The 57,671-nt window shown below is 37.4% G+C and carries 55 protein-coding genes and 2 tRNA genes (1 of these 57 running past the window's edge); 25 read left to right on the top strand and 32 right to left on the bottom strand.

Annotated features, from left to right (window positions below; translation table 11 throughout):
• Positions 1–166: 166 nt before the first annotated feature.
• The 14 genes from L0668_RS06220 to aspS form a co-directional block, all read right to left on the bottom strand.
• Positions 167–242, bottom strand: a tRNA-Lys gene (locus L0668_RS06220).
• Between the two features lie 43 nt (positions 243–285).
• Positions 286–361 (bottom strand) — tRNA-Lys (locus tag L0668_RS06225).
• 168 nt (positions 362–529) lie between these two features.
• Entirely contained in the window at positions 530–1,282 is a 753-nt protein-coding gene (ybgF, locus tag L0668_RS06230) for a tol-pal system protein YbgF (protein ID WP_235311230.1), read from the bottom strand.
• A 13-nt stretch (positions 1,283–1,295) separates the two neighbouring features.
• Entirely contained in the window at positions 1,296–1,859 is a 564-nt protein-coding gene (gene pal / locus L0668_RS06235; protein WP_235311231.1) for a peptidoglycan-associated lipoprotein Pal, read from the bottom strand.
• Positions 1,860–1,903: 44 nt separating this feature from the next.
• Entirely contained in the window at positions 1,904–3,253 is a 1,350-nt protein-coding gene (gene tolB, locus L0668_RS06240; RefSeq protein WP_235311694.1) for a Tol-Pal system beta propeller repeat protein TolB, read from the bottom strand.
• A gap of 8 nt (positions 3,254–3,261) precedes the next feature.
• A complete protein-coding gene (tolA, locus tag L0668_RS06245; protein ID WP_235311232.1) occupies positions 3,262–4,158 on the bottom strand; it encodes a cell envelope integrity protein TolA in 897 nt (298 codons plus the stop codon).
• 5 nt (positions 4,159–4,163) lie between these two features.
• A complete protein-coding gene (gene tolR, locus L0668_RS06250) occupies positions 4,164–4,592 on the bottom strand; it encodes a protein TolR (protein WP_235311233.1) in 429 nt (142 codons plus the stop codon).
• Between the two features lie 3 nt (positions 4,593–4,595).
• Positions 4,596–5,306, bottom strand: coding sequence for a protein TolQ (tolQ, locus tag L0668_RS06255; protein ID WP_235311234.1), 711 nt, complete (start codon positions 5,304–5,306; stop codon positions 4,596–4,598).
• On the bottom strand, positions 5,296–5,700 hold the full coding sequence (gene ybgC / locus L0668_RS06260; RefSeq protein WP_235311235.1) for a tol-pal system-associated acyl-CoA thioesterase: 405 nt from the start codon (positions 5,698–5,700) through the stop codon (positions 5,296–5,298). The genes tolQ and ybgC overlap by 11 nt, the downstream gene beginning before the upstream one ends.
• A gap of 577 nt (positions 5,701–6,277) precedes the next feature.
• On the bottom strand, positions 6,278–7,285 hold the full coding sequence (gene ruvB, locus L0668_RS06265) for a Holliday junction branch migration DNA helicase RuvB (protein ID WP_235311236.1): 1,008 nt from the start codon (positions 7,283–7,285) through the stop codon (positions 6,278–6,280).
• A gap of 117 nt (positions 7,286–7,402) precedes the next feature.
• Positions 7,403–8,026, bottom strand: coding sequence for a Holliday junction branch migration protein RuvA (ruvA, locus tag L0668_RS06270; RefSeq protein ID WP_235311237.1), 624 nt, complete (start codon positions 8,024–8,026; stop codon positions 7,403–7,405).
• 53 nt (positions 8,027–8,079) lie between these two features.
• A complete protein-coding gene (gene ruvC, locus L0668_RS06275) occupies positions 8,080–8,601 on the bottom strand; it encodes a crossover junction endodeoxyribonuclease RuvC (RefSeq protein ID WP_235311238.1) in 522 nt (173 codons plus the stop codon).
• A 37-nt stretch (positions 8,602–8,638) separates the two neighbouring features.
• Positions 8,639–9,082, bottom strand: a complete 444-nt coding sequence (gene nudB / locus L0668_RS06280; protein WP_235311239.1) for a dihydroneopterin triphosphate diphosphatase — start codon at positions 9,080–9,082, stop codon at positions 8,639–8,641.
• 32 nt (positions 9,083–9,114) lie between these two features.
• The gene (aspS, locus tag L0668_RS06285; RefSeq protein ID WP_235311240.1) at positions 9,115–10,941 is read right to left on the bottom strand and encodes an aspartate--tRNA ligase; all 1,827 of its coding nucleotides are present in this window, start codon (positions 10,939–10,941) and stop codon (positions 9,115–9,117) included.
• 265 nt (positions 10,942–11,206) lie between these two features.
• Here aspS and L0668_RS06290 point away from each other — a divergent pair, with 265 nt between their 5' ends.
• Positions 11,207–11,704 (top strand): DUF2059 domain-containing protein, encoded by a 498-nt coding sequence (locus tag L0668_RS06290; RefSeq protein WP_235311241.1) that lies wholly within the window; start codon positions 11,207–11,209, stop codon positions 11,702–11,704.
• Positions 11,705–11,851: 147 nt separating this feature from the next.
• Here the strand turns inward: L0668_RS06290 and L0668_RS06295 are convergent, their stop codons facing one another.
• Positions 11,852–12,247, bottom strand: a complete 396-nt coding sequence (locus L0668_RS06295) for a DUF3718 domain-containing protein (RefSeq protein ID WP_235311242.1) — start codon at positions 12,245–12,247, stop codon at positions 11,852–11,854.
• Positions 12,248–12,523: 276 nt separating this feature from the next.
• Here L0668_RS06295 and L0668_RS06300 point away from each other — a divergent pair, with 276 nt between their 5' ends.
• Both L0668_RS06300 and L0668_RS06305 read left to right on the top strand, forming a co-directional pair.
• Positions 12,524–13,336, top strand: a complete 813-nt coding sequence (locus tag L0668_RS06300) for an SDR family oxidoreductase (RefSeq protein WP_235311243.1) — start codon at positions 12,524–12,526, stop codon at positions 13,334–13,336.
• Between the two features lie 68 nt (positions 13,337–13,404).
• Positions 13,405–14,154 carry an SDR family oxidoreductase gene (locus L0668_RS06305; RefSeq protein ID WP_235311244.1) on the top strand — a complete coding sequence of 250 codons (750 nt, stop codon included), beginning with the start codon at positions 13,405–13,407 and terminating at the stop codon, positions 14,152–14,154.
• Positions 14,155–14,185: 31 nt separating this feature from the next.
• Here L0668_RS06305 and L0668_RS06310 read toward each other — a convergent pair whose 3' ends face one another.
• Genes L0668_RS06310 through L0668_RS06320 form a run of 3 tightly spaced genes read right to left on the bottom strand, consistent with a single transcriptional unit; the run spans position 14,186 to position 16,943 of the window.
• Positions 14,186–15,616: a hypothetical protein gene (locus tag L0668_RS06310; protein ID WP_235311245.1), complete on the bottom strand. Its 1,431-nt coding sequence runs from the start codon at positions 15,614–15,616 to the stop codon at positions 14,186–14,188.
• The gene (locus L0668_RS06315; protein WP_235311246.1) at positions 15,613–16,551 is read right to left on the bottom strand and encodes an ABC transporter ATP-binding protein; all 939 of its coding nucleotides are present in this window, start codon (positions 16,549–16,551) and stop codon (positions 15,613–15,615) included. The genes L0668_RS06310 and L0668_RS06315 overlap by 4 nt, the downstream gene beginning before the upstream one ends.
• Entirely contained in the window at positions 16,548–16,943 is a 396-nt protein-coding gene (locus L0668_RS06320) for a GntR family transcriptional regulator (protein ID WP_235311247.1), read from the bottom strand. Before L0668_RS06320 ends, L0668_RS06315 begins: the two co-directional genes overlap by 4 nt.
• Positions 16,944–17,126: 183 nt before the next feature.
• On the opposite strand from L0668_RS06320, the gene L0668_RS06325 reads away from it, so the two are divergent.
• Together L0668_RS06325 and L0668_RS06330 are read left to right on the top strand one after the other, a co-directional pair.
• Positions 17,127–18,317 (top strand): benzoate/H(+) symporter BenE family transporter, encoded by a 1,191-nt coding sequence (locus L0668_RS06325; RefSeq protein ID WP_235311248.1) that lies wholly within the window; start codon positions 17,127–17,129, stop codon positions 18,315–18,317.
• 4 nt (positions 18,318–18,321) lie between these two features.
• Positions 18,322–18,969, top strand: coding sequence for a GntR family transcriptional regulator (locus L0668_RS06330; RefSeq protein ID WP_235311249.1), 648 nt, complete (start codon positions 18,322–18,324; stop codon positions 18,967–18,969).
• Here the strand turns inward: L0668_RS06330 and L0668_RS06335 are convergent.
• The gene (locus L0668_RS06335) at positions 18,958–19,644 is read right to left on the bottom strand and encodes a response regulator transcription factor (protein WP_235311250.1); all 687 of its coding nucleotides are present in this window, start codon (positions 19,642–19,644) and stop codon (positions 18,958–18,960) included. The genes L0668_RS06330 and L0668_RS06335 overlap by 12 nt on opposite strands.
• A 53-nt stretch (positions 19,645–19,697) precedes the next feature.
• Positions 19,698–21,203 (bottom strand): ATP-binding protein, encoded by a 1,506-nt coding sequence (locus L0668_RS06340; RefSeq protein WP_235311251.1) that lies wholly within the window; start codon positions 21,201–21,203, stop codon positions 19,698–19,700.
• 193 nt (positions 21,204–21,396) lie between these two features.
• On the opposite strand from L0668_RS06340, the gene L0668_RS06345 reads away from it, so the two are divergent.
• Entirely contained in the window at positions 21,397–22,770 is a 1,374-nt protein-coding gene (locus L0668_RS06345) for a hypothetical protein (RefSeq protein WP_235311252.1), read from the top strand.
• Positions 22,771–22,855: 85 nt separating this feature from the next.
• On the opposite strand, the gene L0668_RS06350 is transcribed toward L0668_RS06345, so the two are convergent.
• The 3 genes from L0668_RS06350 to L0668_RS06360 form a co-directional block, all read right to left on the bottom strand.
• Entirely contained in the window at positions 22,856–24,067 is a 1,212-nt protein-coding gene (locus tag L0668_RS06350) for a pyridoxal-phosphate-dependent aminotransferase family protein (RefSeq protein ID WP_235311253.1), read from the bottom strand.
• A gap of 187 nt (positions 24,068–24,254) precedes the next feature.
• Complete coding sequence (locus L0668_RS06355; RefSeq protein WP_235311254.1) at positions 24,255–24,791, bottom strand: LysE/ArgO family amino acid transporter; 537 nt, start codon at positions 24,789–24,791, stop codon at positions 24,255–24,257.
• A gap of 324 nt (positions 24,792–25,115) precedes the next feature.
• Positions 25,116–26,141: a glycoside hydrolase family 5 protein gene (locus tag L0668_RS06360; protein ID WP_235311255.1), complete on the bottom strand. Its 1,026-nt coding sequence runs from the start codon at positions 26,139–26,141 to the stop codon at positions 25,116–25,118.
• Positions 26,142–26,390: 249 nt separating this feature from the next.
• On the opposite strand from L0668_RS06360, the gene L0668_RS06365 reads away from it, so the two are divergent.
• Together L0668_RS06365 and L0668_RS06370 are read left to right on the top strand one after the other, a co-directional pair.
• Positions 26,391–26,951 (top strand): rhomboid family intramembrane serine protease, encoded by a 561-nt coding sequence (locus tag L0668_RS06365; RefSeq protein WP_235311256.1) that lies wholly within the window; start codon positions 26,391–26,393, stop codon positions 26,949–26,951.
• 86 nt (positions 26,952–27,037) lie between these two features.
• Positions 27,038–27,736: a VC0807 family protein gene (locus L0668_RS06370; RefSeq protein WP_235311257.1), complete on the top strand. Its 699-nt coding sequence runs from the start codon at positions 27,038–27,040 to the stop codon at positions 27,734–27,736.
• A gap of 89 nt (positions 27,737–27,825) precedes the next feature.
• Here L0668_RS06370 and L0668_RS06375 read toward each other — a convergent pair whose 3' ends face one another.
• Positions 27,826–29,112 carry an alkaline phosphatase gene (locus L0668_RS06375; RefSeq protein WP_235311258.1) on the bottom strand — a complete coding sequence of 429 codons (1,287 nt, stop codon included), beginning with the start codon at positions 29,110–29,112 and terminating at the stop codon, positions 27,826–27,828.
• 144 nt (positions 29,113–29,256) lie between these two features.
• Positions 29,257–30,204: a chemotaxis protein CheV gene (locus L0668_RS06380; RefSeq protein ID WP_235311259.1), complete on the bottom strand. Its 948-nt coding sequence runs from the start codon at positions 30,202–30,204 to the stop codon at positions 29,257–29,259.
• Positions 30,205–30,400: 196 nt separating this feature from the next.
• Here L0668_RS06380 and L0668_RS06385 point away from each other — a divergent pair, with 196 nt between their 5' ends.
• On the top strand, positions 30,401–31,348 hold the full coding sequence (locus L0668_RS06385; protein WP_235311260.1) for a LysR family transcriptional regulator: 948 nt from the start codon (positions 30,401–30,403) through the stop codon (positions 31,346–31,348).
• Positions 31,349–31,361: 13 nt separating this feature from the next.
• Here L0668_RS06385 and L0668_RS06390 read toward each other — a convergent pair whose 3' ends face one another.
• The 5 genes from L0668_RS06390 to L0668_RS06410 form a co-directional block, all read right to left on the bottom strand.
• On the bottom strand, positions 31,362–32,483 hold the full coding sequence (locus tag L0668_RS06390; protein WP_235311261.1) for a nucleotidyltransferase domain-containing protein: 1,122 nt from the start codon (positions 32,481–32,483) through the stop codon (positions 31,362–31,364).
• The gene (locus L0668_RS06395) at positions 32,480–33,391 is read right to left on the bottom strand and encodes an HprK-related kinase A (protein ID WP_235311262.1); all 912 of its coding nucleotides are present in this window, start codon (positions 33,389–33,391) and stop codon (positions 32,480–32,482) included. Before L0668_RS06395 ends, L0668_RS06390 begins: the two co-directional genes overlap by 4 nt.
• Positions 33,388–33,648 (bottom strand): hypothetical protein, encoded by a 261-nt coding sequence (locus tag L0668_RS06400; protein WP_235311263.1) that lies wholly within the window; start codon positions 33,646–33,648, stop codon positions 33,388–33,390. Before L0668_RS06400 ends, L0668_RS06395 begins: the two co-directional genes overlap by 4 nt.
• Before the next feature lie 25 nt (positions 33,649–33,673).
• Positions 33,674–34,201, bottom strand: coding sequence for a hypothetical protein (locus L0668_RS06405; protein WP_235311264.1), 528 nt, complete (start codon positions 34,199–34,201; stop codon positions 33,674–33,676).
• 145 nt (positions 34,202–34,346) lie between these two features.
• The gene (locus L0668_RS06410; protein ID WP_235311265.1) at positions 34,347–35,126 is read right to left on the bottom strand and encodes a S1 family peptidase; all 780 of its coding nucleotides are present in this window, start codon (positions 35,124–35,126) and stop codon (positions 34,347–34,349) included.
• A gap of 114 nt (positions 35,127–35,240) precedes the next feature.
• Here L0668_RS06410 and L0668_RS06415 point away from each other — a divergent pair, with 114 nt between their 5' ends.
• The 16 genes from L0668_RS06415 to L0668_RS06490 all read left to right on the top strand — a co-directional run bounded on the left by L0668_RS06415 (position 35,241) and on the right by L0668_RS06490 (position 56,354).
• Entirely contained in the window at positions 35,241–36,254 is a 1,014-nt protein-coding gene (locus L0668_RS06415; protein WP_235311266.1) for an NAD-dependent epimerase, read from the top strand.
• Between the two features lie 216 nt (positions 36,255–36,470).
• A complete protein-coding gene (locus L0668_RS06420; protein WP_235311267.1) occupies positions 36,471–37,049 on the top strand; it encodes a YdcF family protein in 579 nt (192 codons plus the stop codon).
• Positions 37,050–37,115: 66 nt separating this feature from the next.
• Positions 37,116–37,937 carry a patatin-like phospholipase family protein gene (locus L0668_RS06425; protein ID WP_235311268.1) on the top strand — a complete coding sequence of 274 codons (822 nt, stop codon included), beginning with the start codon at positions 37,116–37,118 and terminating at the stop codon, positions 37,935–37,937.
• A 36-nt stretch (positions 37,938–37,973) separates the two neighbouring features.
• A complete protein-coding gene (locus L0668_RS06430) occupies positions 37,974–38,792 on the top strand; it encodes a PEP-CTERM/exosortase system-associated acyltransferase (RefSeq protein WP_235311269.1) in 819 nt (272 codons plus the stop codon).
• A 154-nt stretch (positions 38,793–38,946) separates the two neighbouring features.
• A complete protein-coding gene (locus L0668_RS06435; RefSeq protein ID WP_235311270.1) occupies positions 38,947–39,870 on the top strand; it encodes an Npun_F0296 family exosortase-dependent surface protein in 924 nt (307 codons plus the stop codon).
• 128 nt (positions 39,871–39,998) lie between these two features.
• Positions 39,999–41,627, top strand: coding sequence for an FAD-binding protein (locus L0668_RS06440; RefSeq protein WP_235311271.1), 1,629 nt, complete (start codon positions 39,999–40,001; stop codon positions 41,625–41,627).
• 133 nt (positions 41,628–41,760) lie between these two features.
• Positions 41,761–42,636 carry a cupin-like domain-containing protein gene (locus tag L0668_RS06445; protein WP_235311272.1) on the top strand — a complete coding sequence of 292 codons (876 nt, stop codon included), beginning with the start codon at positions 41,761–41,763 and terminating at the stop codon, positions 42,634–42,636.
• 25 nt (positions 42,637–42,661) lie between these two features.
• The gene (gene prsT / locus L0668_RS06450) at positions 42,662–45,391 is read left to right on the top strand and encodes an XrtA/PEP-CTERM system TPR-repeat protein PrsT (RefSeq protein WP_235311273.1); all 2,730 of its coding nucleotides are present in this window, start codon (positions 42,662–42,664) and stop codon (positions 45,389–45,391) included.
• 42 nt (positions 45,392–45,433) lie between these two features.
• Complete coding sequence (locus tag L0668_RS06455; protein ID WP_235311274.1) at positions 45,434–46,540, top strand: GNAT family N-acetyltransferase; 1,107 nt, start codon at positions 45,434–45,436, stop codon at positions 46,538–46,540.
• A 10-nt stretch (positions 46,541–46,550) separates the two neighbouring features.
• Positions 46,551–49,112, top strand: a complete 2,562-nt coding sequence (locus L0668_RS06460; RefSeq protein WP_235311275.1) for an exo-rhamnogalacturonan lyase family protein — start codon at positions 46,551–46,553, stop codon at positions 49,110–49,112.
• A 15-nt stretch (positions 49,113–49,127) separates the two neighbouring features.
• Positions 49,128–50,078 (top strand): glycosyltransferase family 2 protein, encoded by a 951-nt coding sequence (locus tag L0668_RS06465; protein WP_268820225.1) that lies wholly within the window; start codon positions 49,128–49,130, stop codon positions 50,076–50,078.
• Positions 50,079–50,092: 14 nt separating this feature from the next.
• Positions 50,093–51,208: a glycosyltransferase gene (locus L0668_RS06470; RefSeq protein WP_235311277.1), complete on the top strand. Its 1,116-nt coding sequence runs from the start codon at positions 50,093–50,095 to the stop codon at positions 51,206–51,208.
• Positions 51,208–52,227 (top strand): polysaccharide deacetylase family protein, encoded by a 1,020-nt coding sequence (locus L0668_RS06475; protein WP_235311278.1) that lies wholly within the window; start codon positions 51,208–51,210, stop codon positions 52,225–52,227. The genes L0668_RS06470 and L0668_RS06475 overlap by 1 nt, the downstream gene beginning before the upstream one ends.
• On the top strand, positions 52,217–53,281 hold the full coding sequence (locus L0668_RS06480) for a FemAB family XrtA/PEP-CTERM system-associated protein (RefSeq protein ID WP_235311279.1): 1,065 nt from the start codon (positions 52,217–52,219) through the stop codon (positions 53,279–53,281). The genes L0668_RS06475 and L0668_RS06480 overlap by 11 nt, the downstream gene beginning before the upstream one ends.
• A gap of 36 nt (positions 53,282–53,317) precedes the next feature.
• Positions 53,318–55,225: an asparagine synthase (glutamine-hydrolyzing) gene (gene asnB / locus L0668_RS06485; protein WP_235311280.1), complete on the top strand. Its 1,908-nt coding sequence runs from the start codon at positions 53,318–53,320 to the stop codon at positions 55,223–55,225.
• Between the two features lie 22 nt (positions 55,226–55,247).
• Positions 55,248–56,354: a glycosyltransferase gene (locus tag L0668_RS06490; RefSeq protein ID WP_235311281.1), complete on the top strand. Its 1,107-nt coding sequence runs from the start codon at positions 55,248–55,250 to the stop codon at positions 56,352–56,354.
• Positions 56,355–56,380: 26 nt separating this feature from the next.
• Here L0668_RS06490 and L0668_RS06495 read toward each other — a convergent pair whose 3' ends face one another.
• Entirely contained in the window at positions 56,381–57,235 is an 855-nt protein-coding gene (locus tag L0668_RS06495; protein ID WP_235311282.1) for a sulfotransferase family protein, read from the bottom strand.
• On the bottom strand, positions 57,232–57,671 hold the final stretch of the coding sequence (locus L0668_RS06500; RefSeq protein WP_235311283.1) for a glycosyltransferase family A protein. The gene runs 442 nt beyond the window's last position; 440 of the gene's 882 nt are visible here — the last part of the coding sequence; the start codon falls outside the window, past its right edge; it ends in the stop codon at positions 57,232–57,234. Before L0668_RS06500 ends, L0668_RS06495 begins: the two co-directional genes overlap by 4 nt.

Here is a 57,671-nt window from a genome sequence, read left to right on the forward strand (position 1 = left end):
CTCCAGGCATCCTGCCTTACGCCCTTCGGGCCATGCTGCGCATGTTCTATTTTGTTCCAGACAAAATAGTCGAACCATGCTGGCTCTCATCCGGCACGACTTCGTCAATAGCACACATAAATAAAGAGTTAGGAAATTTCGAAAACTTGGAGGACATACAAAAAGATGGTGGGTCGTGCTGGATTCGAACCAGCGACCAATTGATTAAAAGTCAACTGCTCTACCAGCTGAGCTAACGACCCGTCTTTTGGATTTGTACTTTACACATCCTGTGTTTTGAGAAAGTGGTGGGTCGTGCTGGATTCGAACCAGCGACCAATTGATTAAAAGTCAACTGCTCTACCAGCTGAGCTAACGACCCTTTCTCTCTTCGCCTCACTGCGAAGGCGGCATATAATACTCAATTAAAAACTCAGTGCAAGCCTTAAAATGGATTATTTCATTTATTTAAACTGTTTGGCGAAAAAGCAAACAATTTCAAGACTTAACCTAAAATATAGGTGTTATTTCCTGACCAATAATTTTTTAATTATAAAGCTTCTATTCTTTTTGCAGCGAGTTTACTAGACGAAGAATCCGGGAATTCAGTAATAACCTGTTCCCATAACTGTTTGGCTCGAGCAATATTTGCACGTTCCATTTCAGTAATTCCTAATTTCAATAAAGCATCAGCTCTTTTAGTCGAATCAGGAAATTGACTCACTAAAGATTGAAATTGTTCACCGGCGCCTTCCCAGTCTTGTTTATTAAACAACAATTGTCCTAACCAATATTTAGCATTAGGAATATAATCTGAATTTGGAAAATTTTGTAAAAACGCCTGAAATTCAGGGATCGCTTGATCATACAGTTTATCTTTTAGGATCAAATTAACTGCTTTATCGTAAGCATCGTTTTCATTCGCCGATATCGGAGCAGGCGTATCCACTTGCGTCGATGAAGGTACATTGGAAGCAACAGACTGCGTGGGCACAGCGGTTAAAACACTTTCAATTCTTTTATCAATTTCTAAATACAACTCACGTTGACGTTCTAGAATTTTCTCTAATTGATAATTTTGAACTTCAATCGCGCCACGCAATTCGTTCACTTCGTTTTGAATAATGTCTAACTGTTCTTGTTGTCTGTGCTGGGCATCAGTACGAGTTTTTAAACGTCTTTCGATTTCGTCAAGTCGTTTATCACTGTCACTGGCAGTAACGTCTGTCACAGGCGCAGGAACCGCAATTACTGCGGTTCCATATAGCCCTAGCAAACATAGCGCTAAGGTGCGTTTTTTCATATTGAGTTATCTTTTACTGATAAACTAATACACCGCGACGGTTTTCTGCAAACGCCGCTTCAGTGTTATAGCTATTAATTGGCTTTTCTTCACCGTAAGAAACCACTGAAATCTGTGAAGCACTCACACCAGCATTCAACAAGTATGTTTGCACTGACTTAGCACGAGATTCACCTAATGCAATATTGTATTCAGGTGTACCACGACTGTCACAGTGACCTTCAATTACAACAGACTGGTCTGAATGTTTAACTAAAAACGCAGCATGTTGATCTAATACGTTGTAGTACTTTGAACTAATTGAAGCACGGTCAAAATCAAAATAAACCACTTGGTTATTTTGCAAGGCTTCTAATTGTTGTTTCATTTCTTCAACAGGAGTTAACACTTTACTAACTGAACCAGCTTGAATTTGTGCATCTCTAGCTTCTTGAGCTTTACGATCTGCCTCAGCTTGTTGAGCCGCTTGATTACGCGCAGCTTCTTGTTCTGCTTCTGAAGGGCCAGACGAACAAGCCACCATAGTCACGACTGGTAACGCGATAATTAACCCTTTAAAAATTTTGTTCAATTGCATTCTTCTATTCCTGTTTTTGTTCGAGTTCGAATTAAAAGTTAAATTTAACGTAAAAACGGCGACCAATTGGGCGCTTTCACTTGACCATCCACAGCAGGTAACCTAGCTTTAAACCTGCCATCTAACGACACCAAAGATAAAACCTGCTTCCCTTGGTGTAGCGTGCTATAAATAATCATACTGCCATTTGGAGCGATACTTGGAGATTCATCTAAATCAGTTTTGGTTAACACTTGCATGTGTCCGTTAACCAAATCTTGTCGTGAAATATGGTATTTTCCACGAGTACGATTCACCATCACCATTTGTTTACCATCAGGGGTAATTGTTGCTCCCAGATTCATTTCACCATCAAAAGTCAGGCGACGAACCTTAGCTGTTGCTAAATTTACTCGATATATCTGTGGTTTACCACCCCGTTCTGAACTAAATATTAATGACTTTCCATCTGGAGTCCAACTTGGCTCTGTATCTATGGCACGATTTTTGGTGATTCGGCGTAATTGTTTACTCGCAATATCCATCACATACAATTCTGGATTGCCATCTTTTGATAACACCATGGCTAAACTTTTGCCATCTGGGGAAAACTTTGGCGCGCCATTTATACCCGGGAAACTAGTCATTTGGGTGCGGCTCATAGTATAAATATCTTGGATATAAATTTGCGGACGTTTGTTTTCAAAACTGACATACGCCAGTTTTGTGCCGTCTGGGGACCAATTAGGTGACATTAAAGGTTCTTTAGAACGTAATAGGACGGTTTCGTTTACGCCATCATAATCTGACACTACCATCTGAAACGGGAAATCAGATGTACCTCTATCTCTCACGACAACATAAGCTAAACGGGTCAAAAATGCACCTTTTTCACCAGTAAGCTTTTCATAAACCGCATCACTAATTCTGTGAGCGTGTTGTCTAAAATCACTTGCGCCTATAGTCATTTTACTAACAGCTAAAATATGATCGTTACTGGCGACCAGTTGACCGTTATTAAGAGCTTGATAATTGCCCCCTGTAATTTGACCACGTAACACATCAATTAGTTGATAAGATACACTATACCGACCAGTGCCCGTTGATTCGACCGCGCCTACTAAAACCGCTTCTACACCTCTAGATGACCAAGCACTGTAATCAATATCTTTATCAGATCCGGGAAATTGCGGCATAGATGAAGCTGGTATAGGATTAAATTTACCACTTCGGCGTAAATCAGCAGCGATTACTTCAGTGATCACTTCTGGCATAATACCATTCCCTTTCCATTTAAACGGCACAACAGCAATCGGTCTTGACGTGTCCACACCCTCTGTAATAACAATTTCTAACGCGGAATAACTTTTCGCGCTAACTAATAGAGCCAATAACGGCAATAACACATGTTTAATTTTCAATATTATAATTCCGGAGCAAAAGTAAAATTAATATCTCTCATTTTTTCATAAACGTCAGGCTCTGGCGAGACTGGTAATGTATCAGCTTTTAAAATTGCAGTTTTACCTGCTCTACACACTAATGCGTCACCACCTAACTCTTTAACCTGAATAACCAATCCATTAGATGCCAAACGAATATTAAAACGACATGATTTACCGCGCATTGCGTCGTCAACAATCATACTGCGCTGGATAACTTGCTTAATCATGGCTTCATATTTTTGTACTTCAGTTAACACTTGTTTATTTCTTCTTTGTTGCCGTGCAGCTTGTTCTTCTTTTAGCTGATCTTGTAGGGCTTTTTCTTGTTCGGCACGCTCTTTCGCTTCCTGTTCTTTTTTACGCTGCGCTTCTTTTCGGACTTTTTCTTCTCGTTCTCGTTTTTCTTTAGCTTTTTTAGCCAATTCATCCGCTTTTTTCTTCTCAAGAGCTTTACGTTTACGTTCGTCTTCTATTTTTTGTGCTTTGGCTTTTTCTTTTTTGAGCTTTTCTCTTGCAGCAATTGCCGCTTGCTCAGCTTGTTTTTTATCTTTTATTTGTTGCTCTTTTTTCTTTTTTAAGGCTAATGCATCCGCTGCTTGTTTTTTGCGTTTGTTTTCCGCTTCAACCTTGCGACGTTCAATGTCTTTAATTAGTTCTTGTTCTTTAAGCCGTTCTTGGCGTTTCTTGTCTTCAACCTTTTGGGTTTGTTTTTTTAACACACTTTCATCTATTGCCACAGCTTCAATAATAGGTCCAGGCACTGACAGTTCGGGCGTGGGTTTAGCATCACGCATACTCCCGCCGATCAACAAAACTGTGACCATCAACACATGTAAAAAAATCGAAACAATAAGCGCAACGGGTAACTTTGACATCTAGCCTAATTCTCAGGAGGTGCAGTCATTAAACCTACCGAAGGTACCCCTGCCCGTTGCAACAACACCATTAACTGTACAACTTCGCTATAGGCTACAGCGCCGTCTCCTTTTACTACCACAGGTGTATCAGGTTCTTTTTGTAAATGAGCAGCAACCAATGTGGCTAAATCCACCCCAGACAAAGGCTCCTCTTGGCTATCGCCGACCGTTAAAAAGTACTGACCTTGGGCATCCACCGAAGCAACTAACGGAGGTTTGGAGTCTTCATCTAATGGTTGGGCTTCAGCTTTAGGCAAGTCGACATTCACCCCTTGAGTAATCAAAGGGGCCGTCACCATAAAAATAATCAGTAATACCAACATCACATCAATGTAGGGAACCACATTGATCTCTGAAACCGGACGGCGGCGCTTTCTAACATAAACACTCATGAGCTAACCTACTTGCTGAGCAGTACGAGCATTATCACTACTAGCAGCCAGTGCTTGCCTATGTAAAATACTAGAAAACTCTTCCATAAAATTACCATAGTTATTTTCAAGTTTTTCTACATGATGGCTAAATCGGTTATAAGCGATAACTGCAGGGATAGCGGCAAATAAGCCCATAGCGGTAGCGATCAATGCTTCGGCAATTCCCGGGGCAACCATGGCTAAAGTCGCCTGTTGTTGACCACCTAAAGCGACGAAAGAATTCATAATACCCCATACAGTTCCAAATAAACCTATATAAGGGCTAATTGAACCGGTTGTGGCCAAAAACGGTAAACGACTTTCTAGGCTGTCTATTTCTCGAGATAAGGAAACTCGCATAGCGCGGGATGTGCCCTCTACTATGGCATCCGCTGGGGTAGAACTACTTTTACGTAAGCGCACAAATTCTTTAAAACCGGCGCTAAAAATACTCGCCATACCTTGGACTGATTGACGAGCAGCTAACTCTTGATAAAAGCGATTTAAATCCACTCCTGACCAAAACTTATCTTCAAATTTTTTCATTTCAACATTAGCGGCTTTTAATACCCGGCTACGCTCAAAAATAAACGCCCATGAAGCGACCGAAGCACCGACTAAAATTAACATAACCAACTGTACTAAAAAGCTGGCTTCTAAAATTAAATCTACAAAAGATAATTCAGATGACACTGGAAAATTCCCCTAAAATTTTTTCAGGAATAACTTGTGGTTTCATATTTGATAAATTAACACAAGCGACTCTAATTAACGCACTGACCAGACATCGCTCGTCTGGAGTTATTATTATTTGTTTGAATACCAAGCTAGCGCGCTTTAATTCTACTATTTCAGACTGAATTCTCAACAACTGATTGAAGCGTGCTGGCGCATGATTATCCATTTCCACTCGTTTGACGACAAAACCGATAGAATGTTCCAAAAGAAAATCTTGTTCTATGCCAAAACTTCTCAACCACTCAGTTCTAGCGCGCTCAAAGAACTTTAAATAATTGGCATAATATACAATACCGCCAGCGTCTGTATCCTCGTAGTAAACACGCACATCAAGATTATGCTGTACCATTTTAGTTGCTATTCCTACCCATAAAAATTTTTATCTATATATGAATGCTTATGCTATCAAACGCTCTACAATTATCATTAATATTTTACGTAAATTAATGTAAATTCTCTTTTATTTTCAAGATCATAAATATAAAAAGTAAAAGTAAAGCTAAAAATAGAAAAACAAACATCAAGAATAACTATTCATAGAACATGCCTTCAAACCACAATTACAAATTGTGGCACATTAAAATACATAATCGTTCAAATATCAGGCGGGTTTATTTATTTCAATATATTCAATTAGTTATAAATGTAAAATCGACTCAAAAGGTTTTCCACCCCAAGCCCAAAGCACAAACCATTAGTTTTTCTAATGGTTTAAATAAATTTAATTGAGTTGTTTATATTAAATGTGTTGGTAAAATACTTTTGTTTTCTGAGCAGTCACTAGATTTTAACTACCAAACGGTAGCAATTTTATTAGTTTGTTTCATATGACATATCCCTTGGATTTATTCCCTTCAACACTAGTTGTTTTGCCCATATACTTTATATGGGCTTTTTTTTGCCTGAAATAAACATTAGACAAAGGATTATTCTGGCGAATAATCTTTACCAAAGTGTAAGAATGCCCTTTGAGAAGCAATACGGCCTCTGGGGGTACGTTGTAAAAAACCTTGTTGAATTAAAAATGGTTCGATCACATCTTCAATCGTGTCACGTTCTTCGCCAATTGCAGCGGCTAAGTTATCTAAGCCTACAGGCCCTCCCATAAATTTTTCAATAATAGCCAACAGAAGTTTTCGATCCATATAATCAAAGCCTTCTTTATCTACATCCAACATATCAAGTGCTTGACTGGCAATATCAGAACTAATTCGACCATCTGCTTTAACTTCGGCAAAGTCACGTACTCTTCGTAATAGCCTGTTACTGATCCTAGGTGTGCCACGTGATCGGCGAGCAATTTCTATCGCTCCTTCTTCTTGCATGGGTAAATCAAGATAGTTAGCTGAACGTTTAACGATCTGGGTTAAGTCTTTGATATTATAAAACTCTAAACGTTGCACTATACCAAAACGGTCACGAAGTGGAGAGGTTAACGAACCTGCTCTTGTGGTTGCGCCAATTAAAGTAAAAGGCGGTAATTCTAACTTGATAGAACGAGCTGCTGGACCTTCACCAATCATAATATCTAACTGATAATCTTCCATGGCTGGATATAAAATTTCTTCCACCACTGGGCTCAAACGGTGAATTTCATCAATAAACAAAACGTCGTTTTCTTCAAGGTTAGTTAATAACGCGGCCAAATCTCCGGCTTTTTCTAATACCGGACCTGAGGTGGTTTTAATATTTACCCCCATTTCATTGGCCACTATATTAGCTAGCGTGGTTTTACCTAAACCCGGAGGGCCAAAAATAAGCAGATGATCTAAAGCATCTTCACGTTTTCTGGCCGCTTGAATAAAAATTTCCATCTGCGAACAAACGTGATCTTGGCCAGTATAATCAGCCAACATTTTTGGCCGAATTGCCCTGTCTATCACTTCATCTTCATGACTTGCCGTAGGCTGGATGAGTCGATCTGCTTCTATCATTTACGTTTAACCTGAACTAAAGACTTACATTACTAGAATGTTTAACCAGTGTTTTTTTATACAGTAACAGAAAATCTGTTTAGGGTCGCCTTAAATTATTTTCGTACCCAATAGTGATTAAGCCATGGCACGCAGAGCTTCTCTGATTAGTTGTTCACTACTCATTTCGTCTTTAAAGACAGAGTTAATGACTTTACTTGCTTGAGGTGGTTTATAACCTAAGGCAACTAGCGCACTTAACGCCTCTTCTTTGGCATCTGTGCGTTGTACAAAGGTATTTTCCACAGGTAGATCTGGGGTTAAGTGTACGGTTTCAGCATAACCTTGATCTTTAGCTAATTTACTTAAGCGGTCACGCATTTCTATGACTAATCGTTCTGCGGTTTTTTTGCCCACACCGGGTAATTTGGTTAAACCAGTTACGTCTTCCATACTGACACATTGCATAAATTGCTGGGCATTCATGCCAGATAAAATAGTAAGTGCTAGTTTGGGACCTACCCCACTAGCTTTGATTAACTCTCTAAACACGGCTCGTTCTTGCTTGTTGGCAAAACCAAATAATAATTGCGCATCTTCACGGACCACAAAATGAATACACAGATTAGCTTCTTGACCCACTTCTGGTAATTGATAAAAACTGGTCATAGGCACTTGTACTTCATAACCTAAGCCACCCGCTTCGATTAATACTTCTGGCGGTTGTTTTTCCAAAATAGTGCCACGAATATTACCGATCATAGAGTTTCCTTGAAATTACTAATTATGTGGATTTGGTTTTATGTTAAAAGCGATTACCGCAATCGGCCACGAACTGTTTTAGACGCTTGGCCCGACATTTTTATTAAACTTTGTTGGGTATGGTTATGACATAAAGCCACGGCAAGTGCATCTGCCGCATCGGCTTGTGGCTTAGCGCCAAGCTTTAATAAGTAGGTCACCATGTGTTGTACTTGAGACTTGTCTGCACTGCCCTTGCCCACCACTGACTGTTTGATTTGCCTAGCAGAATATTCAGCTACAGGTAAATCAAATGTGGTGGCCGCAACGATTGCCGCGCCTCTAGCTTGGCCTAATTTTAAAGCAGAGTCTGGGTTTTTAGCCATAAACACTTGTTCGATAGCAAACTCTGTAGGCTGATATTGCTGAATGATTTCGCTAACACCATCAAATATTTGCTTAAGTCGTGGCGCTAATTCTGTGCCTTGCACACGAATACAACCACTACCGACATATTCAGAATTTGCACCTATTTTTTTGATCACACCATAACCTGTGATGCGAGAGCCAGGATCTATGCCTAAAATAATAGCCACTTAAACAGCCCCAGGAGTTTGAAAATCGTTTAGGCTATTATTTAGCATTTGGTACAAATAGTTCGATGGCTTCACGGTTAGAATCAGACCAGACTTTGCGCATAGCTTGTTTTTTATCCAACCATAAAAAAGCAGAATGTTCTGTAAGTTCAATTTTATGCTCATTCGCCACTTCTACTGCGAATACGTATTCAGTATTAAATGGGGTATTAGGAGGATATCTATGTTGCCACATACTTCGAATGGGGTATTGGTTTACCTTTTCGCAATCGTGCAATTGATAATTATGTTTAATTATATCAATGCCGGTTTCTTCTAATACTTCTCTAATGGCAGTTTGAATGGGTAATTCAGATATTTCTAATGTGCCTGTAACTGATTGCCAAAACTCTGGGTCATCATTTCGTTGCATTACTAACACCTGCCCTGAACGATTGTAAATAACCGTCAAAGCAGATTTAGGAATACGATACTTAGTCATTTAAACCAGCTCACAATTAACAAAAAGCAAATTTAAGCAGGTTTATTGTCAGTTTGTTTTTTCTCGGCTTCTTTTTTCTCAGCTTCTTTTTTCTCAGCTTCTTTTTTCTCAATAACTGTTTTAACCGACAACTCTTTTAACTGCTCTGGGTTTGCTTCACCTGGTGCATTAGTCAATGGACAAGCAGCGGTAGTGGTTTTAGGAAACGCCATCACGTCACGAATAGAAGTCGCGCCTGTCATTAACATCACTAAACGATCCAATCCAAAAGCTAGCCCAGCATGAGGCGGAGCACCAAATTTAAGGGCTTCGAGTAAGAATCCAAACTTCATTTCAGCTTCTTCGTCGCTGATGCCTAACAATGAAAATACTTTTGCTTGCATGTCTTCATTATGGATACGAACAGAGCCTCCACCTAACTCACAACCATTCAATACCATGTCGTAAGCATTAGACAAAGCCCCCGCTGGATTAGTGGCTAACTCATCTGGGGTCATATCTCTTGGCGCAGTAAATGGGTGGTGTAAAGCGTGGAATTGCCCATCAAACTCTTCAAACATGGGGAAATCCACAACCCATAATGGCTTCCATTCACCTTCCAATAACTCTAAGTCTTCACCTAGTTTTAATCTAAGGGCACCTAACGCTTCTGTAACCACTGTATTTGAATCAGCGCCAAACAATAAAATGTCGCCACTTTGAGCCCCACTGCGCGCCACTATACCTTTAGCCACATCTTCAGTTAAAAACTTTAAAATAGGTGACTGCAATCCTTCCATGCCCGCATCAAGATCGTTGATCTTCATCCAAGCTAAACCTTTGGCACCATAGATGCCGACAAACTTGCCGTAATCATCAATTTGTTTACGAGACAATTTAGCCCCACCTGGCACACGAATAACCGCTACCCGACCTTTAGGATCATTTGCCGGGCCAGAGAATACTTTAAACTCAACATCTTTTAGTAAATCGGCTACGTCGGTTAATTCTAAAGGGTTACGTAAATCTGGTTTGTCGCTACCAAAACGGCGCATGGCATCTGCATAAGTCATGCTTGGGAATTCACCCAAATCAACATCGAGCATTTTTTGGAACAAATCGCGCACTAAACCTTCGGTAATTGACATCACACCTTGGGCGTCTAAAAAGGTGGTCTCGATATCAATTTGAGTAAATTCAGGTTGGCGGTCAGCACGTAAATCTTCGTCACGGAAACATTTTACTATTTGGTAGTATCTGTCCATACCCGACATCATCAACAATTGTTTAAACAACTGAGGCGATTGCGGAAGGGCAAAGAACTGACCTTTATGAGTACGACTTGGCACCAAATAATCTCGTGCACCTTCTGGTGTAGCTTTAGTTAAGATCGGTGTTTCGATATCCAAGAAACCATCATTTTCTAGATAACTACGCACTGCGCTGGTTACTTTTGCTCTAAATTTAAGACGGTCACTCATCAGAGGACGACGCAGATCTAAATAACGATATTTTAACCTTTGCTCTTCAGAATTTTCTTGATTCCAATCTAATGGTAAAGGCGCGGCTTTATTTAAAATAGTTAGTGACTTACCTAACATTTCAATTTCACCAGTAGACATATCTTTGTTGACTTGGCCTTCAGGCCTAGCACGCACCAAACCGGTTAACTGCACACAAAATTCATTTCGTAAACTATTAGCCACATCGAACACGTCAGTTAAGTCAGGATCAAAAACCACTTGAACTACGCCCTCACGATCTCTTAAATCTAAAAAAATCACCCCGCCTAAATCGCGGCTGCGGTTAACCCAACCACATAAAGTTACAGTTTGTCCGATATAAGATGAATTGATGTTGCCACAATAGTCTGTGCGCATGAAAAACGACCTCTAAAAATGCGTAAAAATGATGAAAATTAAGGCCGCGTAGTATATACCGAAACCTCAATTTCACGCTATGGCTTGAGCTTAAAATATACATTTTAATTATCCGGCTCTAACCTATAAAGATAATTAATATAAATTTTACACAAGTTGCTTTACTATTTACTCTCTAGTCTATGCGGAAAGTTAACACATTATAATTTCCGTATTTATTAAACGGAGCCGAAACGGCAACAACCAACTGTTAAAAGGAATCAAAATGTTAAAAATCATTTCACTTGTTTCACTATTAGTTTTTTCGCAGCTTTCATATTCAGAAGAACTAACTGATGAAAAAAAACAAATTATCGATGAAATGTTAGATATCACTGGCGCATTGAAAATAGGTGAAATGATGGGCAATGCAGCGGCTGGCCAAATGATCAATGCACTACGCGCCCAAAGTAAAAACATAGATGAAAAAGCAGCTAATGTAATAAAAGACGAAATGGGCAAATTAATGCATGAAGAGTTTATTGCTAATGGATTTATCAACAATATGTCTCATGGTATTTACCATAAATATTTTACGTTAGCAGAGTTAAAAGAAATTGTAGGATTTTACAAAACCACCACAGGTGCAAAAATGGCTTCTCTGCTACCTAAAATCACTCAAGAAGGCATGATGGAAGGTCAAAAGCACGGTATGTCTTTAGGCCCTAAAATCAACCAACGTATACAAGCGAGACTTGTTAAAGAAGGGATTAGCTTAAACTAATCACATAGGACCTAAATTACGCACAAAAAAACGGCCTCAAATGAGGCCGTTTTCTATGGTCGGTGCAATTCTAACTTACTGAATAACACAAACCTCCATGTTGAACATTTCCTTTAACTAGATAAGCTAAATTTAGAAAACCTATGCTTAGATACGGTCTTTTAAAACTGCAGCGATAGGTGAATCAGCTAAGCCGTTTTCAGCAGCCCATGCAGACACTGTTTTGCCGTCTTTTTCTGGTGCACTTAAGTCACTTTTTGGCATTTTCTTAACAATTAAAGTACCGGTTTCAACCGCGTTGTTTAACATAGCGGTACGAATTAAGCTGTTACCACCACATGATACACCTGAGTAATAATCTTTAATTCTCAAGCTAAAGTCAGATTGAACACGCTTCATTTTTTTACGTAGTTCACCTTTGTCATCAGCTTTTACAATGGTACAAATGTTTTGTAGTGCTTCGCCTACGTTAGCTTGTGCGTTACCAGCAAGGATTAAAGACGTAGTAGCGATGGCGATAGATGTTTTAACTATTTTCAACATGGTTAAATTCTCTTTTTAGTTAAGTTAATTGGATTTGTTTGGAAGTGATGTTTGCTTCCGATGGGTGTATTAAACACCAACCCAATCGATTAAAAAATCTACGTGTGAATACTTAGGTATGTGAAGTGATAACTAAACATTTGTTTTAGGCTGCACCATTACTTATATTAAGCTTAAGGAAGATAAGTAACTTGGGGGCAAAAACATTATGCTAGATAGTTCAGAAATTAAAGTACTAATGCCTACCGGCTTAGAACGTTATAAAAAGTGGTGGATATGACTAAAACAGCTTTAATTACCGGTGGAGCCTCTGGCTTAGGTAAAGCGCTTGCTCATTACTATGCCAAGCAAGGTTTTGAAATATGTGTTGCCGATATCAATATTGAGCAAGGCATACAAGTTTGCCAAGATATTCAAAAAGCTGGCGGCAAAGCTTTGTTTATAACTTGTGATATCACCCTAGAATCGTCAATTGAAACACTTAAGTCTGAACTGTTAACCCATTGGCACAAATTAGATGTATTAATCAATAATGCAGGTGTCGCAACAGCTGGCGCTATAGAATACGAAGACATTGAGCAATGGCAATGGGTAATGAATATAAATGTGTTTGGCATGGTGCGTATGTGCCGCGCTTTTGTTCCTTTACTAGCGCAAAAAAATACCAGTCAGATTATCAATATTGCGTCTCAAGCAGGTATAACCCCCATTTCTTTGATGGCCAGCTACAATGCCAGCAAAGCAGCCGTGGTAAGTTTTTCCGAAACAATGCACATTGAACTTGCCCCTAAAGGCATACATGTCTGTGTGGCATGTCCAAGCTTTTTTGCTACCAACTTAGGTGAATCATTGCGCAGCACGCAGCCAGGTATTCGTGAACTAGTGGCGAAACTCTTAAGTCGCTCAGATATAGATGCTACAAACATAGCCAAACAAATATTTCAGGCCAGTGAAAACAACCAATTTATGATAGTCACTCACAAAAAAGGCCGCCAAGCTTATCGATTAAAAAGATGGTTACCAACCCAAAGTTATCTCACTATGATGAAAAAAAAGCTGAAACACTTCAGGCCAAAATCAAATGAGTAAGCCCACTATGACTTAAGCTAATAACAATAATAAACACTACGAATACAAATAAATGGACAACCAATAACATGACTAGACAAAATATTTTGATTACGGGTGCCAGTTCAGGTCTTGGCAAAGGCATGGCTAAAGAATTTGCTAAATTAGGCCGTAATCTGGCTTTATGCGCTCGTAGAATGGATAACTTAGAAGCACTAAAAGTAGAACTATTAGGCATTAACCCAGATATAAAAGTGTTTATTCGTCCGTTAGACGTGAATGATCACCAGCAAGTGTTTGCCGTATTTAAAGCGTTTAAACAGGATTTAGGCAATGTAGATCGGATTATTGTCAACGCAGGTATGGGTAAAGGAGCATCTATAGGCACAGGTTATTTTGAAGCCAACAAACAAACTGCCATGACAAATTTTGTGGCTGCCTTAGCTCAGTGTGAAGCGGCCATGGAAATATTTAGAGAGCAAAACAATGGTCACCTAGTGACTATTTCTTCATTTAGTGCGTTAAGAGGCTCTCAACGGGCTATGACAGTTTACGCAGCAACTAAAGCCGGATTAACCTCAATGACTGAAGGCATTAGAGTCGACACCTTAAACACACCTATTCAAGTCACCACCATACACCCTGGGTATATTCGTACTGAAATTAATGAAAAAGTAAAATCAGTGCCCTTTATCGTCGATTTAGAAACAGGCTGTAAAGCTATAGTCAAAGATATTGAGAATGAGGTAAAAAGTAGTTTTGTACCTCACTGGCCTTGGGTAATCATAAAATACATCTACAAAATGGCATCGTTAAAAATGCTGAAGAAAATAGGTTAAACCGCCTAATCCAATAAGCGCTTTGTAAAATTTATATCCTTATTTCAGTGTTTGGATGTCGCCACATACGTACGGCAAAAAATAGACATACTGCACAGATAAACAGATATAAAACGCCTACTAAAGATCGATTGGGCTCGATAGCTACGAATACATAAATAAAAGAGAAAATTGAATAACTGATTATATTGAAAATAACCAGAATAATTGTCAGCCAAACTGAATGGGTAAGTTTAGTGGCAAACAATAGAGTCACACATAAAGGTAGAATAAAGCCAACAGTTAAACTCGCTAGTGCGAAGAAAACATAGTCAAGCAAGGAGTCTGTTCCAATCGCAAGGTAATGGAATATACCTATCAAAGCGGATAAGCATATACATATACGTACATGGCGCGTTACAAAAACTTTCATAACACTTTGCATAAAAACCGTTCTGTTTTTACTGGCGCTGATTAACCATAAACTCGGTATCACTTTACGTGTGCTCAGAAACTCTAAACAAATCGTCAGGGCATAAAAAATAGAGAGTAAAAACAAATACATGCCGGTTAACGCCACTTTAGGATCTTTGTTCAGTAAAAGCGCGTCTTTGAGAAAGTATGAAACAAGCAGCAAAAAGCCTACAAACAGAAACAAATACGACCAATTTTTTGAGTAATAACTATTACCGTAAATGGCGATTTCCATGGGGTTTTGTTTACGACCGAAAAATACAAAATCCATCAAAGGTTTAGTTAGCTTAGCAATATAAGTGAAAAATTGATCAACAAAGTTCTGAACAATATTTGGATCGTACTGATCAACTGAATTTTTAGAAGAGTCTAATTTTTTCCAGTTATAAATTTGCGCTGAAGGATCATACTCTCTACTCGTCAAATAGCGCTTTTTCGAAAAATAAAAATTAAAAACACTTGCTGCCCAAACCGTTATAGATGAAACAACAGGGTACAAATTGAACATATCTGAACAGAAACTCACCAATGTGCGAATTAGATAAGGAAAATTCTTATTGCTCCCAAGTAGTGACGCAAACAGGGAATATAAAAGGATAGCTAGAAACATATGAAATATGTAAATGGAAACTTTTTTGTTAACCAATAAAAATAAGCAGGAAATAAGAAAAACTAGGCCAGTAAATATAAAAAACTGCTGTAACAAATCAGAGTTCAACAAAACCACAGAAATAATGGCTGAAATCACGCTCAACCCTAGGTTGTATCGAAACTGAATAGTTTTGAAATTTGGCAACATAAATCCCAAACTGTGGGTATCAGCTAGTTTTAAATCCTCAATTATTTTTAAGCTGGCGATAAGCGTGATAATAAACATCACCCCACCAGCAAGCTTCGCATGTCCAAATGCGGCAAAAGGTACGATAATAAATGCATATAAAATTGGGGCAGGAATATTCAAGTTTTGGGTATTGGCATCTCTTCTAAATATAGCTAAATAAGGGTTCATGCATTTAGCTCCAAAAATATATCTTCTAGACTCAGTGCTTCTACAGTGATTTCTGCATTAAACTCTTTTTGCCACATTACCATTTGATGCGCGTCGAAGTTTTTAACTGTCATACGGCCATGTTGCCCCTTAAAGTCATGGTGTATCACCTCTGGGTTTTTAGTTCGCTCAAGACTGTCGGTTAACGCAAGGCTATTTGTCAGCTCTAGGCTGGTAGCAATCTCTGGCAGACTTTGTGTACTTTTAATCAACAAACGTACAACGTTTTCTTTTAAGTCATCAATATTCCCTTGATAACAAATTTTGCCTGATTTCAAAAATGCCACTTCAGCTGCTACTCGCTCTAAATCTGAGGTAATATGAGTGGAGAATAAAATGCTAGTTTGGTTATCAAGGTTCATATCGATTAATTCTTTAACAAAAGAGCGCCTAGCAGCGGGATCTAAACTAGCAACAGGTTCATCTAACACAATTAATTCTGGTGAATGGCCCAGCGCTTGAATGATGGATACATGCTGACACTGTCCCTCTGACATATTGCTTATCTTTTGTTTTAAATCCACATCCATTTTTTTAATTAAATCAGCAACTTTGTTTTTGTCCCAGTTTTGATAAAACGCACCGGTATAATCAAACAACTGTTTAGGAGTCATCCATTGAAAACAATCTAATTTTTGCGCCACATAACCTAACTTCTGTTTACAATCAGCTGACATATTCCATGAATTCTCAGAAAAAACCTGTGCCTGACCTTGATCCGCTTTTAACAAGCCTAAGGCAGTTTTAAGTAAGGTAGTTTTACCCGAACCATTCGCACCAATTAACCCCATTACCGATCCTTGCTTTAACTCTAAATCCACGCCTTTTAACACTTCCTTATGTTGGCTAAATTTGCCGTAAGCTTTATGTACATTTTGCAAACTAAGAATGTTCATTTAAGTTCCTTTTCTAATTTATGAGTTAGCCACTCTAAGGTTTGTTGTTTGTTCAAGCCTAATTGTTGGCATTGCTGAACCAATATTTCTGCCAGTGGTGACAATTTTTGTAAGCGTGCAGCGACATTTTCTTCATGGGCCAGTTCTGCGATCATCATGCCTTTGCCTCTAATTCGTGACACATCACCATGAGACTCCAAAAAGCCATAGGCTTTAGAAATGGTCATTGGATTGACTTCTAGTTCAACAGCCAACTGACGCACAGAAGGCAAATAGTCACCCGCATTGAGCTGGCCACTGGCGATCATACGTTTTATCTGCTCAATCAATTGGCGATAAATTGGCTCACCTGAACTGGGCGACAATTGCAAAAGTAACGACGAATGTTGCAAATCAGTTTCCTATTTAAAATCACACTTTGTATTGATACCTTATATTGGCACCTTGTATTGGTGTATTATTTATATAATACACCAATACAAAGAACAAGGTATTTTTACTTGGTTTCAATAAAAGTTATTAATTCAAGGTAAGATCCATTACAATTTGTATACATTTTTTAAATTGTATACAAAATGAAAAGTCAATCTTTTTTATCTGATTTAAGTTTGTCAGCTGTCAGTGCCGGCTTTATTTCGGTTTTAGTTGGCTACGCCAGTACTCTGGTAATTGTTTTGCAGGCGGCAACTGTCTCAGGCGCGAGCACTGAAATGTTGGAGTCTTGGGTGTGGGCTTTAGGTGTTGGCATGGGAATAGGCTGTATAGGCTTATCTTTATATTACAAACGGCCAATCATAGTCGCTTGGTCAACACCCGGCGCAGCGCTTCTGATCACCAGTTTAAGTGGCGCTAGCATTGGACAAGCTATAGGCATATTTGTATTTGTGGGCGTATTAACTTTAATTATAGGTTTATCAGGTTGGTTTGATGCCATTACTCGGCGCATTCCCTTACCTTTGGCCTCAGCCATGTTAGCCGGCATATTGATCCAATTTGGTTTTAATATTTTTGGCTCTATGCAGGTCCAACCTTTAATGGTGGGAATTATGTTTGTCACCTATTTAGCGGCTAAACGATTGTTACCTAGATACGCTGTGGTTGCGGTATTAATTGCAGGGTTTGTAAGTGCCTACTATTTAGATTTGATAAAATTAGAGCACGTTGCTTGGTCTGTTGCCACACCTGTTTGGGTTTGGCCTGAATTTGATATCAACCTATTAGTTGGTGTGGGGTTGCCTTTATTTATTGTGACTATTACCTCACAAACTCTGCCCGGTATAGCTATTTTACGCTCCACCAGTCCAGAGAAACTGCCCGTGTCTTCATTGATTAGTTGGTGCGGAGGGCTCAATATTTTATTCGCTCCTTTTGGTGCCTTTGCTCTTGGTTATGCCGCCATCACTGCTGCTTTATGTGCCAGTGAAGAATCCCATCCCGATCCGAAAAAACGCTATATAGCAGGTGTGTCTTGTGGAGTATTCAATATATTAGCCGGCGTATGCGGTTCTGCGGTAGTAGGATTATTTGCGGCATTTCCAGGCGCTATGGTTGCCGCTTTGGCTGGTTTAGCATTACTTGGTACCATTAGTGGTAGCTTAGTTTCTGCATTTCAAGCACCTGATTATCGTGAAGCTGCATTGTTAACCTTTTTGGTCACCGCTTCAGGTGTGTCGTTTTTTGATATAGCCTCGGCATTTTGGGGCATAGTCATTGGTATCATTGCTTTAGCAGTAAGTCATACACGCAATAAATCCCAAAGAGTATAAAATAATGCCTAGTCAAACAGCAGAGAATTTATATCAACAACTCAAGCAAGACATTCTTGAGCACAAATTGTTACAAGGCTCTGTACTTAAACAAGAAGAACTCTCCACCCGATATGGTGTGAGTCGAATTCCCATACGAGACGTATTACAAAGACTAAAAGCCGAAGGTTGGTTAATTCAGTCAGGAAAATGTGGAGTCATGGTGAATCCACTTACGGCAAAGGAAGCAGAAGACTTATATATGATGCGTATGCGCCTTGAACCTTTGTTACTAGGTTATGCCATCCCCCACATCAAGCATAAAACTCTCGGTGAAGCAGCGGATATTTTAGAGCAACTAAAATCCAAGGAACTCACGGCACAACAACATGGCGAACTAAATTGGCAGTTCCATACCTGTTTGTGCCAAGTAGCAAATAGACCCACGTTATTAAGTACCATCCACAACTTACACCAATTATGCTCCCGCTATATTGGTTTTCACGCTATGCAATTGAATTATTTAGAAACCGCTCAAAGTGAGCATATAGATTTGATGGCCGCCATTAAAAATAAGCAGGTAAAAAAAGCTCAAACAATATTAGAAAAACATATCGCCAATGCAGGAAAGATATTAGTGGACTACCTAACAGCCAACACTCTATCCAGCTAAATACTTGTAACCCACACCGTAAATTGATTCAATGCGACTGGGTATATCTAACTCAACACTGAGTTTTTTACGTAAATTTTTAATATGTGAATCGATGGCACGTTCATAGTTTTCAGAGTACTTTCCTTGTATAGCTGTTAATAACTCTTCCCTAGAAAACACCTTGTTTGGATACTCCAAAAAAGCTTTTAATAAATTAAATTCATTTACCGTTAGCTTGATTGATTGCTCATTTACGGTAACTAAATGCTTATCAACATTCAAACTAACGGACCCAACTACCAGAACATTTTCAGTTTTTTTATAGTCGCTTCTACTCAATACGGCTTTAACCCTAGCCATTAGCTCTAAAGGGCGAAATGGTTTAGTCACGTAATCATCTGCGCCTAAATCAAAACCGATTAAATGATCGACCTCTTCTATTCGAGCAGTAAGAAATATAATCGGTACATTGGTAAATTTTCGTAATGTTTTACATACGGCTAGCCCATCTAGTTTGGGTAACATCACATCTAGAATAATTAAATCTGGCATATGGTTTTTCACACTATTTAACGCTTCAATGCCGTTCGATACATGGCTTGATACATATTCATGTAAGGTTAAATATTTCCCAATCAAAGAGGCTATTTTTATTTCGTCCTCAACAATTAGAATATGTTTGTTCTCACTCATAAACTCTCTATAGTCTTCATTTATTAGTAACTTAATGGCTAGTTATTGGTTGATTACGGGTTAATTACTGGCAATTTAATAAATACAGCCAAACCTCCATTTCGAGCTTTTTGAGCTTTAATTTCACCTTGATGGGCGCGAATAATATTTTGACAGATTGCCAAACCTATTCCTGCGCCCCCTGACTTTCTATTTCGTGAGGGATCGGCTCGAAATAGTCGATCAAATAACTTGTCTAACGTGCTATCTGGTACACCCGGCCCCGAATCCTCTACACAAATATTAAGCCATTTAGTATCTTGGTTTAATCCAACTCTTATCTGCCCAGCAGGCTCGGTATAACGATAATTGTTTTCTAAAATATTGTTAATAACTTGCGCTAACCTATCGTGATCACCAAGTGTATAAAACTCACCTTCAGGCATTTCGTTATGCACAGTTATTTTTCTATCATGCAACTTATTGGAATATTTTTTTAATTGAGTAGTAATTAGCTGCTTTAGTTCAACATTTTCTTTTTTACACTGAAATTCGGTACTTTCTGTTAACGATAATTCATGTAAATCATCAACCAAACGTATTAGTAAATTCACTTCTTCTTGTAAAGATAAAACAGAATCTTTATCACACGAAATCACTCCGTCTTTTATGGCCTGCATCTCTCCATATAAAATAGTCAACGGAGTACGCAATTCGTGGGAAATATCAATCAACCACTGCTGTTGTTTCGTTTCATAAGACAACAAGGCGGTAGAAATTTGATTAAAACTATTGGCCAGATCATGTAGTTCATCTTTAGTATTCACCGAAATTTTCGACTGAAAATTTCGTTTCGCTAATTCAGAGGCCCCCTCATTTAATTTACGAATAGGCGCAGTGATATGGCGAGATAAAAAATAACTAAATACCATTGAAATAATAATTCCCAAAACTGCAATTCCAAGACTAAATAACAATCTCATTTGTAAATGACGATCTGTAGAGCGAGAATTATTATCATTTACCTCCTTGATAGTCAGCCAACCGATCACGTTTTGCTCTAACATTATTGGTTTAGAAAGCATCTCCTGAGAGTCATATGTAGCAGAAACTATGGTTATTTCATTTACATCTAATAATGCTAAACGCTCGATAAATGTTTCATTTAAAAACTCTAAATATCTTTTAAAAGGAGGGGAACCATACTTATTTTTCTCTGGATTTCTTAGCATAAATTGCATATCAAAATTAAATGGCTTACTAGGTTTTACTCTGTCATCAACGTCCTCTGCACCTTCTTTATTTCTTGCAAGGCGAAAAACATCAGTCTTAAAAGACATTTCCACTAGGCTTTGCCATTTATGCTTATTGTGAATTAATTCATCCCAAGTTTGATGTTTTGCGTAGTACTCACTTAATCTTATAGCCAGTTGGCTAAGCTTCTGACTGTCAGCTCTTGCAATAAAATCATTCATAAAAGATTTATTAGAGAAATAACTTACAGCTTGCATCACTATAACTAAGGTTAGAATGACACTTGCGTTGACAATAAAAAGTTTGTGTAAGAGCTTCAATTTCATAATGGGTAACCTGACGGCTTTATATACCGCCGAATAAATGTAATGAATGGAAAAGTATTAAGTAAATCCGTTTGAGAGTCGAGTATCAAATAACTGATTCATAAAAACACATAAAGTTTGCAATTTTTCTCCACATTTCCTCCACATTCTTAAGGTTAAATTAGCCTGCTAATTTTAACCTATGAGAGTAATCATGTATCCATTCAAAAAAGCACTTATCGTAACAGTGCTTATTAGTTCAAACTTATTTTTATTTGGCTGCGGCAGCAGCTCAGACGCAACCGAAGATGAAGATGTCATCACGTACGAAGACAGTTATATTCAATTTTATAATGCGGTTCCCAATAGTAAGAGCACCGCGGTAACTCTAATAGACAGTGACGAAACAGAAAGTTACTTGGGACAGGTGAGTTATAGCAGAGCTACCGGGCTAAATACTATTCCTGCAAACAATGAATATGTTCTTTCATTAAGTTACTTAGACGATTTTGGCAAAGAGGAAGTATTTAACGAACAAGCCATAGAATTAAAAGAAGGCCAAAAGATGGTGGCTATATTTACCGGTAGCTATGACAACCCTGATATAGTGAGTGTGGTTTATGACCGTTATGACCTTGAAGATGAATTTCGTCTATATTTCACCAATGTGACCAGTAAAACAGCCCAACTTGAAATACTTATTGCTGATGCTGGGGATACCATTGATGAAGCGTCACTTATAGGGGATTTTAATTTTGGCGGTGTAATAGAAAGTGACAAATTTGATCTTGCTGAGTATCACTTTTTTATACGAAATCTTGATACTGGTGAAGTTATTTTTGATTCCGAAAATATTACCTTTAATTTCAGCACCCAGTACCTAATTGTACTTAAAGATGCCTTTGGTCCAAGCCAATCTAAAATTGCCATGGATGTAATTGGTAATACCTCATCAGTATTTGAGTTTGACGATCTTGATTCGTTAGCTCAATTTAGAGCGTACAACACCATTGAAAACTTAACATCTATAGATCTTTCTATTGACGGCAGCACACCGTTGACAATTGAAGGCTTAACGCCGCTTAATATGACAGAGTTTCAAACAGTGGAATTTGGTGATTACCAGTTAAATGTGACAAGTCAAGATAGTGAGATAGTGGTAGATGATTCATTGCTGACTCTCAATCAAAACGAATCTAAAACTGTAATTATTTATCAAGATCAAAATCAAATTATTTCAGCACTTGATTTTACCCAATATATTATCCCATCTAGCTATCAACATAACGTAGATATAGTTAATTTAATCGAAGATTATGAAGACTTAGATGTATATTTTGTAAAGAGTGATGAAACCATAGACACAGCCACTGAATATGCAGTGGGGATCGATTTTACTGAACGCTATACCCGAACGTTGAATAGTAATTTGTATACCATTTTACTGGTCCATGAGAATGACAATGAACAGAGAAAATTATTAGCTAGATTAGACGATGTGGCTCTAGGCACAACCTCTGGCTTAGTATTAATTGCCGATGATGCAGACCCCAGCATAGGCGGTTACAAATTAACCCTAGTGGAATAGGATCAAGGAAAAAATAAACCAATAAAATCGCCGATATAAGTCGGCGATTTTATATTATTGAATAACTTTAATTAAATTCAGATGGCTAAATTTCGTCAGCGTATCCATTTAAATCTAAGGTGCTTTCCAGTGCCGCCATGCCTGCTGGCAAGTCGAGTTTTTGGCCTAAGAGATTTAAGCTAGCCCCAAATGCATGTAACGTTCTAAACAAATTATGAGTGCGGCATTGCTCACCCATTTGACCTATTCGCACTATATTGGCACCAAAAGAGCCTGATATTTCCACTTTGTAACGTTTAGACATAGTACTTAATAATTGCTTGCCATCTATGCCATTAGGCACACTTATGCCTACCACAGAATTTAAACGAGAAGCTGGCTTGACGTATAAATCTAGTCCCATACCTTGAATACCGGCTTGCAGTGCTTGAGAGCTGCGCAGGTGACGAGCAAATCTGACGTCAAGAGTTTCAGTGCACACTAAGCGTAATGCTTCATGTATTGCCAAGATCCCAGAAACAGGTGCGGTATAGTGATATGACTTTTTATACCAAAACTGGTCGGCTAATTTTGCGTCTAAACACCAGTGGCGCAATTGATCATTGCGAGCTTGGATAAACTGCCAAGCCTTACTGGAAAAGCCAATAAGCGATACACCGGGAATACAAGACAAACCTTTTTGCCCGCCTGTGATAACAGCGTCAATGCCCCACTCGTCCATATTAAAAGGCATGGTACTCAAGGTACATACCGCATCAACTATTACCAAACAATCATGTTGTTTAGCAATGGCAGCTATATCTGCCAATTGAGTATTGCAAACTGTACTAGAGGTTTCACCTTGTACAATAGTTAACACCTGAGGTTTGTGCTCAACTATATATTGTTCTACTAATTTGGGGTCTGCACTTAGCCCTTCTTCTATATCTAAACGCACCACTTCAGCTTCTACTCGTTGAGCCATTTCAGCTAAACGGCTACTGAAAAAGCCATTACAAACGCTCAATACTTTACTGCCGGGCACAACTAAATTAGTCACAGCCATTTCCATAGCCGCTGAGCCAGGCCCAGCCACGCCCAAAATATGCCCTTCTCGGGTTTGAAAAACGTATCGAGACATTAATTTAACTTGCTCGATAATTTGCGCCATTGTATCGCCTAAGTGATTGATAACAATACCATTGGCCGCTGCAACCTTGGCTGGAATAGGTACTGGACCTGCTCCCATCATTAACAAAGGTTCGTCGGGTAATATATTATCTAAAGACAAAAGATTGTCTGGCACTTGGATCTGCACGCTTATTCCTTATTTTCAAAAGTTATTTTCAAAAGCTTAGGGGGAAAACATAGTATACCGAAAACACTCTCCATAACCCCAGCTCTTTATTTAATACCATATAAGGTAAAAACCATATGCTGAAACCAATAAAAAAGCTCAACCGATTAAGGTTAAGCTTGTTAAATGAATATTGGTTAAGTTTATATCAAGCCATTATTAAACTTGTAGCTAAGACCAACATCAAAATGCCTACAAAAGCTTCTAAAATTTTCCAAGAAATAGGTTTATGAAATATTGGCGTTAACATTCGAGCGCCATAACCAAGACTAAAAAAGAAGACAAAGGAAGCGATTACCGCCCCTAAAGTAAACTCTAACTTGCTGCCTGTAAATTGAGTGGATATCGATCCTAATAGTACAAACGTATCTAAATAAACGTGGGGGTTTAGCCAAGTAAATGCCAAACAAATCATAGCGGTTTTAAAAGCTGATACCGATGTTTGAGTGGCGGGATCTAAACCATGATTATTCACATAAGCGGAATAAAAACTTTTAAAAGCATAAACATATAAAAATACAGCTCCGCCTATTTTTGACAAAGGTTCAACCCAAGGATACCGATCAACTACAGCGGCAAAACCTGAGACTCCAAGTGAAATGAGTATCGCGTCTGACGCTGCACACAACAAGCAAACCAAAAACACATGCTGTTTTTTAATGCCTTGCTTGGGGCTGTTGCACATTGGTGTATGTTTTTGCAGCGGTTTGTGCGGTATTTATACAATAAAGCTCGAGTGTGTTGTAGTTGTTCTACATGAGTGAGTGCTGAAGCGGTAAAAATGACGCACAAACGCTGTCCAAAGGATTCTGCCTAAACGCTTTTTACTCTTTGTTGCTGACTTTTGACTTAATCCATTAGGCCTTCAAGTCAGCGCCTCAATTAAAAAGCGTTTAGTTTGAACGAAATTTATACACCAATGAGCAACAGCCCCTTACAAACCCATTTTGTGCACCTATAGCTAATATGAGTGATAAACCTAACGAAAACCCCGAGATAAAAGCCGACATTATTTTTCAGTTACAGAAGAACTCTTTGAGCCACCAGCATAATCGACTTTATGCCAACCACTGATTATTTTTTTCACAATATTTCCTGATTGAGTAAAGTTTTCCTCTGTCCAATCGCCATTAGGATCACTGTTTTCAGTTAATATTGAAGCGCCTTCTTTTTTGCTATGTAACGACCAATTACAATGGGACAAATTATTAGCACGCATAAAGTCCATCCAACGCTGAGTTTCTGCTGCGTCAGGGCCGCCATCACCATCAGCATTTACAGTGCCCCATTCAGTGACCATAAGGGCGATGCCTTTATTTAATGCGTAAGTGGCTTTATCTCGCAACTCCTGCTTATGGGTGCCAGCATAAAAGTGCAATGTGTACGCAATATTATTAAATCCTTGAATAGGACTATCTGCGGCTTTGTCTACATCTTGGGACCAAGTTTGGGTGCCAACAATAATCAGATTATCTTTATCAATCGTTCTAATCGCTGCAATGACGTTTTCAGCATAAGGTTTTATAACAGAATCCCAATCGGTATGATCTAAGGGTTCGTTATAAATTTCGTAGATCAAATTATCGGTATGCCCATACTTTTGAGCTATATGTTTGAAAAAAGCTATGGCTTGTTCGGTATTTTGCTCTGCTTTATGGGAATGCCAGTCCACAATAAAATACATACCCTGCTCTATTGCTGCGTCTGCCACCGCTTCAATTTTTTGCATGCGGCCTCTAGGATCCTCTAAATAACCGCCTCTAGATTCTGCTCCCATGGCAATACGCACGATTGAGGCATTCCAACTTTTTTGCACATATTCCACTACATTTGCATTGTAATATTCGTCAGGAGCTATTTCCCCTTTACTTGCCCAACCTTTATTGCCCCAAAATAAACTTGGGCCTGCCAATGAAGCTGGACGGCCTTGATTATCTACAATTTGATTGCCTTTAACCGTTAATGGTCCATGATATTCAACTGCAGTTTGATTGACCGACGTTAATGCCATTACTGGTAAAGTAATGATTAACATTAAGATTGTCTTAGTCAGATAGTGTGTAATAAGATTTAAAGGACGTAGCATTTTTTAGTTCTCTATGTTTTTTAAATTATTCATAAAACCATGGGCTAAATTCATCCCATTATTGATTAGTTGTATCTCAAATAACCAATGTAAACTGATTGGACTTTATTATCAGTTATGATTTGTGACAATTAGACATAATTATTTTCGTTAAAATAATGCAAACTAACAATATGCGATTCTTTACTGAGCAATTAGATGTTTAAAGCACTCGATTCAAAACAGCAGATAAAATTAGTATTTGGTATTTTTGTTGTTTTTACCGCTATTGAATTGGTTAACCTATTTACTGGTAGGATGTTAAATCAATTTGGCAACATTCCCCGTTACGTGCCTGGATTGACCGGTATTCTATTTGGCCCATTTTTACACGGCGGCATACAACACTATTTTTCCAATATTATTCCTTTATGTATTTTTAGTTATTTATTGTTGCAATATGGCATAAAGCGCTATGTGTATGTGACGATTTGGATTATTACGCTAACTGGAATTTTGGTTTGGTTATTTGCCCGACCAGCCACCCATATTGGTGTAAGCGGGGTTGTATACGGCTACTTTGGTTATTTGTTATTAGCAGGCTTTTTAAGTGGCAAGTTTAAATTGATAGTTATTTCATTATTAGTGGGTTTCTTTTACGGTGGGCTGATTTTTGGTGTATTACCTTCAAGGCCTTTTGTCTCTTGGGAATCCCACTTATTTGGTTTTATCGGTGGCTTAGTGGCTGCAAAGTTCTGGGCTACACCCAGTAAAATATGAATATTCATAAAATTACGCTTAGCCTTAGTTGATAATTTGAATATAATGACCTCACAAAAACAAATAGTAATGTAATTAGGGTTCGAATGTCGGAAACAAAACCGAAAAAACAAGGTGGAATGTTAGCCAATCTAGCGTTTAACATAGTTATTCCTGTGGTTATCATGTCAAAACTAAGTGGTGCTGAATACTTAGGGCCTGCTTGGAGTATAGTCGCTGCACTTATCTTCCCTATTGGTTACGGCTTGTGGGATCTAAAACAATCAGGAAAAGTGAACGCTTTTTCGATACTGGGTATTGTGAGCGTATTTTTAACTGGCGGAATTAGTTTATTAGAATTACCAGCTGAATATATTGCAATCAAAGAAGCAGCCATCCCTGGAATCATTGGCATTGCTGTGCTTTTTACCCAACGAACTAGCAAACCTTTACTCAAAGTATTTGTGTTAAATGAACAAATAGTTAACTGGCCAAATTTAACCAAAGCGTTAGAAAGTGCAGGTAATACAGAAGCCTTCGAGAAGAAAATGGCAAATAGCTCCTATATTGTAGCTGGTTCGTTTTTCTTATCATCTGCACTCAATTACATTTTAGCCAAAGTCATTTTAGTCAGCCCGCCAGGTACCACAGAGTACACTGAAGAGTTAGGCAGAATGACCGCGTTAAGTTACCCCGTTATTGTGATACCCAGCATGGTAATGTTAATGGGCGCTCTATGGTATTTGTTCGCTCAGATTAAAAAATTGACCGGTGAAGAGTTAGAAAATTTTTTGGCGGAAGTTTAGCTTAAGCCTTAGACTTAATTCAATAAAAAGCCCGCATTATTGGTCAATAATGCGGGCTTTTTTATCTATCACTCATACGCTAATTCAATTTACTTTGCTTTTAATAACTCAAATACTTTTTGTGCAATATCGGTATTATCTGAATGCCCAATAAAGTTTTCAGCCCCCATTCCAAAGGCAAATACAGGCACATCCACTCCGGTATGCCCGTTTGTTGTCCATCCTGTATAACTTCTGTTATCGATAATTGTGCATATTGCACGAAATAAGGTTTTTGAGTCAGTGGGCTCAATTATCTGTTGCAGTTCCTCTTGGCTTAATTCAAACCCCAGTAATTCTGACGCCAAAGTCCAACGCTGCTTTAAAGGCAATAGTTGCTTAGCAATTTCTTCGGGGGACGCTTTGAGAGACTTGGTCGATGCTGGAAGCCATTCATAAACCCCATTCGCTCCAATAGTTAACCCACCTGTGCTGTGATCAGCAGTAAGTACAACAAGTGTGTCAGGATTATTTGCAACATACTGCTCTAACCATTTCAAGGTTAAAGCCAGATCATGCATTTCAGCCATAGCAGATGCGATATCATTACCATGGCCAGCCCAATCAACTTGACTTGCCTCAATTAATAAAAAGTAACCTTTGTCATTTTCTAATTGGGTAACAGCACTTTTAGCTAAAATAGGTAAACGTGTATTATTTTTAGAGTCCAATGCCCAAGGTAATCCTTTATCACCAAATAATCCCAATAAAGGTTGACCTGTTTTAGCCTCATCTAGCTTTTCAATATCGTCAATATATTGATAACCGGCCTGTTTAAACTCCTTAACAAGGTTTCGGTCATCTCTTATAAAATAATGCCAACCGCCACCTAACATGACATCCAATACAAATTTTCCATCAATTCGGTTGTCAAAGTAGCTATTGGCTATCTCATCATAATTATGACGACTTTCATTGTGTGCACTAAACCCAGCAGGCGTGGCGTGGTTTATCTGAGAGGTGACAGCAATGCCTGTTCTACGCCCCTGTTTTTTGGCAAATTCTAATACGGTTTGGACTGAGTTTTTCTGCACATCAACTGCAATAGCGCCATTGTAGGTTTTAACACCTGAAGACAAAGCCGTTGCGCCCGCTGCTGAATCGGTAACATATCCAGTTTTAGTATGGGGATGTGTGCTGGCCATGCCAACTAACATTCTATCGAATATGGTCGATTCCACTTTAGGGGTTGAGGGGTCGTCAGCAAACATTCTGTAGGCGGTGGTGTAAGCCGGCCCCATGCCATCACCAACAATCATAATAATATTTTTTGGGGTTTTAGCTGACACACTTGCACAGCACAAACCAATCAATAGAAAAGTAACAACTTGCTTCATCTGCTCTCCGAGAAAAAGGGAAATAAATTTAATACCTTGGAAAAAGCTAAAACGCTTAACTTTCAGTAATTGAGATAATATCTTATTTATGTGAAGGATTTAGGAAAATTTTGAAATTTGTAGAATCAAAAAAGATGGAAAGCTTTATTTTTCTAACACCTCACGCATTCTTTGCTGAGCAACATCTACTAGTAGGTCTGGTTGAAACTTTGAGATAAAACGATTACAGCCAACCTTCTGCACCATAGCTTCGTTGAAGCTTCCACTTAGTGATGTATTTAAAGCAATAAATAAATCACTCATCCTAGGGTCTTGACGCACCTCAGCGGTTAATCGATAACCGTCCATTTCTGGCATTTCGGCGTCAGTGAACATCATTAATATTTCGTCAGTGACTTTTTTACCTTCATCAGCCCAACTACGCAATAAATTAAGCGCCTTTAAGCCGTCTTGCTGCTCAATGATTTCAATGCCCAATTGACTAAGGGTTTCTTTAATTTGCCAACGAGCTGTGGATGAATCATCAACTATTAATATTTTTTGACCTCTAAGATGAGAAGCCACTTCTTCATCTAATACTTCCTCAGATATGGTAGTGTCATATTCCACAATCTCTGCGAGTACCTTCTCCACATCAATAATTTCAACAAGTTCAACTTTCTCTTCAATTTCAACTTGGGTAATGGCAGTTAAATAGTTGTTTTTACCTGCGGTACTAGGTGGCGGCTGAATGTCACTCCATGATGTATTTACAATATTCATCACTTTACCAATCAAAAAGCCCTGAACACTTCGATTGTATTCAGTAATAATGACATTTTCTGCTTGGTAACTTTCTTGTCCGGTAGTAATGTGCACAGCACTGCGTAAGTCGATAACAGGAATGGATTTACCACGATAATTGGTCACACCTTTTAAATGACGGTGGGATCCAATCATTTGATTTAACTTAGGCACGGTAATCACTTCTCGTACTTTAAATACATTTAACGCAAAAATATGTCGCGTGCCTAATTTGAACATAAGTAGCTCTAACCTGTTTTCTCCAACAAGTTGAGTTCGCTGATCAATAGACGACATTAATTCTGACATAAGTACTCTTTCCGTAAACCTTGTCTTATTAAAAATTAAGATTAACTGACTATAGTAATCTATTCAAATTATAGAAATGATTTATTACGCCAGTGACACATAATCGGCAAATTATTGTCGGCATTAACTAATAAAAATTAAAATATTTAGGTAAAATTCAAAACAATAAACCAATCGTAATAAAGTAGCTAGAATATTGAACATAGCCAAAGTCGACTTAAACCTATTAGCCTATTTAGATGTACTCATGCGTGAAAGAAATGTCACTAAGGCGGCAAATCAATTAGGCATAACTCAGCCTGCTATGAGCAATAGCTTAAAAAGATTACGCAATTTGTTTAACGACCCTCTTTTAGTACGCACCAGTGAAGGTATGGCGCCAACACAAAGAGCAACAGAACTTCAACCTGTTATTCGTGATGTCTTGGCCAAATTAGAAACGACTATTCAAACACCGGTTGAATTCAATCCACTAACCAGCCAACGAACTTTTAGAATTATGGCCAGTGATTATGCAGAATCCACCTTAATAATGGCTGTGATCCAAAAACTTAATCAACTCGCGCCTAATATAAGTTTAGATTTAATCACCCCCAGTGATGTTACCTTCCATGATGTTGAACAAGGCAAGGTCGATATGGCCATCAACCGCTTTGAAGAGTTACCGCAATCTTTCCATCAAAAAGTGATTTGGCATGATGAATTTGCTTGTGTGGTTAATAAAAGTCACCCATTAGTGTCTCAACTTACAATTCAAAACTACTTAAAAGCCAAACACATTTGGGTGAGCAAAACAGGCTTTGGTGTAGGAGTTGGAATCGACCCGAAACAAGTTCAAAAACTCGGTTGGGTTGATGAAGAACTAACAAAACTAGGAAAACAAAGAGATATTAAAGTATTTACCCGCCACTACCATGTAGCATTACAACTAGCAAAAGGGCAAAACTTAGTGGCAACTTTACCTAGGCGGGCCGCTGACTTATACAAAAACGACCCAGGCGTAGCCATTCTACAACCCCCATTTACGATCCCAGCATTCCCACTAAAAATGGCATGGAGCGCTATTTTACAACACGATACTGGGCATATTTGGTTTAGGAGATTGATTTCAGAGGTGGCGGATGAGTTGGTTAACCAAAATTAAATTTATGAAATACTTACCAAAGTTTGTTTTCGTTTGAAGCTTCTGCTTTATTTTTCCCAGTTAAAAAGTGTTCTACCGAAAATTTAATTTTATTAAAAGTATGAATACATAAAATATTAAAAGGCATTTTCAATTTATGACCTCGTATAAAAGCCATCTGGTGGGCCAAACTAGTAAATGCTTTATTTACTAGACTGTGCCTCGGGATCAATATTCTAGAAAACATCCAATCTGAAACGAGTAATTTCAACGAGCTAGGTTTGTACTTAGATAAATTACTTAGAAACGTATCATTAACCTTTGTACCAATTATACTTTGTAAATATCGACATGCATAAAAAAGCTCTACGCCAAACTTAGTTTCATCTGCAAGTTTTAATAATTCAGGATAAAAAGTAGGATCTTCATTATTTTCAGTGAATAACAAATGCAAGTCAGACAAATCTCTGAATCCATGAATAAATTCTTCCTGATAAAACAAATGAATAATACTATGTAGTGTCATAGCATGGGCTGATAAAATATAATAGCCAGAATCGACTTTTCGTAACCCTTCTAAAAACAACTTAATATCGGGAGCTTTGCCGCTTATAGGAGGAATTAAATTATGATGTATATCAACCACAGTGCCCCGACCAGCTCTTATCAAAGGTGGAACTTCATGAGCCCATTCACGATAGTACTTTTCATCATAATCACTCACTGATTCTGAAAACCAAGCCAATGCTTTCAATCGCTTTTCTATATTAGGTAAGTCAGCCTTATTGACGAGAATATCAATATCTGAAAAGGTACGCCCTTTACCAACCGACCCTAGGGATAACACATAAGCAGCACCTTTAAGAAATATCGCTGGTTGAGAACTGCACTTACTAATATTTAAATTGAGGTCGTGAGCTTCAAAAAATACTTGCGTCTCTAAGAGCTCAGAGTGTTTAAGGCCTGCGTTAAATTGCTCAATAACATAATCGGGCAGAGCTCCATTGAAATTTAACTTTTGATTAGCAGCAATACGAGGCAATACAGAAGAGCAACGAGCAACGCGGACAATGTCTTGCCAATCGCTTGAAGTTAATTCAGTCGGAATATCACCATTCATTAAAGAACAAATATTTTTTACTATATTTTGTCTCATGGCTTAAACTGACCCTCGAGTAAAAACTCTGATACAAGAGCTAAGTTATTATAATGAATTTCAACCGTGTCACATGATTCAACTAAATTAACAGCAGATTCAAATCCCTCTTTACCCATCACACCTTCGTTAAAGGCATTGGTAGATACGGCTTTATAAGCATCACATTTATTCAACGCATATATATCTAACTCTACATTTTTATCATATTTAGGTAACACGATAGCTTTTACCTTAGCAGGCTCTAAATAGCGATTCACACTGTCAATTGGCGGTTTAACGTGGGCCACATCCCCCTTGTTAGTATCTTTTGCAATGTTTGAGATAAATGCATCAGGGAACCACGAATGAAATAAATCAATAGAATTATTTTTGAGACATATAGGGCGAACGAAAGGCTCAACTAATCCAGTGGTCAGATTAATCACTGTCATTTCATCTGATAATAAACGCCAACCAGTATGAGATAAATAGGCGGTAAGCGTGCTTTTTCCTGAACCTGGTGGCGCGGGAAAGATCATCGCTTCACCATTTTTTTCCAACACAGCCCCATGTAACAACAAATAATTATGTTTATGACCAGCTACACACCAGTTCATCCCCCACTCTAACAACGGATAACTTTGAGATTTTGGCAAAGGAAGAAATGGAGAATGCTCGTCGAAATAAAAACTAACTTGAGGTTTTAGAAAACGACGTATGTTATTAGGATAAGCCACCGAAACTTGAAAGTCGGTAAAGGATTCTTTTGGCTTTACCTCGAAGTCTGCGTAAAGTTGTTTAAAAGTTGATTGAACAGATTTAATCTTAGTTAATATACAAAACGAGGTAATCCCGAAATCAATTCCTAGTCCATCATTATTTATAAGATCAGAGAATTCAGAGAGGGAAAGGTCTTTTAACTTCAATCTATTTCACTTTCAATTAGTACACAATTATTGATCAGAGTATTCCAGAACTTGACTTTATCTTCTACACAAAGGTCAACTAACCAAGACTCAACTTGGTCTTTACGCAGTAAAGAACTGTTATTAATTTTGACTAATACGGGGGATAAACTGGCATGAAAATATAAAGCTTTAGATGAAAAACATACAAAGACCAAAACGCCAGATTGATCACTGACGTTTCTAATTATTAATTTAGAATTCAGCTTAAACTGCAATTTAATTAAGCCTAAACAATGTCAATTAGATCGAATATGTAGATTGAATTGCAGCAAGCATATCAGCTACTGATACAGTACCACCATTTTCAATAATTTGATTATTTAAACCATTAGCATAAATAGCACCATTTGCGACATCTAACGGTCCATAAAAACCATTTTCAGCATTAAAATACGCAGCAATAATAGCAGCGTTAATACCCCCCGCACTGAGTAAAGTAGAGAGAGTATCCCCACTGTTTCCACTAAAAAGAGGGCTTTTATCAAATATATCATCCCATCTTAGCCCCAAATCCGCACCACCATTGTTAGGCTCTTTCCAATAATTAGGGCTTTTACCAATAATTTGATTTGGCTCACACTCTCTTGACAGATTACCAGACAAATTACCTGAAACTGCACAACCATTACCACCACCTGTAGCCCACGAAGAACTTAGCGGTAAAGATGCGACCATAGTTGTAGCTGTTGCTCTTTTCAAAAAAGTACGACGTGGGGTAGTATTTTTAGAAACCGAAGATTCTATTCCTTTTGGATTATCAAGACTCATAACAATTCCTTAATTTAAATTCTTTCATTAATTCCATCCACTGAAGCAATTATCAGACCACTTCCCAACCCATTGAAATAAAACAACAAATAATTAACTGCCAATGGGTTTTGTAAAAAATAATGACACTTTGATGTATATATGCTTAGTTTACCTTTAGCCCTTTACGTTTAGCAAGCTCTAGTAAATATTTAACCGGTATTGCATAACTAATGGCCGAAGGTTTTTCTAATACCGATTCTTTACTTTCCTTTACAAACACCTTATTCAGTATACCCAATACCTCACCTGAATGGGCATCGTATAATGGGCTGCCACTGTTACCAGGGTATGCAGTGATATCGAGTTGATAAATCATAAACTTTTTATCCAGTCTCTTCATCATATTAATAGATAATTGGCTGGAGTGTGTGGTAGGTATGGCATCTGGTGTCGTTGCTGCCACAATTCCTTTATGCGTGGCGGGATACAAGCCCAATACTGCACCAATTGGAAAACCTGTTAACAAAACATCTGTACCATCTTGTACGTAATTAGGTGAAGCTAGTTTTAGCGGGGTTAATGCACTGGGTAATTTTAAAATAGCTAAGTCATGCTCTCGATCTTTGGCAATAATTTCTGCTCTAGCAATTTTAGGATTTCTACCCGTACCTGTAAAAACAATGTGGTACTGAACTTTTGTTGGGTCAAGTTCTTGGTCAATTACATGATAATTTGTAGCCACTAAGGTTCCGTCTCCGAATACAAAACCAGTACCATGTAATTTATGTGTCTGTGCACCTAGTGCATCATACAAACCTACCCCTACTACTGAAGGTTTAACCTGCGCAACTATATTAGTAATTGAATGCGCAAGAATGTCTGCAGTAAAAAAAACATGCATAAAGCCGAGTAGATATAAAAACTGAGATTTATTGTAAAACATAACTTTTAATACTGTTCTAAATAACTATGTGGGTATAATCACAGATAAATAACTATTCATCCATTAATTCTGTTGTTTATTTCCTTGGCAGATTATGTATTAAAGGTTTTGATTATGAAAGTGTTGGTCACGGGTGCTGCTGGGTTTATTGGTTTTCATGTAATACAAGTTTTACTGAGTAGAGGAGATGTTGTCATTGGAATAGATAATATTAATGATTATTACGATACCAAGCTTAAAGATTCTCGCCTAGAAATATTAGCTAAACACCCTATGTCAGAAAATTTTACATTTGTAAAAATGGACATTGCAGACAGAAATAAGATGGAAGATTTGTTTTGCAAAAATAAATTTGACCGAGTGGTGCACCTCGCAGCTCAAGCAGGTGTAAGGTACTCTATCGAAAATCCCCACGCTTATATTGATAGTAATATTGTTGGATTTACCAATATTTTAGAAGGCTGTAGACATAATCAAGTTCAACATCTGGTGTATGCTTCTTCTAGTTCGGTGTACGGTTCTAACGAATCAACACCATTTTCAGTGACCGACAATGTCGATCACCCAGTTTCTTTATATGCCGCCAGTAAAAAAGCGAATGAATTAATGGCTCATACATACAGCCACTTATACCAATTACCTACAACTGGACTCAGGTTTTTTACTGTATATGGCCCATGGGGGCGACCAGACATGGCATTATTCAAATTTACCAAAGCCATATTAGAAGGCTCTCCAATTCAAGTATTTAACTATGGTAATCACCATAGAGATTTTACTTACATTGACGATATTGTTGATGGCGTGATTCGTTCTTTAGACAAAATTCCAACAGGCAATGCTGATTGGGATGGTAAAGCCCCAGATCCAAGCACTAGCAGGGGGCCTTACCAAATTTATAATATTGGGGCTCAAACTCCTGTAAACCTGCTCAAATTTATTGAAGCAATCGAAAAAGCCTTAGGTAGAGAAGCAATAAAAGAGTTATTACCCATGCAAGCAGGTGACGTGCCTGATACATATGCAGATGTATCAGCCCTAGCAAACGATACTGGTTACCAACCAAAAACAAAAATTGAACAAGGTATTCAGCATTTTGTCGATTGGTACAAAGCTTACTACTCGTAAGCCTAAGGTTTTGTTCGCTATATTATAAAGGAGACTGAATTGACCTTATCGTATTTAGCAAACTTTATAAGTTCACCTTTGGTACATGTTCCAATTCTATTTATTTTAACCAGGGCGTTAGTGCTTTTAAATGTCAGTTCAAGAACTTGTAAATGGTTATCTGTAATACCTATTTTATGGTTATACATTTGCTCATTAACTTACCCAAGCGTATTAATGATTAAACATTTAGAAGATCAATATGACGTAGTTCCTATAAAGTCTAATAAATGGAAAGAAACTCAAGGCATTGTTGTTTTAGCTTGTTATTATTTTGAAGACGATGAATTACCCTTTGTATCACGGTGGCCAAACTGCTCAATGCAGAGAAATTTGCATGCAGCATTAATGTACCAAGCACATCCTATTCCAGTCTATGTAGCCGGTGACATTTTAGGACGTAATCACAGTAAACCCATGGCTGAACACAATAAATCATTTTTTCATATTCTTGGAATACCAAAAGAAAGCATAGTCACTGCCCCTAAAGGCAGAAACACTCAATCCGAGGTGTCGGCTTTAGCACCTTTGCTAAAAGGAAAATATATCTCTTTAGTGACTTCAGCCAGTCATATGCCTCGAGCAATAAAATACTTTGAAGAACAAGGCATAAAGGTGCTCCCCGTCCCAGTGGAACATATGAGCAACAAAATTATTGAACCCATGTTAGGGCTTCCGAATGCCCATAGCATATACCGCAGTGAACGGGCGATTCATGAATATTTAGGTTTAATTTATCAAAAATTTTTCCGATAACCAGTTATAACTTATTTAATGTTTTAGACTATCCTGAGGTAAGCCGTTGAATTTTCTGGATTTGAGATGAGCAAAGTTGTACCTATTTTTTCAGGTGGAGGCACCCGACTATCCGCTCACATTGGCATTTTGGATGCGCTAAAAGACTTGGGTGTAACGTTTGAGCATATAGTAGGGGTATCTGGAGGGTCAATTGTTTCCTCTCTATACTGTTCTGGTATGCCTTTAGAAGAGATAAAAGAACTCTCGATAAAAACCCACTTTAAAGATTTTAAAGGCTTCAGCCTGCTTACCTTGTTATTTCAAGGGGGGTTAAGTAACGGCGATAAATTTGAAAATTGGATGGATGATAAATTAGCGGGGAAAACATTTTCAGACATATCTCATAACCTTAATATTTTAGCCACTGATGTAAATGGTGGTGGACCTGTTATATTTAATAAAGTCAATTCTCCTAATTTAAAGGTATCTAAAGCAGTGCGGTTTTCAATGTCGATACCTCTAATATTTAGCTTTCAATCCTACAAAAAACATATATTGGTTGACGGCGCTATACTATCTGAAGATGCATTATATAAAGACTGGTCAGGGGACGGCACGCAAGTTATTTGTTTTAGGTTAAAAAGTGAGCCTGTTGCTGATGATAAATTTAAAAAAAGTTGGTTACCTATAAAACAATATGTGATGATGCTAGTCCGTACGTTTATGACTGCCATGTCAAGAGAATATGTACATGATCAATATTGGAAAAATACTATTATTGTTAACACAGGAAAGCTTTCTCCTGTTGACTTCAATATAACGGTTGAACAGAAAGAACAACTATATAAAGTCGGGTATCAGACAGCCCTAGAGTTTGTCCCGAATAGACTAAACCGTACAAAATAATTACCTATAGTATTCATTGGATTAACGGATTAAAGTGTGAAAAAACTTAGAAAATATGCAGAAAAACCCATTATAGGCCCAATCATTAAAAAGCTAATGAATTTTGAGGTTAGCCGACAAGCGAATAAAATCTCAACTCATTTTTCTGAATACCTTGGCCCAGTAATAGCCTTTAGCGATTTGCAAAAATCAGAATCTTATAAAATTCGCCATAACGTATATTGTCAAGAGTTAAAGTTCGAAGAGTTAAAACCAAATGGATTAGAGATTGATAGCTTTGATAGCCATTCTACGCACTGCTTGATTAAGCACATTCCTTCAGGTGATTATGCAGGAACAGTTAGAATAGTTAAATCGACAAATGAAAACCAATTATTACCGATCGAAAAATACTGTATCAGCTCTATTGATGAGAATAAGGTCCACCCTAGCGATTTTCCTAGACATGAAATATGTGAGATTTCTAGGTTAGCAGTTCCTGCACAATTTCGTAAACGTCAAACAGATAAATTTACAGGCTCTGCAACCGGTGTGATTAATGAAAATATCTACTCAGAAAGAGAGTTAAGGTGTTTCCCTTTTATAGCGGTGGGGTTGTATCTTACGGCCGCTTCTGTATGCCTAAGGCTAGGTATTAAACACTGTTTCGTCATGATGGAACCAAGATTAGCCCGAAGTTTACGCTTCGTAGGTATACCTTTTGACCAAGTAGGCCCAGTGGTTGAATATCATGGAAAACGTGCACCTTTTTATATTAGTCGTCATCAACTAATGAATAGCATGAGTCCAGGATTTAAAAGTATGCTAACCAATATCGACAAAAAAGTTGAAGAGCAGTTTTATGAAGACAAATAAGAATCGAGGATAATGTCAATTTTTTTTACATTCTAATAAACAGGTAAACTCACAAAAACCACAACCCCATGTTAATAAACAACTTTTTAATATTGGCACACATAATGCTTTTGTATATTCGATTACTAAATTCCCCATCACAAGGATACATGAAATGAAAAACATACTTAGCAAAACAAAGGTTTTATCTGCTAGCTTATTACTAGCAATGGGTGTTGCAGGAAGCGTTAATGCTGCAAGTTATACTTTTGGTACTGCCGCTGACCTAAATGGTGTAGCACAAGTAGCTGCCGACGGTTCTGGATTAACCAGTGTAAATGTACCTGCATCAAACCTAACAAATGGTCAATTACCTGGATTCGAAGGTTACTTTGTTGAAACGTTTGATAAAGCCACACAAACAATTCAACCTGATTTCTTAGCTGATGGTACTCCTAACCCACTTGCTGGCAACCCGTTCCCTGCAGGATCTATGGCTTATAACGATAGTGTTGGTGGACCTTTCGATACGTGTGCCGTTAACGGTACAGGTAGTGGTATAACTGTAAACACTAAAGATGCTGATTCATTCGGTGTTCGTATGGGTTCTGTTAACCAACGTGCTGCTGCTCCTGCTGGTGACAGTACATGTTATGGCTTTACACCTAAAGAAAAAACAAGTTTACCTTCATGGGTTGAAGTTGATTACTCTGGATTCTTAGCAAATGCTGGCGATGTAGGTATTACTTTTCTAGGTTTTTACTGGGGTTCAATCGATGTATACAATGATTTTACTTTCTATAATGCTGGCGGAAGTGAAATTCAAACAATTAAAGGAACAACTTTACTAAATGCTGCTGGTGGCCAATCTGGTAACCAAACTGGTCCTGGCTCTAATATTTATGTAGCTCTTGATTTCAGTTTAAATGAAGCTTTTACCAAAGTTCGTATTACTTCTACTAAAGTTGCTGGTGAGTTTGATAACATTGTTATTGGTCTTCAAAACAGACCACAACGTCCAGTGCCAGCTCCAACTGGATTAGCGTTCTTAGGACTTGGCCTTATTGGTTTAGGTTTGAGAAAACGTTTAAGTAAATAATAACGTTTAATTAAATATTGAAAAGCCGACAATTGTCGGCTTTTTTTTTACTTACTGTTAAGTTTAGGTTCTGGTAATCCAACTTTTCAGGTAAGGTTAAATGACAATTTATCTTAATGAATCTCGACATGGATATCACTAGTAGCTTATTAGAAGAGCTTTCACAAAAGACTTCTGCCAAAATTTTAAATAATATTGAAGCCACACAAAAATATGGCAAAACTACTTTTTCTCCCGTTATTCAGCTAGACGGGGCTATCATAATTAACTCTGACTCCGAAATTAGTGACGTATTACAACTAGCCAATACTTATCAATTTAACTTATATCCCATATCAACTAATAAAAATTGGGGTTATGGTTCGTTTGCGACTCAAAAAAATAGACTTAATTACATTCTTGATTTGGGGCAACTCACTACAATTACTCCTACTAGCAAAGAGTTAGGCCTTATTACATTAGAGCCTGGAGTCACTCAGCAAAAGTTATACGACTATTTAAAAGAACACAATTGGAAATTTATGGTTCCAGTGACTGGAGCTGGACCTGAATGTAGTATTTTGAGCAACGCAGTAGAAAGAGGTTATGGGATAACTCCCCACAACGACCATTTTTATGCTGTAACTGCTCTCAAAGGTTATATTCCGCATCCTGAGTTATGCACAACAAAATATGAATCAGCCATTTCAGCTTTAGATAAGCGAGGAAGTGATTTTATTGATAAAACTTATAAATGGGGATTAGGGCCCTACCTAGATGGGCTGTTTACTCAAGGTAATTTAGGTATTGTCTCTGAAATGACTATAAGGTTAGCGCCAATTCCCGCTCACTTCTGTTCGTTTTATATTCAAATATTTAACGAAGACAAATTTGAAAGTGCAGTAGCATTTATTAGCAATATATTAAGAGACTACTCAGGGATTATTGCTTCAGTAAATCTAATGGATCAACGTCGTTTAATATCAATTACATCTGACAACCCCAATAATTCTAATTCAACAAAAGTATTAACAGACAAACAAATCGAGTTTATTTCTAAACAAAAAAAACTACCTAAATGGATGATAGTAGGCTCTATCTATTCTGATAAAAAATTAGTAAATGTATTAAAAAGTACTTTAAGGAAAAAAGCCAAAGAACTAGGTACTATATTTTTCTCTGATTCATTGCGAGTAAAAATTGCAAATAAAGTTCTCAAAAACTTACCTTTGAAATTTAAAGCAACTCAAAACCTACTTGCTCAATTAGAGTCACTTCAAGAGGGTACTGATATAATGCAAGGCATACCAAATCAAGTTGCATTGCCTTTACCTTATTGGCGAAACCCAAAGGTCACTCCAGATAAAAGTATCGTATTATCACCAGCTGAGGATGGCTGTGGTTTATTATGGTATGCACCACTTATTAAAATGAGTCCATCTAGCCTTAGAGAATTCACCACTTTTATACGTGAAATTACACCTAAATATAATATTGACCCTCTCATAACCTTCACTAATTTAAAACATGATTGTGTTGATTCAACCGTACCAATCGTTTTTAACTTAGCTAATCAAGCCGAAGTAGAAAATGCACATGCATGTCTAAACGAACTCATAAAAGAAGGTGTAAAAAGAGGATATGTTCCCTATAGATTAGACGTAAACCAACAGAAAAAACTAGATAATAAACATACTTTTTGGCAAACGACTCTAAAAATCAAACAAGCTTTAGACCCGAATGGTATTTTAGCACCTAAACGATATAATCCAGACTAGACATTCTTACTTATAGTGATGGTTGTAGAATTAAAAATGTAAACTAATAAAAACTTCCTGTGCTAACAGTAAATTGTAGCGACTTTAATATAGGTTATAATAAAACTGTAACCATATTTATAGGCCAATATTTATGAAATCAGAAATAACAAAAATATCAATAGATGATTTAACTTATGAAAAATTTGTGAGTGATTTTTTAATACCGGAAATCCCCTTAGTGATTCAAGGTTTAGCAAATTTTGATCTGCGAACCCTTACTCCAGAATTTATCCTGAAAAACTATACAGATGAAAATAAAAGAGAGGCTGGTTGGTTTGATGCTGATCTAGTAGATAACGAAGTTATAAAAATACCAAGTATTGTCAAATCAATATTAAATAGGGATGATATGTCAGTTAGACAATCTCCGATGCGCTTATTTATGCAGCCAGCCGGGCATGTCACTCTTCCGCATTATGACGGCAATAGTTTGCACGGTCTCAATCAACAAATTACCGGTAAGAAACGCTGGATCATTACATCACCTAATACACCTTTGCCTAATATACCATTTATGTTTGCTGGATTAGTTGGTGAAAATTTCACCTACTCCGAAAGCGAGCATGACTATATGGATTTTACAACCCACTCAGGCGACATGTTATTTCTGCCTCGTTATTGGTACCATGAAGTACACTCATTGGAAAAAATTAATTTAAATATGAATTGGGTTTTCACACCAAATTACCCAAATCAAAGCAGTAAACTGGGTAGAAGAGAAGTAGAAATAGTTAAATTGCGTGATACACTGCCAATAATAAATAAAATATTCTTCCCAGATAAATTTACAAATTATGGCGGACAAGGTACCGAATTGATTAATGCATATTGTAAGGATGTGAGTAAATTACGTATGATGAAGCGATTTCTAATAGAATTACTCGGATATCCCAGATTATTGTTACTCGCCAAACAAATTAAAAAAAGAGCAAACGAATTTTCGAACAACAATTTTAATATTAATTAAAAAGCGTGTAAAAATGGAGAAACATGTGCATTCGTCAAAAGTACTAATAATAAGCATTTTAATAGGTATTGGCTCGCTATTATCTAGCTGTAACCCAAAAACAACCGATGAATATATAGTAAGTGCTCAAGAGTACATTGATATATCTAAAACAGATAAAGCCATAATTGAATTGAAAAATGCATTGTTGCAGGATCCGCAGAGAATAGATGCAAGAATACTGTTAGGCCAGTCCTATTATCAAATGAGTGAGTTCGCCAATGCGGAAAAAGAATTTAGAAACGCTCAGAGATACGGAGCTGAACAAGACTCATATTTTTTACTTTTATTAAAATCAATTTATTATCAAAATAATTTTTCTGAAGCTGACATATTAAGTCAAAAATATACAGGGCAAGATAAGTCAATTGCCAATTTAGCGAAACTATACGGTTACTTGTCTACTATTCGACTCGATAAAGTGAACCCTGATTTACCAATTGGCTTAACCGGTGATGCACTTCTAATTGCTAAAGCGAACAAAGCTCTACTCGAAAACAGACCTACGGAAACATTAAAGTTAACAGAAAATATTTCAGTTAATTCTGATGAAAGAGTAGAAGCATTAATTATCAGAGGTATTGCATTGTCCGCTTTGGGACAATTTGAGGAAGCAAATTCTGCATATCAAGAAATAGTTGATATATATCCCTATTACTATTTTGCTAGGTTTCAGTTAATTGAAACTTTAATCAAACTGGAAAATTTAGTAGATGCAAGAAAGAATATCGAATTTTTACTTAACATAAACCCTGATAGCGGCCTAGGAAGCTATCATTTGGCTAAAGTTTCATTCAAAGAAGATAAATACGAAGAGGCATTGCTATATGCTAATAAAGCATTTTTAGCCAACATAAACGATATTGAATTGAACTTTATGGCAGGAGTAAGCGCATATAAGACCGGCAGAATTGAGTCCGCTTATGAGTTTTTGAGTAAAAACAAAAACAAAGTTCCACCTAATCATATTAATAACAAAATACTTGCTGAAGTGAGCCTTAAATTAGGCTATGCGATGGAAGTGATTCCACAGATTAATGAATTGAATCTAAGTAACGAAAATCAGGCAATCGTATACTCTTCTGCTGCTATTACCCAATTTCAACTAGGAAACTTTGCACAAGCAAATGAGTTAATCAAAAAAGCTAACGAAGCAGACCCAGATAATTCAGTCACTTTATTGCAAGAAGGCCTAATAAAATTAAGCTCAAATGACCTCTCAGGCATAGACAGCCTAACTGAGTCGATTAAATATGACCAAAGTATCAGCGAATCTTGGTTATTGCTTGCTGAAGCTCATATTCGAAATGGAGAATTCGAAGAAGCTTTTGCTGTCGCCCACAAATGGCAAGAGTCAAACGAAATAGATGGTTTAGCATTAGAGGGATATATTTATTTAAAACAAGAAAATATCGAGAAAGCTCAAGGAATATTTCAGCAAATATTGCTCTCAGAACCTGAACATAGTGGAGCAATGAGATATTTAATGCTGATTGATGCGCGAAAAGAAAATTTTGATTCCGCAAAATCTTACGCAGAAAAGCTTATTGCTCAATCACCTAACAGCCTAATGAATATAATGAGCTATGTTAATATACATATAGCGACTAATAAGGTGAATACTGTTAAGTCTTTTTTGCAAAACATGATTTCACAAAATAGTAGTAACCAAGAAGCTATTATCGCCCTTTCATCAATTTACACTTTCGAAGGTGATCTAGACAAAGCATTACAATTTTTAAATGAAACAGCAGATTCGTCGAATGATTTAATACAAAAAATCAAAGGTGATATGTATATGAAAATGCGTAAATACGATGATGCTTATAAACAATACGATTTATGGTCGATCAATGACCCTAAACAACCTCCAGCTTGGTTTAAAAAAATAAACGCCTTAGTTGCAAATGAAAATTATACAGAGGCGCTCAATGCTACAGAGAGTGCATTAAAACATTTCCCAAATGATCCAAGACTTATAGCAGCAAAAGGTAACTTTTTAACCAAAGCTGGTAAGATTAAAGAAGCCAAAAATCTATTATTGAGTGTGGAAAAGTTCCAAAAACACTTGCCGATAATAACAGCGTACCTTGGTGAATTAGCAATATATGAAAAAGACTACTTGGTTGCAGAAACTTTATTGAGAAAATACTATCAACAAGAACCTAGTTTTGGAATAGCTGAGCTTTTAGCAATTGCGCTTCAATATAACAATAAAGCAAAAGAAGGCGCTAAGATTCTAATCAACGAATTGAATCAGCTTAAGTACAACGATATTGAACGTCATATTGTCGCTGAGTACTTAGCAAATAACGAAATGTATGAAGAATCGATAAAATATTATCATGAGATTTTGGAAGATCACCCACTTCACTTCATCACTATCAACAACTACGCTGCTGCACTGACAAAAGCAGGTCAATTATCAAAAGCTCTCGAATTAGCTCAAATAGGCTTAAAATCCTTTCCGAATTCTGAATTTGCGTTAGATACCTATGGCTGGATATTATTTAAACAAGGAAAAATAAGTGAGTCTTTGATTTATTTAGCTAAAGCCTATGAAAAGCAACCCAATAATAATGAAATAGCATTACATTATATAGAAAGTCTAATTGCCAATAATAGAGTCACAGAGGCTAAAAGATTATTAAACTATGTAAAACCTTTCAGAGATAAAGAGATCGCAGAATTTAAACGCCTAAAACAATCTTTATAATTGAGCCATTGGGAATGTTCTCTGCTACTAAATGGAATGTCTTTGAAAATATTAGTATCCCATTACACTTTACAAGATAAAAGTTTACTAGCCTCTAAATGGACAAAACTTTTTATAGGGTCACCAAATAGTGTATTTCTAGATTGGAATTGGATATCAGCTTGGCTGAATTCAATTCCATCAACACCAATAGTCATTGAAGCTAAAATTAACGAACAATCAGTAGGTTTAGGACTACTATGTTCAAACACCAAACGAATACTATTTAATACCTTCGAAATTAAACAGTTATGGCTGCATAAGTATGGCGATGATGAAATAGATCAAACTTGGATTGAACACAACGACTTTTTATTGGACTCTAGTTATGAAGATGCTACGCGAGAAGCAATACTTAGCTATATAAAAACTCAATTTGGTCGCTGGCATGAGTTTTACTTGGGGATGTCTCAGACTTCGATTCAGAAAAAATTCGAAGATGTATTGGGTTCGCCAAGAACCCTAGTCTCCTCGGCAGATTTTTCGGTTAATTTAGAAGAAATGCATGATGTAAATGACTACCTATCTTCATTATCAAAGAACACTCGCTCCCAGATAAACCGTTCAAAAAAACTACTCGCTCAACTTGGTACAGTCACTTTAGCTAGGGCGAAAACAACACAAGATAAACAAGTTTATTTTAAAAAACTAAGTCAACTCCATCAACAAAAATGGCGTCATACCGATTTAGGCAGCGGTTTTGATAACCCTGTTTTTGTAAACTTTCATAAAGCCCTTATTCTTGATGATATTAATAATAGTTATACCAATATTTTTGCATTAGAATTAAATGGTGATGCGCTCGCTTTAGTTTATTTATTAAAAACAAACCATGGTTGGTATTTTTATTTGTCAGGTATACAGACTCACCCAGATAACAAAATTAAAATTGGTTTATTGACCCATACACTGGTAATCGAGCAAGCCATCATACATGGTGTAAAGAAATATAGTTTCTTGGCAGGTGATGCGAGATACAAACAATCTATGAGCAACATTTCAGAGGAATATCAATCACTTGTTTGTTTTTCCAAATCATCAGGGTTACTTAAATTGATAGAGAAACTTCGTCAAATTAAACACATCATGACTCATTCTAGTACAGACTAAGAGAACAAACTTGCAAGAAATACGCATCCCAGTTACAGCATTCTGTAAACACAGCCCCCCCTTAGTACAGTTTGGTTTACCAATCCCTAACGGAATACTTAAATCATTTTCTCAAATGTCGGTAGAACTTGGAGGGGTAAAAATTGAAGCAAGTGCACAAGCAACATCTATGTGGCATGACAATAGTATTAAGTCATGTCACATTACAATTTACCCATCCGAAAAGACATTAGACAACCTCGAAGTAATTATTACTTCAGAGCAAATAAAGAACGCACCATCCATTGAAGACACGTTTTCACTAGATATTAGTCAACAACTTGTATGTTTTAAAACTGAACATACAGCTTTTAGCTACGATTTGATGAACTGCTGTTTTGAGCTTTGTAATATAAATGGACTTAACACACAGCAAGGTTCAATTACTTTATCTGATTCAAATAATACAATATTAGTATCTAAAAACCTCAGTCTTCAAATAGTCAGAAAACAGTGTCTATTGACCAGTAAACATACAGATATTGAGTTAATAATCACAGGATCTTTTTCAGACCACAACGGTCAAGTGGATTGCCTATTTACCATCACCTTTGCTTTTTTCAATCATGGCCAAATACTTAACATTAAATACAATCTACACAACCCAAAAGCTGCAGAGCATAAAGGTGGGCTATGGGATTTAGGTGACCCTAATTCATTTAATTTTAATAACTTAAGCCTTAAGTTAGACAATACTGAAGCCCAACCCTTAGAATATTCAACTAGTCTGGATGAAGAACTGTCTTCCATAGAAAATGAGGCTATTTGTATCTCTCAGCACGCTAGTGGCGGGGATAATTGGCAAAGTCCTGTGCATGTGGATAAATCAAATAAAGTTCCTCTTACAAAAAATGGATTTGATGTTACACAGCAAGACCAATTAATTGCAACTGGCTCTCGCGCAACACCTACATTACGCTTTGCAAACCGACTACAATTGACCCAAACACACTTTTGGCAAAATTTCCCATCATCAATAACCGCCCATAATCAGTCTATTAGTTTTGACTTTTTCCCTGCACAAAAAGATTCATCTTACGAATTACAAGGTGGCGAAAAGAAAACTCACGAAATTTGGCTTTCAAGTATCGAGAACGATAATCTTGCCTGGGTGCACTCTCCAACTAGTGTAAAATTACCTGACACTTGGTTAACTAAAACGCATTTTGCACAGCTAATGTCATTTAGCAGTGTGCCACCAAACTGGCAAACACTTATCAATAATAGTTTAGATAGCAATCACAATTTCTTTGAAAAGCGTGAGCAACTAGATGAATTTGGCTGGCGAAATTTTGGTGATTTATATGCAGATCACGAAACAGCAGAGCATACGGGTAAAGATATTTTCGTCTCTCATTACAATAATCAATATGACCCAGTTTTAGGTTTTTTAAAACAATACTTACACTCTGGCGATAACCGATGGTTTGAACTAGCAGACGATTTAGCTAAACATGTTGTTGATATAGATATTTATCACACCCAAAAAGATAAAGTTGAATACAACGGTGGGCTATTTTGGCATACCGATCATTATCTACAGGCTTACACATCTTCACACAGATCTTATTCTCAGCATCAGCCCAGTGATGCATACCAAGACCATGCTGGCGGTGGAGGGCCAGGAGGCCAACATTGCTATACCACTGGGTTAGCCATGCACTATATGTTGACCGCCAGTGAACCATCTAAACAAGCGGTATTGACATTAACAAATTGGATCACTCACGTTTATGAAAGTTCAGGCACATGTTTAGAATTATTATTAGCATTTAAAAATAGAAGTTTAGCCGGTTTTAAAAATCATTTTACTGGACAATATCCATTAGACAGAGGTACGGCTAATTACGTTATTGCTCTACTAGACAGTTTTGAATTAACCCAAGAACAAGATTATTTACATCGAGCTGAGCATGTTTTAAAGAACTCTTTTCATCCTAACGAAGATATCAATAGTCGAAATTTAGAAGACGTAGAAAACACTTGGTTTTACACAGTATTACTACAAGCTGTGTGTAAATACTTAGCCATAAAAGAAAGCATGCATCAACTAGATGACTACTTTTATTATTGCCGCGATAGTTTACTTAACTTTGCTCGTTGGATGACAGTGTATGAAAATCCCTATTTAGAAAAGCCTGATATTTTAGAATACCCCAATGACACATGGACAGCACAGGACTTACGTAAAGTACAAATTTTTGCGGCGGCTTATTATTATAGCCCAATTGAAAATATAGTATTTTTAAATAAAGCTAAGTATTTTCAAGATGATATACTGAATAGACTTAACAGTTCAGCCACCAAAACGTATACTCGTATTATGGTTTTAATTTTACAAAACTATGGTTTTTTAGACTTGTACAAAAATAAACTAGAAATCTCACCTTATAAACAAGTCAATTTTAATTGGCCAAAAGCTGAGTATGAAAAAAAATCACTTTTATCTGGTGCTTTAACACAATTGTTAAAAAGGCTAAGTAAATTATCGATTAAGAGCGAAGTTAATTGGCTCAAAAAACGACTAAACTAATAGGGCAATCTGAACTTGGCTAACGTGTCTTTTATTATTCCCCATAAGGGCAGGTTTGAAATGTTGCTCCAAACAATTGAGTCTGTCAATAAACAGGATTTTGACTTATCTCAGGTTGAAATTATTGTGGTCAGTCAAACCCCTAGTATTCAAGAGGTAGAATTTCCAACTCTCAATGTCGACCTAAGCGTTATTATTAGACCTGAATCAGACACTATATCTGCCTTACGAAATTATGGAGTCAAAGAATCTTCTGGTGAATATCTCGCATTTCTAGATGCAGACATTTATTTATCTGCCAACTGGATACAAAGCATGCTGAGTGAATTGCAAAGCACATCATCAAGAATTATCACCAGCGCCGTACAAATATGTGAACCTTCAGCTCCTTCGCTTGAAAAAATTAGAACCCATTTAAGTAATGCAGAAATAGATGTAGATGTGAACTTTTTACCCGGCCGAAACTTATTTATGACGACAGAATCCTTCCATAAAGTCGGCGGCTTCCCTGAACATTTAGTTACTTGTGAAGATTATTTTTTTACTGACAAAGCCGCTAAACTAGGCTCCTTATTTTACACTTCAAAAGCGAATTATATTCACTTAGGTGAAGATAAAGAGCTAGGCTCGATGTTTTCTAAAGAGATATGGCGCGGACAATCCAACCTACAATCTTTGCAAGGTAGAAACATTCCACTACGAGAATGGCCAAGCTTAATTGTGCCACCAGCAATATTTGCTTGTTTGATATCAGCTTGTTTCTTTCTACTTTTAGGTTTACAAAATGCTTCGTTAACTTTCTTATTACTCGCTCTAATTCCTGTAACCGCGTATACATTGAGGCTCTGGCGTATAGCAAAAAGTGATGTAACCATTGGTAATATACTGCTATTTTATGCTTGCTACTTTCCGGCTCGAGCATTAGGCACCTTTGTTGGTGTGTTCAAAACAATTAAAGTTAAATAAATCTGAAATTAGAAATGAATAAAAAAATTAACGTATTACAGTTCATCTGCCCAACAGGTTTTTATGGTGCTGAACGTTGGGTACTTGCTTTAGCCAAGCATCTAGACACTAGCGAGATAAACTGTGAACTTGCGGTCACCATGGAGCCAGAACAACAAGAACTAGAGCTGGTCAAAGAATATAACAAGCTTGGTTTACCTAGCCATATAGTGCCAATGAAAAATAAGTTTGATTTATCGGCAATCAATCGACTTGTAGGCTTAGTTAAAAAAAATAACATACACATTATTCATACCCATGGTTACAAGTCCGACATTATTGGCGTTCTTGCGGCTAAAAAAGCTGGAATAAAATGTATCGTCACCCCCCATGGTTTTGAAAACGCCAAAGATATAAAATTAAGAACATTTATTTGGCTCGGCTGTCAGGCCATGAAATTTGGCCATTATGTAGTGCCTTTATCTCAACAATTATTAGCTGATTGCAAACGAATGGGCGTTAAATCGTCAAAAACAGTGTATATCCAAAATGGCGTCGACCTTTCTGAGGTGGAACAAACTGTCTTTCCTGTAAGAGAAAATCCACAAGAAAAACGCATTGGTTTTGTGGGTCAAATGATCAGTCGCAAGAATATCTTTGATTTATTAGATGTATTTAACAGTGTACACGCTAAACATCCCAATACACGGCTGATATTATTGGGTGATGGAGACGCAAGAATAGAGCTTGAGAAATATGCTCAAACACTAAAAAGTCACTCACACATAGAGTTTTTAGGCTTTAGAGATGACAGACTAAGCTTACTAAAGTCATTTGACTTATTTGCCATGACCTCAACCCTTGAAGGCATACCACGCTGTTTAATGGAAGCGGCAGCGGCTAATATTCCCGTTGCAGCCTACGATATTCCGGGAATTGATCAAATTATCAAGCATAATGATACTGGATTATTGGCTACACTGGGCGACAAAAAGACTCTAGAAGCTCAGTGGGAAATCATATTATTTAATTCAAAGGAAGCTGCTAGGTTAGCCAGTAATGCCAAAGAATATGTATATCAACATTATTCAGCCAATCGAATGGCAGAAGAATACAGCTCACTATTTAAAACCTGTTTAGGACAAACATAATGCCAAAGGCCGAAAAGGATAAACAGCCGATTTTATTTGTAATTTCAATTGACACTGAAGAAGAGTGGGACTGGTCAGGGCCTTTCCCGCAAAAACATGCAAGTGTGCAAAATATAATTCAGGTGCCTGAATTTCATAATTCCATGACATCTTTAGGGGTTAGACCAACCTACTTTGTTGATTACGCAGTGCTTGAAACCGATAGTTCAATTGAAAACATGCGCCGGGTCTACGCTCAAAGTAATTGTGAAATAGGTGCTCATTTACACCCTTGGTGTAATCCTCCTTATTTTGAACATGTTGGTGAAGCAGAATCACATGTTGTCAATTTACCCATTGATGAGGTCAAACAAAAGCTAGAGATACTCGTAAATAAAATAAAAAGTACTCTCGATGTCACACCAAAGTCTTTTAGGACAGGTAGATGGGGCATTGATGGAAAAGTCATGAATTTACTATTAGAAAATGGCTTTGATGTTGACTCTAGTGTTTACCCATTCTACCAAAATGAATTTTTTGGATGTTTAGGGGCACCAGCAGCTCCTTATTGGCCTGATTTATCTAACCCTCTTGCAGTATCGACACAAAGAAAAATATACGAAATACCAGTTACAGTAGGTTTTAATAGACAAAACTTTGATTTAAGTAATAAGATCCACTCTTTATTTACACAATCAAGTTTAAGTTGGACACGCTTTAATGGTTTAGCATGGCACACCAAATTATTGAGAAAAAACTATCTTTGCCCAGAGTTGTCGTCAGTCACAGACATGACAAAGTTGTGCGATATGGTGATTAGTAAAAATTACCCCGTATTACATATGTACATGCATAGCTCTAGCTTGTTAAATAATAAGAATAATTTAATTGGTCAAGACAATGCTTTTAACCATATATGTGGTTCCATAGAGCAAGTCGTTAATTATCTAAAAAGTCGCTATGAAATAGAGTTTTGTACTATTTCTGAAGCAGCTAAAAATCTACAAAATAGGTCGCGATATTCAAATAATGAAGTATAAAATTGTTCAAGCCTCACACCAGTTAGAAACCGACTGGGACACATATGTTGAATCTCACAAGTATGCCACGCCATATCATAGGTTTGCTTGGCTAAAATCTGTTGAACAAGCCTATCAACACAATAATGTTAGCCTATTAGCGTATGATCAAGATGAAGTAGTCGGTGTTTTACCTTGCATAAAAATGCAACGGCCTTTGGCAAAATCGAAATATTGCTCTTTACCTTTTTGTGATTTAGGTTACGGCTTAGCCGACAATGACGACATATTAAAAGCATTGCAGGCCCAAGCAAAACAATCGCTAGACAATATTGGCGGCAATATATTTGAATACCGCGACTCTCAGCAAGACTTTACCGACTCTTGTGCGCCAGGCGCAAAGGTACGCATGTTATTGCCACTCCCTGATACCGCAGAGGAGTTAATGGCTAGCTTTAAATCTAAATTACGTAGTCAAGTTCGTAAGTCAGAGAAAAACGGACTGACCTTCACCATTGCCAATAACCAAAAGCAAATAAATGATTTTTATAATATATTTTCTATAAATATGCGTAAACTCGGCTCACCAGTTCATGCTAAACAATGGTTTGAGTCATTATTTAAAAACTACGCTGATAATATATTCTTATCTGTGGTGTACACAGGTGATATAGCGATTGGTGCTGGGGTCATCATTCGTAACAAGTATTCAATGGCTATTCCATGGGCATCAACCGTAGCTGATTACAATAAATTAGCCCCCAATATGATGCTCTACTGGTCTTTGCTAAAACACTCTTGTGATTTGGGGTGCAAAGAATTCGACTTTGGTCGTTCTTCGTTTGGTGAAGGTACCTTTAAATTTAAACAGCAGTGGGGCGCAAAAGCTAAAGCCCTATCTTGGTCAAATTTAATGTCTCTACAAGCTAGCCCAAGTATTCAAGATGAAGATGAAAATCAAGCTCAAACATCATCGGGTAAAATCAGGCCACTGGTTGAGAACATATGGGCAAAACTGCCGCTTGGAGTCACGACTACGCTAGGCCCCAAAATACGCAGACATATTAGTCTGTAAACCCATTTAATATTAAGAAAACAGGGATCAACAAGAATGTGCGGAATTGCTGGCTTCACCCATTTTTTGGGAAATATGGGCGATAAACAAACCCTAAAAAACATGGGGGATAGTATTTACCATAGGGGGCCTGATGCCGGAGCAGAGTATATTGATGACTGCATTGGTTTAGCCCACCGCAGGTTAGCAATTATTGACTTATCTGAAGCTGGCGTGCAACCTATGACCTCCCACGATGGTCGATATATCATTGTATTTAATGGTGAAATTTACAATTACCAAACAATCAGAGATGAATTAAGCAAGCAAGGATACCCCTTCAAAACTCATACCGACACTGAAGTGATTTTGGCATTATACGCCAGCCAGGGCGAAAAAATGTTAGCCCAATTAAACGGCATGTTTACCTTTGCGTTGTGGGATACCGTTGATAAAACCTTAATGATTGCTCGGGATCGAATGGGCAAAAAACCACTTTATTATTTACAAACAGAAAATCAGTTTGCTTTTGCTTCAGAAATAAAAGCACTTTTAACTTTACCTAATGTACCTAAAGATATTCGTTTAGATGCTGTGCACGACTTCTTTGCGTACCAATACATTCCAGATCCTAAAACGATATTTACCCACATACATAAGTTACCTCCAGGCCATTTTATGATGGTATCAAAGGATGAAATAAAGACAGAACAATATTGGGATGTAAGCTTCGCACACACAAGTAACAAAAGTGAAAAAGAACTCACCGAAGAGTTATATGCACTAGCCACCGAAAAAACTAAAGATCGCATGGTCAGTGACGTACCACTAGGTGCTTTTTTAAGTGGCGGTATTGATTCTAGTGGCGTAGTCGCCATGATGGCTAAAAACTCTGACACCCAAGTTAAGACCTGCTCGATAGGCTTTGATGATAAAAAGTTTAATGAAACTGAATTTGCTCAAGTAGTCGCCGACCAATACAATACAGAACATTTTGAATTTACCGTGCATCAAAATGTAAAAGACAACTTAGAGCACATAGTGTCATTTTTTGATGAACCTTTTGCCGATCCATCGTTAGTTCCCACTTACTTTGTTTCAGAACTAGCCCGTTCTGAAGTCACAGTCGCCATAGCTGGTGATGGCGGTGACGAGGTTTTTGCTGGTTACGAAAAATATACCACTGACGATATAGAAAATCGTCTACGCAATAAGTTTCCAACTGTTTTAAGGAAAAAGGTATTTCCGTCCTTAGCCAACCTATTTGCTAAAAGTGAATTACCAATTTTCCGTAAAGCAAAGTCACTGTTTTATAGCTTAAGCCTAGATCCTGCCATGGGTTTTTATGTGACCAATTCTCAAATTGAAGACAGGTTATGGAGCAAATTAGCCAATCAAGAGACCTTGGATAAATTAGGGAGTTATCACCCTTCAGGTATTACAGTTGATACATACAATATGGCCGACGGCAAAGACCACTTATCTAAAATTTTATATACCGATATGAAAACTTATTTGCCTGGTGGCATACTAGTTAAAGTAGATAGAATGAGCATGGCTAACTCACTAGAAGTCAGAGCGCCATTGTTAGACAAAGAAGTGGTAGAATTTTCGGCCACCCTGCCCTCGTCATTAAAATTTAATAATGGTGAAAAAAAATACATTCTAAAAGAAACCTTTAAACCTGTATTACCTCACGATATTTTATATCGTAAAAAAATGGGATTCTCGGTACCTTTAGCCACATGGCTAAGAGGTGAAATAAAAGATCTCACCCAAGAGTACCTATTTATAAAATCTGACGGTATCCAACAGTTTTTTAATATGGATGTAGTTAAAGAGTTATGGCAACAACACCAGCAATCCAAGGCCGATCACTCCACTGTATTATGGAGCATGTTAATGTTCCAAATGTGGTGGTTTACGTATATTCAGCAACCTGAGTTAAAAGTATTGGTTAAGTAAAGGCACAGCTGAAAGGATTAAGATGACCTCCAAAATTAAAGTGTTACACGTCACTTATGATATGCGCATTGGTGGCACTGAGATGGTGATAAAAAATCTAATTGAAGGTTCAGACAAAACAACGTTTGAAATGTCGGTCTTATGCATAGAGTCCCCCTTAGGCCCATTTTCAGCGGACTTAATTGCAGATGGCATAAAGTTTCATGAACTAAACCGCCAACCAGGTTTTGATAAAGCTTTAATCAAAAATATTCGAAATATAATAAAAAAAGAAAAGATTGATATACTTCACTGTCATCAATATACGCCTTGGGTGTATGGCGTGATTGCCGCTATGTTGACTAAAACGAAGGTGATATTCACCGAGCACGGGCGATTTTACCCCGATACTAGTTCGTGGAAACGCAAATTAGTTAACCCAATATTGAATAAGTTTACTTCTCAAGTTACTGCCATTTCACAAGCAACCAAACAAGCACTGGTTGACTATGAAAACTTCCCTGACAACGACATCGAAGTTATTTATAACGGTATCAAAGGACTTGAACATCCTTCCAAAGGTGAATTGTCGGAACTTAGAGCTGAACTAGGGTTAGCAAAGCAAGGTAGGTGCATAGGCACTATTTCTCGATTTGATCCGATAAAAAACCATTTGATGATGATCCGAGCATTTCATCAATGTCTAACAACAGAACCTAACTTAAAATTGATCATTGTGGGTGACGGCGAGATGCGCCCTCAAATAGAAAGTGAAATTGAAAAGCTTAACATTCAAGATAAAGTCATTCTGACGGGATATAAAACAAACCCTCAGCAATACCTTGCCTTAATGGAAGTATTTCTACTCTCATCGTTTAGCGAGGGAACATCCATGACGCTGCTTGAAGCTATGTCATTAGGCAAACCTTGTGTGGTAACTGACGCAGGAGGTAATAAAGAAGTTATTGCAGATGGTGAAAATGGAATAGTTACAGAGAATGATAACCAGCAGCAATTTTCTCAAGCTATTAATAAATTAATTACGACCCCCTCATTATCAAAGCAATATTCAGGGTCTAGTTTACAAATCTTTAAAAATAAATTCGACGCTCAAGTAATGTACAATCAATTCGCACTTCTTTACAAATAGAGCTAAAAACAATAAATATCAGGCCTTCACTTTACAAGGCCTAGTGATTTTAATTTATCTTTATATTTCCATTTATATTGAAGCTGTATCTCACCAATAATCTTTTGATGAATACGATAATATGCCAACTCTAGCCAGCTGGGAGAAATAGGTGTTGACTCTAATTCATATTTCATTGAATGCATTTCTTCAGCAGCTACATGCTCTACTAAGGCGATCTCCCTTTTGGTTAGAGTTTGTCGCCATTTACCAATATTTGAAGGGTCAGCCGGCTTAGCGGTATTTCTATTTTCTCTATTTTCTCGAAATTCCAATTTTCTTTGATGAAAATCGAGCATTTCGGAAGAATACTCTACTCCAATAAATTGACACAAAGACTTCAATGTAGAAGGCAAATCTTGGACTAAATCCTCGTACCTTAAGACTAAACACTTATCTTTCATTTTATCGGCAAAAGCCAATTGCAACGCCACTTCGTGTTTCCAGCGTAACGCACCAGTGTAGGCTGTAGTCCCTAACCCCCAACGATTATCCATATAACTATTAACAACACCTCTAGCATCTCTAATTATTAATACGTATTTAGAATCAGAGAAACAATTAGACAACTCCTCTAATTTATAAGTTAACAAAGGATCTTTCCATCCCCATATCAACTCACTAGAGTCTTCCATTGGAAGTTCTACTTTATGCATGCTGCTAATTTTGTTAACTATACGAGCAAGCATTATTTCTTGAGTAATTTCACCGTCAAACATTCCTTCCATAGGCAGTTCATTTTGAATGTATAGTTTAGGATGAGTACTCAATATGCGAGTTAACAAAGTTGTGCCAGAACGCTGGGTACCGAGTAAAAAAATTGGGTTATTTAGATTTATCAACTTACTATGGCCACTTCTTTTAGTTTTTTATTTTGTTTTATGATGCGCTTTACAACGAAAATTCGATCAACAATATTAAACCAAGCTTTCTCATTTTTAATATCTTGCATCACCTGCAGGTTAATCTCATATAACACCTTTGGCCAAGCTAAAAATGGTATTTTTTCCAAGTACTTTTCCTGATATTTACCCAAGCGGTAGCGAATTATTCGGCTAATATACAGTTTTCGATCTGCTTTAGAAAAAATAGATAAACTATCAAAAGAATAGCCACTGTCTTTGTCAAATACGATACGACCTTCCTTGGGATTTGGTATAGATTCCAAGTCTCTATTTATTATTTTAGTAATGGCAGAATCAATCCAGCCTAAGCCTATCGGCAGATGAAACCCTTGCTTGCGTATTTTTTTTATAAAATCATTCTTCACTGCATAGC

It is taken from the genome of Paraglaciecola algarum, from assembly GCF_021532655.1.
GTDB classification, from domain to species: domain Bacteria; phylum Pseudomonadota; class Gammaproteobacteria; order Enterobacterales; family Alteromonadaceae; genus Paraglaciecola; species Paraglaciecola algarum.

Excerpts from the sequence above, each read along its gene's own strand:
- L0668_RS06425 (WP_235311268.1), top strand. The coding sequence starts at position 37,116 with ATGAGCAAAGTTGTACCTATTTTTTCAGGTGGAGGCACCCGACTATCC.
- L0668_RS06440 (WP_235311271.1), top strand. The coding sequence starts at position 39,999 with ATGGATATCACTAGTAGCTTATTAGAAGAGCTTTCACAAAAGACTTCT.
- L0668_RS06415 (WP_235311266.1), top strand. The coding sequence starts at position 35,241 with ATGAAAGTGTTGGTCACGGGTGCTGCTGGGTTTATTGGTTTTCATGTA.
- L0668_RS06475 (WP_235311278.1), top strand. The coding sequence starts at position 51,208 with ATGCCAAAGGCCGAAAAGGATAAACAGCCGATTTTATTTGTAATTTCA.
- L0668_RS06345 (WP_235311252.1), top strand. The coding sequence starts at position 21,397 with ATGTATCCATTCAAAAAAGCACTTATCGTAACAGTGCTTATTAGTTCA.
- L0668_RS06410 (WP_235311265.1), bottom strand. The coding sequence starts at position 35,126 with ATGTTTTACAATAAATCTCAGTTTTTATATCTACTCGGCTTTATGCAT.
- L0668_RS06300 (WP_235311243.1), top strand. The coding sequence starts at position 12,524 with ATGACTAAAACAGCTTTAATTACCGGTGGAGCCTCTGGCTTAGGTAAA.
- L0668_RS06470 (WP_235311277.1), top strand. The coding sequence starts at position 50,093 with ATGAATAAAAAAATTAACGTATTACAGTTCATCTGCCCAACAGGTTTT.
- pal (WP_235311231.1), bottom strand. The coding sequence starts at position 1,859 with ATGCAATTGAACAAAATTTTTAAAGGGTTAATTATCGCGTTACCAGTC.
- L0668_RS06445 (WP_235311272.1), top strand. The coding sequence starts at position 41,761 with ATGAAATCAGAAATAACAAAAATATCAATAGATGATTTAACTTATGAA.
- ybgF (WP_235311230.1), bottom strand. The coding sequence starts at position 1,282 with ATGAAAAAACGCACCTTAGCGCTATGTTTGCTAGGGCTATATGGAACC.
- L0668_RS06335 (WP_235311250.1), bottom strand. The coding sequence starts at position 19,644 with ATGAGTGAGAACAAACATATTCTAATTGTTGAGGACGAAATAAAAATA.
- tolA (WP_235311232.1), bottom strand. The coding sequence starts at position 4,158 with ATGTCAAAGTTACCCGTTGCGCTTATTGTTTCGATTTTTTTACATGTG.
- L0668_RS06315 (WP_235311246.1), bottom strand. The coding sequence starts at position 16,551 with ATGAACATTCTTAGTTTGCAAAATGTACATAAAGCTTACGGCAAATTT.
- L0668_RS06380 (WP_235311259.1), bottom strand. The coding sequence starts at position 30,204 with ATGTCAGAATTAATGTCGTCTATTGATCAGCGAACTCAACTTGTTGGA.
- ruvB (WP_235311236.1), bottom strand. The coding sequence starts at position 7,285 with ATGATAGAAGCAGATCGACTCATCCAGCCTACGGCAAGTCATGAAGAT.
- ybgC (WP_235311235.1), bottom strand. The coding sequence starts at position 5,700 with ATGGTACAGCATAATCTTGATGTGCGTGTTTACTACGAGGATACAGAC.
- L0668_RS06490 (WP_235311281.1), top strand. The coding sequence starts at position 55,248 with ATGACCTCCAAAATTAAAGTGTTACACGTCACTTATGATATGCGCATT.
- L0668_RS06330 (WP_235311249.1), top strand. The coding sequence starts at position 18,322 with ATGCCTAGTCAAACAGCAGAGAATTTATATCAACAACTCAAGCAAGAC.
- aspS (WP_235311240.1), bottom strand. The coding sequence starts at position 10,941 with ATGCGCACAGACTATTGTGGCAACATCAATTCATCTTATATCGGACAA.
- L0668_RS06305 (WP_235311244.1), top strand. The coding sequence starts at position 13,405 with ATGACTAGACAAAATATTTTGATTACGGGTGCCAGTTCAGGTCTTGGC.
- L0668_RS06355 (WP_235311254.1), bottom strand. The coding sequence starts at position 24,791 with ATGTGCAACAGCCCCAAGCAAGGCATTAAAAAACAGCATGTGTTTTTG.
- tolR (WP_235311233.1), bottom strand. The coding sequence starts at position 4,592 with ATGAGTGTTTATGTTAGAAAGCGCCGCCGTCCGGTTTCAGAGATCAAT.
- nudB (WP_235311239.1), bottom strand. The coding sequence starts at position 9,082 with ATGACTAAGTATCGTATTCCTAAATCTGCTTTGACGGTTATTTACAAT.
- L0668_RS06340 (WP_235311251.1), bottom strand. The coding sequence starts at position 21,203 with ATGAAATTGAAGCTCTTACACAAACTTTTTATTGTCAACGCAAGTGTC.
- L0668_RS06405 (WP_235311264.1), bottom strand. The coding sequence starts at position 34,201 with ATGAGTCTTGATAATCCAAAAGGAATAGAATCTTCGGTTTCTAAAAAT.
- L0668_RS06370 (WP_235311257.1), top strand. The coding sequence starts at position 27,038 with ATGTCGGAAACAAAACCGAAAAAACAAGGTGGAATGTTAGCCAATCTA.
- L0668_RS06310 (WP_235311245.1), bottom strand. The coding sequence starts at position 15,616 with ATGAACCCTTATTTAGCTATATTTAGAAGAGATGCCAATACCCAAAAC.
- L0668_RS06325 (WP_235311248.1), top strand. The coding sequence starts at position 17,127 with ATGAAAAGTCAATCTTTTTTATCTGATTTAAGTTTGTCAGCTGTCAGT.
- L0668_RS06365 (WP_235311256.1), top strand. The coding sequence starts at position 26,391 with ATGTTTAAAGCACTCGATTCAAAACAGCAGATAAAATTAGTATTTGGT.
- ruvA (WP_235311237.1), bottom strand. The coding sequence starts at position 8,026 with ATGATCGGTAATATTCGTGGCACTATTTTGGAAAAACAACCGCCAGAA.
- L0668_RS06375 (WP_235311258.1), bottom strand. The coding sequence starts at position 29,112 with ATGAAGCAAGTTGTTACTTTTCTATTGATTGGTTTGTGCTGTGCAAGT.
- asnB (WP_235311280.1), top strand. The coding sequence starts at position 53,318 with ATGTGCGGAATTGCTGGCTTCACCCATTTTTTGGGAAATATGGGCGAT.
- L0668_RS06290 (WP_235311241.1), top strand. The coding sequence starts at position 11,207 with ATGTTAAAAATCATTTCACTTGTTTCACTATTAGTTTTTTCGCAGCTT.
- L0668_RS06435 (WP_235311270.1), top strand. The coding sequence starts at position 38,947 with ATGAAAAACATACTTAGCAAAACAAAGGTTTTATCTGCTAGCTTATTA.
- L0668_RS06420 (WP_235311267.1), top strand. The coding sequence starts at position 36,471 with ATGATTAAACATTTAGAAGATCAATATGACGTAGTTCCTATAAAGTCT.
- L0668_RS06295 (WP_235311242.1), bottom strand. The coding sequence starts at position 12,247 with ATGTTGAAAATAGTTAAAACATCTATCGCCATCGCTACTACGTCTTTA.
- L0668_RS06360 (WP_235311255.1), bottom strand. The coding sequence starts at position 26,141 with ATGTTAATCATTACTTTACCAGTAATGGCATTAACGTCGGTCAATCAA.
- L0668_RS06480 (WP_235311279.1), top strand. The coding sequence starts at position 52,217 with ATGAAGTATAAAATTGTTCAAGCCTCACACCAGTTAGAAACCGACTGG.
- L0668_RS06390 (WP_235311261.1), bottom strand. The coding sequence starts at position 32,483 with ATGAGACAAAATATAGTAAAAAATATTTGTTCTTTAATGAATGGTGAT.